Origin of the sequence: Shewanella subflava, from assembly GCF_025971955.1 — a bacterium.
GTDB classification, from domain to species: Bacteria; Pseudomonadota; Gammaproteobacteria; order Enterobacterales; family Shewanellaceae; genus Shewanella; species Shewanella subflava.
Genome location: NZ_JAPDMX010000033.1, coordinates 288,358 through 346,028 on the forward strand (window position 1 = coordinate 288,358; position 57,671 = coordinate 346,028).

Below are 57,671 nucleotides of genomic sequence, written 5' to 3' on the forward strand. Positions count from 1 at the left end.
GCGAGAAATCGGAATAATACCATTGGCATCCGGTTCTAAATAAGTCACTTCATAACCTTCACGCTCTAACTGACGACATGTATCTAATGTCGCTTTGTGCTCAGTTTTGCTGGTAATGATGTGCTTGCCTTTCTTGTGATAGAAATGAGCAATACCTTTAATAGCAAGGTTAGATGATTCAGTTGCGCCAGACGTAAAAACAATTTCACGATGATCTGCGTTAATCAAATCAGCAACCTGATTACGGGCAATATCAATTGCCTCTTCAGCTTGCCAACCATAGCGATGTGAACGAGATGCGGGGTTACCGAATACTCCGTCCATAGTCATATGTTGGACCATTTTCTCTGCGACACGCGGATCTACAGGGGTTGTTGCGGCATAATCTAGATAGATAGGAAGCTTCATAACACACTCCGTACTTAGCAGTCTCAGTTGAGGCTACATACAACGTACAAATAATAATTATATTTAAATCAACATCATTTAATTTAAAACCCAAGGTTATAAACTAACGCGATGTTCCTTCTGCATTTCATCTTGCTTAATAGAGATAAATTGCACATCCCTTTTGTTCATCAAACCAGCAAGTGAAATACCATTTAAAAACTCTGAAATTTGTTTACTTAAATCGCCCCATAACGAATGGGTTAAACAACGTGTACCACTTTGACAATTACCTTTTCCTTGGCAACGAGTGGCATCCACTGACTCATCAACAGCATGGACAACCATACCAACAGAGATATCATCGGCTTCCAAACCTAAACGATATCCACCGCCTGGTCCTCTTACACTGGAAACTAAGCCATGCTTGCGTAATTTTGCGAAGAGTTGTTCAAGATAAGACAGCGATATGCCCTGTCTTTCTGATATATCAGCTAAAGGCACTGGCCCTGAGGCAGAATGAATAGCAACGTCTAGCATTGCGGTTACTGCATAGCGGCCTTTTGATGTAAGTTTCATAACCTGTTACTGCTCCTCAAAAGTATGGAGCAATTTGAACATACCCGAGTATTTTAGTCAAGTATTAATCCTACTAAATAGGTCAAGTATTGGTATATAGAACGTCTAAATCGGCATAAATTTAGCTGACGTATTTAACCTTTTTGTGGCTTAAAATTCAATGCCAATAAGGGAATAATTCCCCTATTAAGCTGATTTTTTGATCTGAATAGGATTAGGGTATTTATCTACACTGGTGAAGTTAAGTATTAACTACACCAGTGAACTCAACCTAAGCGCTTAAATACTAGGATCAAACTCGGTAATTTCTAATTGGCGTTTTTTTGCAGCGGCTTGCTCTGCTTCATTAAAATCATCCACATTTAATTCGGGTAATTTATCTGTACAGACCTCGCCTCCCATTGTTTGTATCGCCTGACACAATTCTTGTACCTTTGAATCCATCAAATGCATATGGTCAAGCATTTGGCCAATTGCATTGGCAACCGGATCGGGATTATCCGGAGATACGGCATAAGCATCAAAACCATATTTTTTGGCCATTTCGGTTCTACGTTCAACTTTCTCTTTGGATTGTTTACTTGGCGTAGCGACTACCCGACCTGGAATACCAACTACGGTATGATCGGCTTCGACATCTTTAACCACAACAGAGTTTGAGCCGACACGAGCACCATCATGCATGGTTATCGGACCTAGAATTTTGGCCCCTGCTCCAATGACCACATTATTCCCCAGCGTTGGATGGCGCTTGCCAGCTTGCCAGGTAGTGCCGCCTAGAGTGACGGAATGATACAAGGTACAATCATCGCCAATTTCAGCTGTTTCACCAATAACAACTCCCATTCCGTGGTCGATAAAAAAGCGTCTGCCAATCGTAGCACCGGGATGAATTTCAACCCCCGTTAACCAGCGAGAGAACGTAGATAGGCATCGAGCGGTTAAACGCCAGTTTCCTCGCCACAACTTATGGCTAATACGATGCAACCAAATCGCATGCATCCCAGGATAATTTAGCAAAATTTCAATTGTACTATTTGCCGCCGGATCACGGTGATAGATAGATTCAATATCTTCTTTTAATCTCGATCTCACGCCCATGTGAACTCCCTACTCACCACTACTTTTTGTCAATTTTCTTGTCTATCGAGGTTAAGATGCCGCGTAAGATATTCATCTCTTGTGCTTCAATGCGCGCACGACTGAACAAGCGACGCAGTTTTATCATCACGTTACCAGGATGGTTTTTAATGACAAAGCCGGTTTCAGATAATGTCGACTCTAGATGCACAAAGAAACGTTCCAAATCCTCTGCTAAAGGGTATTCTTCCTCAGGTGCAGGTTGCTCGCCTAACGCTAAATGTGCCACACGGGTTTCATAACAAATAATTTGCACCGCTTGGGCTAAATTAAGTGAGCTGTATTCTGGGTTAGCCGGAATGGCCACATGGTAAGTACACTTTTGCAGTTCTTCATTACTTAAACCATGATTTTCACGACCAAATACAATCGCAACAGGGCCTTTAATACTTTCAAGAGATAACTTTTCACCCGCCTGACGAGGATCAAGCATCGGCCAATCTAAGGTACGGCTGCGAGCACTGGTTGCGATCACTAAGCTACAATCGGCAATTGCTTCTTCTAATGAGTTAACCGTAGTAAGATTTTTTAAAATATCAGAGGCACCTGCTGCCAATGCAATTGAGTGACCATCGGGTTCTACTCTTGGCTCCGCGAGGTATAAATTAGACAAGCCCATGGTTTTCATCGCGCGTGCAGTTGAGCCGATATTTCCAGGATGAGACGTGCCAACAAGCACAACACGAATATTACTTAACATGACATCACTTTCGTTCAAAAAATATTGGAGGCATGTTAACACAAGCACGGTTTATATCGTTATATGAAAATCTGCATTTGATATAACTATTGAATAAGGTATAATGCCGCCGCTATTTTACTCGTTCTTTAAAATCCAGGGGATTGCTATGCATCCGATGATGACTATTGCCACACGCGCAGCGCGCGCTGCTGGCCAAACAATTATGCGCGCCTATACTGAACTCGACCGTGTTGAGGTAAGTACCAAAGGAATTAATGACTTTGTTACTAGTGTAGACAAGGAAGCAGAAGCAACTATCACATATCAAATTCGTAAGTCTTACCCAGATCACACTATCGTGGGTGAAGAAGACGGTGAAAACCGTGGACAGAATAAAGATTATGTATGGATAGTCGATCCTTTGGATGGTACCAACAATTTTGTACGTGGTATTCCTCATTTCGCGGTATCAATTGCCTTACAACATAAAGGCGTGACTGAAATCGCCGTCATTTATGATCCTGTTCGTGAAGAGTTATTCTCTGCTGTTCGCGGTAAAGGCGCAAAAATTAACGATTTCCGTATGCGCGTAACCAGTGTAAATGAATTAGACAGCACCATGATTGGTACTGGATTTCCATTTAAATCGCGTCAGCACACTGAAACTTACATGAAAATCTTAGCTGAAGTATTCCCGCAATGTGCTGACTTACGTCGCGCAGGTTCTGCCGCATTAGATTTAGCCTATGTTGCCGCAGGCCGTTTAGATGGTTTCTTCGAAATCGGTTTGAAACCTTGGGACATCGCGGCTGGTGACTTAATTTGTCGTGAAGCTGGCGGTACGGTTACTGATTTTACCGGTGGTCATAATTACTTAGTATCAGGCAACATTGTTGCAGGAACGCCGAAAGTTACCTCTCAATTAGTTAAAATAATGCGTCCTTTATTAAATGAAGGCTTAAAGCGTTAATCGCTGCGCGTTATTGACCACAAAAAACCGCTGATTCATTTAGCGGTTTTTTTATGTCTGTGATTAAGATCGCTGGGCAAATGCATCACTTTCCTTAATAATGTTTACTTATTCACAAATATTAGAGCCATTATGCATAGAGTTAAACATGCCAGTATCCAATCATTAAAGTCGATTGAATATTTAGTCCTTTTCATCATCGCTTTAGCGACTATATTTGCTATTGGCGAAGAAATTTTGCATATGTTCGCCATCAGAACCGTCGAACTTGCTGATTTATTACTACTATTCATTTACCTCGAAGTATTGGCAATGGTTGTTAATTACATCGAATCTGGTAAATTGCCCATCCGCATGCCGCTCTATATTGCGATTGTGGCATTAGCACGATATCTTATTTTAGACATGAAAGGCATGGATGATTGGCGTATTTTAGCCATTTCGTTTTCTACTATTGTACTTGCGACGACGGTTATTGTGATTAGATGGGGGCAATTGAAAATGCCATATCCCAAAAACCAAGACTATGACAGCTAATCAATAAAAATAAGCTAACTAAAAACGCCAAACATTTTGTTTGGCGTTTTTGTTTTAAATAAGCATTTGGTATTGCTTATAAAAGCCATTATGCTAAAACTAAAGTATCGAGTCCCTTATGGAGATAAAAAATGGACCAAGAGCCAACAGGTTTTGAAGAAAAGCGCACCTCACTTCGAGTCGACATGGAAGCAGAAAGAGTCAAGTTACACTGGATAAGTAAAACAGGCGAAAGCCATGATGATGCGGCAGTGTGTATTGACCTCGCGCGTAAAGGGGTATTATTTGATTACTGTAAGGCTTTTGAACTCGGTGAATTGGTCGCCATGACGTTTAACGCTGGTACCGATAAGCAAAATACAATAAAAGGACAAGTTTGTCGCTGCACGAAAAATAACGATCATAGTTATCATATTGCTTTACAATTATTGTGATAATTTCCTGAAATTTAACACTTCGTTTTGCCAAAGTGGCGTCTGTAATTAGCCAGACTGAAAATATGACCTATACTCATTTTAACCAGTTTGACTTATCGGTTTGGCGCATTGAAATTGAACAGTAAAGGGAGAAGAGTATGATATTGCTCGTCGGCGGTGAAAAAGGGGGCAGCGGAAAAAGTTGCTTAGCGCAAAACCTTGCCGTTTATATTACTCAAAAATTCAATGCTAATGTGTTGATGGTTGATTGTGATCCGCAGCGTACCACTTCCGACTGGATCCAAGCTCGCAATAATGATCCTAGTCTAGCACCGATAAACTGTATTCAGCTTTATGGCAAAATCCGTAATGATTTACTCAGCCTAGATGAACGCTTTGATTATGTCATTGTTGACTGTGGTGGCCAAGATAACCTCGCTATGCGGGCTGCTATGTCAGTTGCTACCTATGTGGTGATCCCATTAAGACCGAAACGTCGCGATTTAAAAACCTTGCCCCATATGGAAGATATGCTCAGTACATGTAAAATGGTCAACCCCAAAATGGTTGCTACCATAGTGATGACACAATGCCCTTCTTTACCCACTCAATTTAAGCGTATTTTAGAAGCTAAAGAAGTCGTTGAGTCATTCAACCTTCGCGCACTGAACTCGGTAACCTTTAGCCGTAATATTTATGATGACAGTGAAGAAAGTGGCTCTTCGGTTTTAGAAATTGAACCTGATGGCAAAGCAGCTCTTGAAATTAAAGCTATTGCTGATGAATTATTCGCCATCCCACCAGAAAATAGTTATGAGTTTAACTGATCTTAAGCGTAAAAAGCCGAAGCTGCACAAAAAAGCCGTTTCGGTTGATGACTTTATCGAAGATGCCAATAACTACGCTTTTGGTAAGAAAACTGTGGTGGGTGATGACTCCCCAGCACAGCAGTCAACCCAAGCCTTTTTAAAAGGACTCGATAAAAAAAGTGTCAAAATCTATCGCCATGCCACTTTTACCCTTACAGAAAAAAGTATTAGCCAATTAGACGAGTTATCCAAAAACGCTGGCATGGCTAAATCGAAGATATTACGAATATTAATTGATGACTTCTACCATTTGTCTGCCAATAATCAACAAAAGCGCTTAAAGTAGCAATACTGTCTCACCGTGTTGCACCTTTTTAGGTATAATGCCACCAAACTCTTATTTTATACGGCTATACAATTATTATGACCCAACAAAACAATCCACTTCATGGCATTAAATTGGAAACTATTATGACCTATTTAGTGGATAAGTATGGCTGGGAAGAGTTAGCCTTACGAATTAATATTCGGTGTTTTAAAGAAAACCCAAGTATTAAATCAAGCCTGACGTTTTTACGCAAAACACAGTGGGCCAGAGACAAAGTTGAATACTTATATTTAAAGAGCAACAAGCTACCTTTGCCAATTAGAGCAGACCGCAATGAACCAGCCAAAAAACCGATAAAAAAGCCTTCAACTGTTATCAAAAAGCCGTCGCAGTCTGCAACGAAAGCCTCAATTGATACAAATAGCTCATCAAGTAACAGTACTATTAATGCGCAAATATGGGGTAAAAGCTAAGCGCGGTTATTGTTATTTACGGATAGTGATTTTAGGCTAATAACGAAACTGTTTGAGAGAAACTTATTATTTCGGGGAACGTGTTACAGCGGGAACTCGAAAATAAGTCGCCACACTTGCAAACCTCCTCCGGCTTGGTAACTTAATCCCAAATGGTCGATTTTTAATCCATCCCAACCAAAAATCTCATAGCCAATCGGTTTAGAGAACTTAAGCGTAGCACCGACTTCATATGAATAGCTTGTCAGCACATCTTTACCTGTAGGATTGACAAATTTTAATCTATCAAAGTACCAGTGCGCCCCGACAAATAACCTTGGTTCGACCTCTTTGTCATACCATTGCCACTTTGTTCCTAAGCCAAAATCTAAGCCGCTTTTAAATACAGAATAACTCTCTGAGCGATTATTAAGGCTACTGCGATAACCCGCATAGTAAAGTCGATTAACCCAAATGGGAGTAAAGATTTGATTGTCAATTTGATAGAGTGAAGACACGCCGGTAGAAAAAATACCTACATTGTTTTTGCTTGAAAAATTATAGCCGTAACCTAAATCGACGTAGCTTTCAATGGTCAATTTATCATCGACAAACCAATGATATTCAATTCCAGGGGTGACCGTCATAGTACCGACATTATCGGGTAAATCGCCACCGGGTAAATCATTAAAAGTATAGTCAAAAAAGCCCAACGATATCGGTAAGCGTAATTTCACTAAATGATCATCGGCCTCATCAAGCTTAAATGCCAACGGCAGATTGACCACAGCAGCGCTTTGACCAGATGTGCGATAAATTCCGCTGCCAAGGTAATTGGCAAAGGCATAGTGAGAGGCATCAGTGGCGAGCTCACTCACTGTCGAAAAGGCGTGTGAACTGAAACAAACAGCGATAGCAAAAGCCATCGCTTTTATCAACAAGGCCACTTTGGAATATCGAGCAATGGCGTTTATAAAAGCCTTAGCTTTGCTCGTCATTAAAATGATACTCAGACATCATATGACCAAGCTCTGTTGACTTAGTCTTTAAGTAAGCTTCATTGTAGCGATTTTTACCCACTTGCAATGGCACTCTTTCTATAACTTCAATGCCCTCTTTTTGCATTGCTTTCACTTTGCGAGGGTTATTGGTCATCAAGCGCACACGAGTGACATTAATTTGCTCTAACATAGGCTTAATCATATCGTACTGACGCATATCAGCTTTAAACCCTAAGCGTTCGTTGGCTTCAACTGTATTCGCCCCAGCATCTTGCAACTCATAAGCCCGAATTTTATTCAATAATCCAATACCACGACCTTCTTGGCGTAAGTATAAGATAAACCCTTGGCCCAATTCGGCGATATTTTGCATAGCCGTTTGCAATTGAAAACCACAATCACAGCGTAAACTGAATAACGCATCGCCGGTTAAACATTCAGAATGGATACGACCTAAAATAGCATCATCAGCATTTAATTCGCCAAATGTTAATGCAACATGCTCTTTGCCGGTTTCTGTATCTTCAAAACCGTGCATAGCAAAGACGCCCCAAGGGGTAGGTAATTGAGAAGTGGCGATATATTTTATCGACATGAAATAGACCTTACGACAATACTCATTCCCTGAGCTCTATAATATGAGACCGTATTTCCAGAGACTAATTTGCCTTAGAATGGTCGTCGGTTACCAAAAAAAGTAACCAACTACACTAAAAAATTGATTGATATTAAAACTTACTGGGAGCAAAACCCGTGACAGTTTGAATACCCATTTCGCGACCTAATGCGGTCATCGGGTGCACAACCACTAATCCCTTAACTGACTTTTTCAACTTACCCATATCAGCTTGTTCAGCTTTAGTCAGCTCACGCTTAAAGGGTAAGTTTTTAACTTCCCCACCCACTTTATTGAGCTCACGGGTTTGTTGACCTTTAACGTTAGCAATACGTTTAGTCATTGCGGTGATTTCTTTTTTGAACTGCAAAATGACAACCGCGTCGCCACGCTGCTCAGCCGCGGCTAATTTACGACGAAACTTATCAAGCTTATCATTCAGTGTTTGCAGTTCTTGCTTTAAATTCATTACTTTACCTTTAAGCTAATCAGACAATTGCCATGCGGATTAAATAGACACTATTCAATATGAAACCAGATCGCAATTTAAGGTGGGAATTATATACCCAAAGCACGCTAATTTGCGAACATCAATCAACGGTTTGTGCACAATAGTCATAGAATAAATACCACATCGGCTGGTATTGAGCTTGCCTTTAACGATATGCTGATTTTATTCCACTATAAAAAGAGCACGCCAACATGCCACAGTCACTTTTTAGTGAGTTTCGAATCAGTCCAAGTTCCACAATAAAAAATCGATTTGTGAAAGCAGCCATGGAGGAAAACCTCGCCAATGACCAGCAATTACCTGATAAAAAACTTTTTAAACTTTACCAGCAATGGGCTGATGGCGGAGTGGGTCTCATCATCACCGGTAATGTGATGATAGATAGATGGGCGATGACAGGGCCAGGTGGCGTAGCACTAGAACAAGGTACCTCGTTAGCACCTTTTAAAAAATGGGCCGACATAGCTAAAAGCAATAACACAAAAGTGTGGATGCAGCTCAATCACCCAGGGCGGCAAGTATTCAAAGCGATGGGGGGTAAAAACCTTGCACCTTCAGCTGTTGCACTCAATCTTGGTAAGCACTCAGATTTATTTTCTATTCCAAAAGCAATGATTGATGAGGAAATAGAAGATATCATTTATCGCTTCGGACAAAGTGCGTTAAAAGCTAAACAAGCCGGATTTGACGGCGTAGAGATCCACGCCGCTCATGGTTATTTATTGGCTCAATTTCTGTCACCTTTAACGAACCATCGCAACGATCAATGGGGAGGAAGTTTAGCTAACCGCGCCCGATTATTACTTGAAGTCATTAAGCAAGTCAGAGCAATCTGCGGCGCAGATTTTGATGTCGCGGTAAAACTTAATTCAGCCGATTTTCAACGTGGCGGATTCGACATCCATGATGCTGAACAAGTGATCAATTGGTTAGCCGAGCATGATGTCAATTTGGTCGAATTATCTGGTGGTAGTTATGAAGCTCCCGCTATGCAAGGCCAAAGTGCTGATGATCGACAGCTAGCCCGTGAGGCCTACTTTTTAGATTTTACTGAAAAGTTAGTCCAACGCTCGCCTATTCCCCTAATGTTAACTGGCGGCATTCAAAGATATGCTGTGGCACAAAAAGTGATTGATGCGGGATTTAGTTTATGTGGCCTAGCAACAGCACTAGCATATCAACCCGATATGATTAATTTGTGGTATAAAAAACCAGAATTTAGGCTCAACATTCCCGTAATCTCTTGGTCAAACAGAACCTTGGCAGCATTGGCGACAATGGCCATTATCAAACGACAACTGAGGCGCATGAGCCAAGGGGATACCCCTCAACTAACCGATTCACCATTTTTGAGTTTACTCATCGACCAAATCAAAAACCGACGTAGAACCAAAGTTTATCGTCGCCAGCTAACCGAAAAGAGCCAATCTCTTTAACGCAATGGAAAACAGGCTTCTTCTAAATACTAAGCACTAAATACATCGCTAAAACTATGATATTTAATTAGTTTTTAACCTGAGCCATCTAATCGAACCTACGAATAAAAAAATTAGCTACACACTAATTTAACCAGGTTTACTTTAAAATACATTTCTAGGGCGAGTTTTTGTAAGCAAAATTGATCAATAAATGAAATCGCTTCAAAGGCGCTTGCTAAGGGTGTGAATAATTTGATTTGCGCTACCACGCCACTTCAATGAAGGATCTGCCAAAGCTTGTTCAAACTTGCCATCAATCAAAACGTCAACCAACTCAACTATTGCTGCTTGTTCTGAAGTTAACTCACTCATTTGATAACCTGTCCACAACCAAATGTCTTTACCTATACACTCTTTTTTGACTCGCTGAACCAATTGCAGCACGGCAGAAACATTTGCAGGATGGAGTGGATCACCGCCACTTAAGGACAAACCTCGACGACGAATACGAGTATCATTCAAATCAGCAATAATGCTATCTTCAAGATGCTGAGTAAATTGATGCCCAGCATCAACACGCCAGGTAGATTGGTTGTAACACCCTTTACATGCATGAGCGCAGCCGCTAACGAACAAGGTACATCGTGTTCCCTCGCCGTTAACGACATCAATACTATGATAAGCACTATAAAACATTAAATGTGCTTCACTCGACGCTTAACCTCTTCCTGCTTGCCATAGTTAAATGGTCTCGCATCTGGGCTACCAAGATAACCACAAACACGACGCGTCACAGACACGCGGCTAGGCTCATGGTTGCCACATTTGGGGCAAACAAAGCCTTTACTGGTACAATTAAATTCGCCTAAAAATCCACAATCGTAACATTCATCAATGGGAGTGTTGGTGCCGTAATATGGCACACGGCTATAGCTGTAATCCCACACATCTTCAAGTGCATCAATGTTATGTTGCATATTTGGATATTCACCGTAGCAAATAAACCCACCATTGGTGATTTCAGGATAGGGTTGTTCAAAATCGATTTTATCAAACGGATTCACTTTCTTTTCGACATCTAAATGGAAACTATTGGTGTAGTAACCTTTATCAGTGACTCCTTTTATTAGTCCAAACTCTTTGGTATCTAAATTACAAAATCGGCTGCAGAGGTTTTCACTCGGGGTACTGTATAAACTAAAACCATAGCCAGACTCTTGCTTCCATTGCTCGGTTTTTTGTTTTAAATACGCCACAATAGCAACGGCTTTTTCACGTAAGATATCATCATCAAACACATGGTTTTCGGTACCATAAAGCGCATTAATGGTCTCATGCAAGCCAATATAGCCCAATGAAATAGATGCTCGGCCGTGTTTAAAAATTTCACTGATATCATCATCCGCCTTTAATCGCACACCACAAGCACCTTCCATATACAAAATAGGTGCGACACGGGCTTTTACGCCGACTAAACGGGCAATACGTGTATCTAAAGCCCTCTTAGCAACCACTAAACGTTTTTCCAGCAGCGCATAAAACTGACTTTCATCGCCTTTGGCTTCAATCGCAATGCGCGGCAGGTTTACACTCACTACACCTAAATTATTGCGCCCTTCGTGCACCAGTTTGCCATCTTGTTCAAATGTGCCTAAAAAGGAGCGACACCCCATAGGCGTTTTAAATGAACCTGTCACCTTTTCAACTTGCTCATAGTTAAGAATATCGGGGTACATTCGCATACTGGCACAGGTTAACGCCTGACGTTTAATGTCGTAATTCACATCAGTCGCTTTATGGTTAACACCATTTTTTATCGCAAACACTAATTTGGGAAACACCGCCGTTTTACGATTTTTACCTAATCCCGACATTCGCACGTTTAAGATAGATTGTTGAATTAAACGCGACTCCCAACTGACCCCTAAACCAAAGCCAAAGGTAACAAAAGGAGTTTGCCCATTGGCCGTATGTAAGGTATTGACCTCATATTCAAGTGATTGAAATGCATCATGACATTCTTTTTCAGTTTGTGCTTTGGCAAACGCTTCTGCGTCGTCAATACACCACTTTTTACCGATTAATAGATGCTTTTGATAACTTTTCTGAACAAAAGGGGCTAAAACTTCATCAATGCGATTAATGGTCGTGCCGCCGTAAATATGGCTAGCGACCTGGGCAATAATTTGCGCGGTTACCGCTGTTGCCGTTGAAATCGATTTTGGGGTTTCGATTTCAGCATTGCCCATTTTAAAGCCTTCAGTCAGCATGCCCGCTAAATCAATTAGCATACAATTAAACATTGGGAAAAAAGGCGCATAATCTAAGTCATGGTAATGTAGCTCACCGCGTTCATGGGCAATGACCACATCTTTTGGCAACAAATGTGTTTTGGCATAATGTTTAGCCACAATACCAGCAAGTAAATCACGCTGAGTAGGGATGACCTTCGCGTCTTTGTTAGCGTTTTCATTTAGCAGGCTGCTATCGCTTTGCTCAACTAACCCTTGTATTTGACGATTAAGTTTACTTTTGGTTTCGCGACTCACATCACGGTCATGGCGATATTCAATATAATGACGGGCAACAGATTTAAATGGGCCAGACATTAGGATGTTTTCAACCGCATCTTGCAATTGGTGGATATCCACTTCCACCTGCCCTGCAAACTGCTTTTCGACTACCGCAGCTAAAGTATGCGCATAATCACGATCTGATTGCCCTGCAGATTCCATTGCCGCGATAACAGCCGCTTCTATTCGACTTGCATCAAATACTGTACGGCAACCGTCCCGTTTAATAACAACCAACATGATTTATTCTCCTTTAGCGCCGCAAAACTACATATCGACATAAAAAACACATATAACACTATATATTGTGTATTAAGCGCTAACTCATCATCGGAAGTATTGATCTGGATCATCATTATTTACGCTAAAGGAAAGCAAGATAAATTTGTGCGACTCACTTCAGCGATTGTGATTTTGTCACTTGACCACTGAAATAAAACTGCCTATTGCACGGGGATAAATTAATTTTTTATCGATGCTGTGATTAAATGTGCGATATCTTCAACCGCTTTTCTACCCGCAGCGATGGCTTCTTTTGCACGGTGAAATTCCATCGTACCGATATCTGTCACATCTGGAATAATACAAATATCGGGTGGGTCACCCATCAGCCGTGCCCGTTTATGCCTTTGTTCTAAAATATCCATCGATTGAGACATAACCGCTAACATGCCGGGATGAGACTTACTGCCAAGTGCAAACTTGTCGGTTAAGCTGGCGATATAATCTTTGCCCTTGCCCAACAAATCCATAAAACCTGATTCTTGTTGTTCAGTTTGAACTGCCGTTTTGTTAATCACTGAGGCTTTTTCACTGTTAATCTGCTGTGGCAAAATCTGTAACTGAGTGCGCCGATAACCGTTTAAATCAACAGCAATCACAATATCAACATCAAGTGCACGGCACAAAGACACAGGTACTGGGTTTACCACAGCGCCATCAACTAACCATCTGCCCGCTTGTTGGACTGGGGGCAAAAATCCTGGCATTGAACAAGAGGCTCTGACGGCATGTCGTAATGGACCTTGTCTAAACCAAATTTCTTGACCGGTATACAAATCAGTGGCGACTGCAGCAAAAGGTTTGGCCAAATTTTCAATATCCATCGCCCCTATGTGCGCAGACATCACATCAAACACTTTCTCGCCGCTAATTAAACCGCCTTTTCGCCAACTGATATCCATTAAACTGATCACGTCCCAACTTGAAAAACCACATACCCAGTTTTTTAATTCAGCTAGGTTATCATTGGCATATGCTGCACCGACTAATGCCCCAACTGAACACCCTGCAATTTTGTCTGGATAAACCCCCAATTCAGCCAACCCTTCTAGTACACCAATATGTGCCCAGCCTTTCGCTGCACCACTTCCTAAGGCAAGCCCTATTGTTGGTTTTTTTTGGGGTGAGTGCTCAACTGCTACCATGTGTTTGAATTCCTTTGTGATGAAGTTAACCTACAATGTCCGGTTTTATGATAAAACATGTTTAGGACCTGTATATTAATGCTCTAAGATTTATGATTGTTTAATCTATCGAGCTAGCAATTATTAAAGCCTTTGTTAGCAGCACGCGTCGAATCGATGACTTAAACCTTGATTGGATCTATTCGCGCAAATGCATTGCTAACCCTAATATAAATCTTAAATTTGAAGTTACTTATCACTGAACACCAGCACGAATGCTTTGTGAACACTGTCAAAGCTCGACATAAAAAGTCATTACAGTCGCAATTGATAGCATAAACAGGCAAGCTGTTATTGGCTATAGTCAGTATATACCGCTATAATGTCTGGCTATTATTTTTTAGGGGATCCACCTTTGCAGTTTTCTGATTTTTCGCTTGATAAACGCTTGTTAGACAGTTTGAAGCACATGGGTATCACTACCCCCACCGAGATCCAAGAACAAGCCTTACCTATTGCCCTGGCGGGTAAAGATTTGATGGCGTCATCGAAAACTGGCTCAGGAAAAACCTTAGCATTTTTATTGCCAGCAATGCAGCGGATTATTTCAACCAGAGCCCTGTCAAAAAAAGACCCTCGCGTACTCATTTTGTTACCTACCCGTGAACTTGCGCAGCAGGTATATGGGCAGCTCAGGTTACTTGTGGCTAACACTCAATATAAAGCCATGAGCGTACTTGGCGGTGAAAACTTTAATGACCAAGCTAAAGGTCTCGCCCGTGAGCCGCATTTTATTGTCGCCACGCCTGGGAGAATTGCTGATCATCTGCAACAACGGCATTTATTTTTAAATGGACTAGAGTTACTGATCCTTGATGAAGCAGACCGTATGCTCGATCTCGGTTTTGCACCGCAGTTAAAAGCCATCAACGAAGCTGCCGACCATAAGCGTCGTCAAACATTAATGTTTTCTGCCACGTTAGATCATCAAAGCATTAATGAGATTGCGACAACGCTGTTAAATAACCCCAGCCATGTCGCGATTGGTGCAAGTTATGCTGAACACAAAGACATTGAGCAAAAAATGCTATTTGCTGATCACTTAGATCACAAACAAGCCTTACTCTGCCACCTCTTAAAGCAGCCAGAAAATAAACAAACAATCGTTTTTACTGCAACTAGAGCCGATACAGAGCGCTTAGCGAAATTACTGGCTGAACAAGGGTTTTCAACATCGGCTTTAAGCGGTGAATTAAAACAATCGGCACGTAACCAGATTATGGATCAATTCAGTCGTGGTCAGCAGCAAATTCTGGTGACAACGGATGTAGCCTCTCGTGGCTTAGATTTAATTAACGTGTCATTGGTTGTTAACTTTGACATGCCAAAATTTGCCGAAGAATATGTGCATCGTATTGGCCGTACAGGTCGTGCTGGAGCAAAAGGTGTCGCCGTTTCTCTTGTTGGCCCTAAAGATTGGCAAAGTTTTTTACAGGTGCAGTCATTCTTACGGAAAACATTCGAGTTTAGCACCATCGACGGCTTAGCCGCTAAGTTTTCTGGACTGACTAAGCAAGCTGGGACTAAAACCGTTAATGCTAAGCCAAAGGCTAAATCTGCCACCGCAGCAAAAACGAAACAAAAGCCAAAGGTCGCACCTAAACGCGATAAACGATTTATTACCGGTGTAGATGTAGGTGATGCCCCTATGCGCCGTAAAGCTAAACCGCAGCCTATTATTGAGCAAGAAAATAAAGGCAGTGAAGATTAAAAATTAAGTGATTGAGGCGGTAAAACCCCGCCACTCATTTGAATACCGTGTAAGAGTAAGGATTAACATGAAAGTTTGTGGTGTAGAGTTAAAAGGTGGCGAAGCCATCATCAGTTTATTAAATTATGAAGGCGAAACCTTCAACGTACCAAGTTGCCGTAAAGTGTCTTTCGCGGTTTCAGATTCAGCTGCAACAGAATCAATTCGTGATTTTCATTTTGCTTTTCATAAACTAATGGAAGATTACAAAGTTGATCAAATTGCCATTATTGAACGTGAGCAAAAAGGTAAATTAGCCGGCAGTGCCACTAGCTTCAAATTAGAAGCCGCAATCCAATTAACCGAACTGCCCGTTGTGATGATTTCACCAGTAACGATTAAAGAGCAACTTAAACGTAATCCACCACAAGCGGATTTTGATTCATTGGATCTGAAACGTGTACAACAAAATGCCTTTGAAGTGGCCTATGTTCATCATAACCGGTTAATTTTCGGTAAAGTCTAATTCAGCTGCGATCAGCTGAATATCACTGAAGATTGGTGCGCTATTAACAGCTAAACATTGTTAATAGCGTAAAAAATTTGAAGCCTGCGATTATGCCTATCACTAAAAAAACCGTTAAAGCCCCACCCAAAATGCCGTTAAAGTCTCCTAGTCAGTCTCTCAAGCCTAAAATGGATATGAGTCAGCTTATCACCAGTGATGACATTAAAAAGCAGCAAAGTGAACGCAGCCCAATGCGATACTTATCAGGTTATCGACCTGAAATAGTCACTCAAATTCAATCACTAGTAGACAATAACAAACTCGCTGAGCATTTTTTACAGCGCTACCCTAACATCCACGACATTCGCACTGATAAAGCACTGTATGACATGACAATAGCCATCAAAAATGCTCATATGCGTCAATCAGATCCGTTGTCGAAAGTGATCTTTGATGAAAAAATAAATTTAAGTCATCATGCGCTGGGCTTACATACCTATGTAAATCGACGTCAGGGACACAAAGTAAAAGCCAAAAATGAAATTCGAATCTCATCTCGCTTAAAGCATACGCCCATTGAATTATTACAAATGGTAATAGTGCATGAATTGGCACATTTACGTGAAAAAGAACATAACAAGGCATTTTATCAGTTATGCTCGTTTATGTTGCCTGATTATCACCAACTTGAATTTGATATGCGCGTCTGGTTAGTCGCGGAGGAAGTGGGGCAATCACCTTATTAACGCTTAAAGGTCCCCCCCATTATTCATCACTTCATTCAGGCAAGGTTAAATAACTTTAGCTAGGGACAATAAACGTTTACCAAACAGCCCTTTGTCTTGTTCACTGCGTTTCATTACCGTGCAATAAGACCGCTAATGACGTGTTAATGCGCCTTAGTTTCAACACAAATGACAAGTTTGATAAGCTCAATCTGTTGAATTCAGCCCATATCTAAAACCGAGTTGAGGTTAAATATCAACCCCAAAGCCTATAATGAGCTGATAGTCATTTTTTTCAGGAGTTTGGCCATCCGTTTCAGCTCTGGGATTACTGGTTCTGTCCCATACTAATGACAGATCAAGATCAAACATATCAGTTAATTCTACAACGATGCCTGCTACAGCATGATGATTATAACCACCCGAATTTTGATTACCTAATTGCATCCGATAATCCGCATTAAAATCAATTGAGCCCGTTAACTCAGTAGTAAATGTAGTGTCTACAAACAAAGTAGCACTTCTTTCACTATCATCTTCGCCTAATTCGACTTCGTTAAAATTGGTCATGGTATAAGCGGGACCACCAGTAATACTCCACTCGGTTTTTGCGGTATCAATAATACTGTAACCGACACCCGAACCGAGCGTGATCCGTGATGAAATATTCATAAAGGGATCGGTATAATATTCAACAAGCACTGGTCGTAAGAAAAATTGGTTCGATAAAAACCAATCGAAAAAACTGTTTACACGGTGATTGTTTGTGGTTTTTTCGTCACCGGATTTACTATAATTACCGAGATAATCGGTTCTAAAACGCGATTCTGTTGTTCTGCGACTGGTTCTGGCTTTGGCTGAATAATCAATTTGTTCATTATTGCCAGAACGCAAATTAGCCCCTAATGACACAGTACTCGACCAGTAATTGGCTTCATGTTGCTCACCGGCGATAATCGTTATGATGTCATTCACATTAAATGCGACGCCATCAAGGTAGCCCTGACCATCTTGAATAAGCAAACGCCCTGTTCGAGTAGACAAATCAGTGAATCCAATGCTCACAGGCCCACGGCTTTGCAACACAATCACATCTTCCCAGTCAATAATAAGTGTATTCAGTTGATCACTATCAAACTCTAACTTATTTGCATAAAGATGTTTAATGTCGCCTTTAAGCAGTTCATTGCTATTTAACTGAAGCCAATCATATTTATCGCCCACAGGTACATGAACCTGCATGGGAGTAAATTGCGGTTGAACATTTTGTTGTTCCGTTACCGTTTGCGCTGTGGCATGGCTACAAACTAAATAGCTACAAAAAGTAAAAGCTAACGGTTTAAAGGTTAGCTTTACGTTTGAAAAGCGGAGCATGTGAAATTCCATTGACTGCAGCTTATTTTGTTAGCTGCAAATAAGTGATACTTAGCCGCTATTTTAAAGGCTCCTGCTAGCTTAAACAACAGCTATCAGCCAGTCGATTCTCTTAATTTAAGCTGCTACTGCGTTCGACAGCGGTCTTATCTAAAGTAAAGAATCCACCGTCTGGCGAAGGTGGCTTTGATATCATGCCCTAAAAGGGCGCTTTCCTATCGTGAGTTAACAAGACGCCGTAAATATGTCCCTATAGGCTCTACTAAATCATCCCTGATTTAGAAGCTTGTACCGCACCATTAGCAAAGCTCACCTATCACTTGAGTTAATCAGCTATTGAACATACTTCGGGCAAAGCCTAATTGATGATAACCATCTACCGAAGTCGATGGTTTAGGGGCTGAAAACAAAAACTGCAACCTTTAGGTTGCAGTTTATTAAACAAATCAATGAAAGAATTGGCTAACCGAGTTCCATCATCATTTTGCGGCTTCTGACGATAGATTCAAATTCAGATAATTCTTTTTTGGGTAAGGTTTTGGCTTCGGCAATATTGGCTTTCATCGGGTCAACAGGACGGCCATTGACATGGAACTCATAATGTAAATGAGGGCCTGTCGATGCACCTGTGTTACCTGATAATGCGATAACCTGACCACGCGTGACGCGCTGACCTTTTTTCACTTTAAAATTGGACAAGTGTAAATAACGAGTACGCACCTTGTTGTCATGTTCAATGACAATATACTTACCCGCAAACGCATGATTTGCCACTAGAGTCACGACCCCTTCACCTGGCGATACAACAGGCGTACCAACCGGTGTAGCAAAGTCAGTACCATTGTGTGGACGGACACGACCGGTTATCGGATGCTTACGTTTAGGGTTGAAACGCGAACTCATACGATAATTTTTATATAACGGTACACGCTGAAATGCTGGCGCTAAACTTTGGCCCCTTTCATCGTAGTAGTTCCCATCAAGGTGTTGAAATGCTGTAATATCTCTGCGACCAGTATGAATTTGAATGCCTTCAACATTGGTATTACCGGTTGACTCACCAGCAATAAATTGATCGTTCATCAATACAGAGAAACGGTCACCAGCGCGTAATTCACGAGCAAAGTTAAGCTTACTCTTTAATAAATTTTCAATTTTAGCAATTTCTGCTGCGCTTAACCCCGCCGCTTTTGCCGATAAATAGAAAGAACCATTAATTTCACCGCCAATCACACGGTTTTGCCACATACCCTCGATGTTGATATCTTCAACTTCAAAAGTTCCGTCTTCAAAGCGAGTAAAAACCACTTGATGTGCAGGAGTAAAATACAATTCCATTTTAGAAAGTTGCCCTTGGCCATCCACCCAAAACTGAATGCGGTTACCCGGCATTAAGGTGTCTAAAGCTAATACTTCTAAATCGGCTTCAAGCACTTTATACATGGTTTTTTGATCGATCCCCGCCATTTCAAACAATTTACTTAAGGTATCACCGGAAGCAATAACATGTTCAAGAACTGGGGTCGGTTCATTAATGCTGATATTTGTGTTAGCAGGCTCACTGATATTGGGAATTAATGCGTCAATATCGAGTGCAACGGGAATGCGTTTTGATGAAAACTCTTGTTGAGTTGGCCATAATATGGCTGCACCAATAACAAAAACACTCGCCAGTAAGACCTTTTTATGCAAATTGGGCAAGTTAGATAAACTTGCAGATGGCTTTTCAAAGCCCATAATTTTACTCGTTAGCAATCTGTAATCCACCTAAAAGTGCTTTGTTATTATTTATTGTTATTAAAAGTTTTACTTTTATTGTAAATTTTATCGCATGTTATCAATGTGTTAATGCAAATTTAATCAATAAAGCCTTTATCATTAAAAAGTATCGACAGATACAAAGTTCCAGAATGATAAAATTTCATGCGCTCTGTTATATCAAATTATTGTCATATTACAAATATAAAATGCAGTGTTTTTACATTAATTTTTAGGCTAGATACCACTCCTAGCGGTAGATTGAGCCAGGTCACACTCTGTTTTAACTTAACTCACAGCAAACTGATTTTGTAGTTTACTTACACCAAGGCCGTTTATTTTATTGACTTTTATTTGTACAGCGATGCGTTCTTTCATCGCTTCAATGTGACTAATTACCCCAATCATTTTTCCTGATGCATTTAAATTATCCAGAGCATCAAGCGCCGTATCTAATGTTTGACTATCGAGGGTTCCGAAACCTTCATCAAGAAAAAGTGAATCAATGCTGGTTTTATGACTAACAAGATCGGATAACGCCAATGCCAGCGCTAAACTCACCAAAAAACTTTCGCCACCGGATAAAGTACGAGTATCACGAATAGCATCTCCTTGCCATGTATCTAACACTTGTAACTCCAGTGCTTCGCTATCCTTGCGTTCCAACTGATAACGGCCATGCAGCCGATCTAATTGCCTGTTTGCCAACTCAACCAAATGGTCAAGTGTTAACCCCTGAGCAAAACGACGGAATTTATCCCCCTTTTGCGACCCGATTAATCCATGTAAATAAGCAATATCATCATAATCTTGCTTTGCTAGGGTTAATTGATTCAGTAATGTTTGTTGTTGCCCCTTTAACTCAAGGTCTTGCTTTAAAGTATGCTGGCATTGCCATAATGTTTGCTGCTGAAAATGCTGATGCTCAAGCAGTGCTTGCTGCTCTTTGTTGATTTCGTCAATTTGCAGCCCATCAAAACCTTGTTGTTTACCTTGAAGTTGTAATTCATGGTTATTTTTAGCTGCTTGAGTGAGCAACACTTGCGACTCTTGTAATTGATTTTCAAGCTGACGCTTTAATGCTGATAATCTTTGATGTTCTTCTGGCGGCAACAATGCATGATAATATTCAGCTTCCGTTTCAAATGGGCTAGCTGTTAATGCTTGATGCCAACGTTTTGCAACCTGCTGATGCTCTTGCTGCTCTAATTCTAGCTGTTGGATCAAACTCAGCTTTTGAGTTGTTAAGGTTTGGGTTTGGGTCTTGCTATCTTGCAGTTGAGCAAATTTGTTCTGTAAATCACTTTCTTGTAGTGCCAACTCATACTCGCTACGCTGCTTGACTTCGTCGACGAGTTTATCGGCAAATAAATCCATTCTTTGCTGCTGTTTTACTTGTAAATCCTGTTGTGTTTCAGCTAGCCCAGCTTGCGCGATTCTCATTTGCTCACTTATTTGAGCAGCTTGATTTTGATATTGCTGCGCTTCTTGCGTTAATAATGTTAATTGTTGACGCTGATTATCCAATGTTTGACGAGCATTGGACCACTGCTGAATATCAGCCTCCAGTGTGGGTAACCATGAAGCAATAACTGCCCAATCGGGTAAGGGTAAATCACAGGTTTGGATATGATTAATCAACTGCTGTTTGATATCGCTTAAATTTGACTCAATTAAGTTAATTTGATGACCGTGCTTATCAATTTGTTGCTGAGCCGTTTTTAGCTCAAGCTGTGCCAACTGTAATTGACTATTTTCAGCGTTTAGTAACTGTTCCAATTTAGTCTTGTGCTCAGTCAATTGGCTGGCTGAGTCGTGATGTGTTTTAAGCTGTAACATGACATCTGACAGCTGCTTTTTATGCTCATCCACTGTGGTCATATAATCTGTGATAGCTTGCTGACATTGCACATCATCTAAATCAACACTAATGCCCAATGCCTGACAGCAGTCTGTTGCTTGCTGATAATACTGCAACAGTTTGGCTTGCAATTCTTGCATTGAACTTTGCTGATGTTGTTGCAAATAGGTCATCTCTTGTAGCGCTTGCTTTTGCTGCTCACCTTGACTTTTAAGTCGCTCAAGCTCATCGAGCAACAGCGCTTCCCTTTGCTCCGTGTGCGATAAATCCAGTGTTTGATATGAAGAAACTAGAGGGTGCTCAGTTGAACCACATAAGGCACAGGGTTCGCCTTCAATCAGTTTGGCCCGTTCATGGGTGAGATCTGCAATGCGCTGCTCTTGTTTAAGAAGTTGTTGCACATCTTTTAATTGCAGATTTTTATCGCTCCAGCGCTCGCGGGTTTGGGTCAATGTTTGCTCTTGAGCAGCCATCTCAAGTTGACGTCGATTTATTGCCTGCTCTGTATCCGCAGATGTTTGGCGCCCCTGCGCATAGTCTTGGGCACATTGTGCCAATTTCTCACGTAAGCTTTGTTGCTCTAGTAGTTGTTGATATTGATTGTGTAAATCGTTTTCGCTTCTACCCGCTAACAATTGATTGATAGTCTCTTGCAGGTTTTGTTGCTCACTCACCAATAGCGCAACTTGCTCGCGATTAGCACTACGACTTTGAAGTAGGTTATCAATTTGCTGTTGCTTCAATGCCGATGCATGAGTGTGCTCATCTCGCTCGGCGCGGTATTGCTGTTGGCTTTTAGCTTGAGATACCCATTGCTGATATTGAGTTTTCCACGATGCAATGTGCTGAGCAATAATCTGCCCCTGTGGAAACTGCTCCACCAAGGCCGTTAAATGATGCTGATTTTGGTTAATGTTCTCGATGGCGTGTTGAGTATCAACAAGCTGCTTAGTTACCCCCTGATGCGCTAACTCTTGTTTAGCAAGCGTTTGCTGTTCACGCTCAACCTGCAATTTTAGCACTTTAATATCATGATCTAAGGGGATGATTTGCTGGTCAATTAATAACAACATTTGTTTATGTAGGGTTTTAGCCGCATCGACTGATAATTGCTGAGCGATATAAACCTGCTCATCTTGGCTTACCTTGATGTTTGATTGCTGTAATTTCTCCCCCATGTTTTCGATTTGCATGCTTAAATCAGCCAGCTTTTTGGCTAAATGAGCTTGCTGTTCAAATATCGGTTTAAGCTGTTGCGCAGGTTCGCTATCGGCTAATTTTTGCAATTCACTGTGTTGCGCATCAATCGCTTTGTTTGCTTGTTCAAAAGCTTGTTGACAGGCTAAATGATGTTGACAAGATTGAGTTAGCTGCTTGTGCCACTGCAAAAACACCTTTTTATGTTCAATTTGTTCATCGAGTTGTTTAAGCTCAAGGGTTAACGTTTGTTGCAGTGTTTCATTCTCTGCCACTTGATCATCACTGAGTACCTGAACATGATTAATCTGGCTTTCAAGTAACTGTAATTGCTGCTTAGATTGACTAAATTCCTGGTGCACTCGCTCTGAGATCAACCCATAAATCTCGGTGCCAGTTAACTCTTCAAGTAATTCCGCCCTGAGATTAGCATCAGCATTCAGAAACGCCGCAAACTCGCCCTGCGATAACATCATCGACTTAGTAAAGCGCGCAAAATCTAAGCCGGTTATCTTTTCAATCGCATCCGACTTTAATTTTATTTGGCTGGCGATAATTTTGCCGTCAGCCATTTGAGCTAACTCAACTTGCGCATCCTGTAAATTGCCATCAGGATTATCACGAGCACGTCTTTGGCTCCAAAATGCACGATATCCCACGCCTTTTACTTCAAATTCAACCTCTGCCAAACACTCGCTGGTCCCTCGGGTCATTAGCTCGTTTGTTGATTTTGAAATCACTGATAAACGCGGTGTTCGGTGATAAAGCGCTAAACAAATCGCATCTAAAATGGTGGTTTTACCAGATCCGGTTGGGCCAATAATCGCAAACAGGCCATTTTCAGCAAATGGGCTAGCTGTAAAATCAATTTTCCATTCATCTTTGAGGGAATTAATATTTTTAAAACGCAGAGACAGTATTTTCATGATTTATGCTCCGTTTGCTGCGCCAATTCAACGTCTTGATGTAATTGGTCAAACTTGGTCATGATCCGCTGTTTAAATGCTTCATCATCAAACTGCTCTTGCATTAATCTGCGCTGAAACACCTCTTTAACCGACAACTCAGACAAGGTTTCATTTTGCTGGTTTTGCATCACAGACTTTCGTTTTGCTCGTGCACGTTTAAGCTGGAGCACTTCAACGGCTTTATGCTGGGTTAAGGCGATAATCCGCGACTGTAAATCTGATAGATAATCTTGCTCCGTCACTTCAATGCTTAACCAAATATTGGCAAACAAAGTTGAAGGCGTGATTTCTGAATAATCTGCAAACTGTGCGACCTGTTCTTCAATTTGCGTAAGGTTACCTTTGATCATCTGCATCGGTTGAAACATGGGGATATCAAGAGTGCTAACCTGCATTGGTTTATCTTGCTGCCATTGGACTAACACCACACTTTTATTGGCTTGATTATCACTAGACAGTTCATCAAAACTGAGCGCTATGGGTGAGCCGGAATAACGAATATGCTCGGTTTTAGCCACTTTCTGTGACCGATGAATATGACCCAATGCGATGTAGTCCGCTGGCGGAAATAAATTGGCATTGAAGGCATCTAAACTACCGATGTAAATATCACGCACCGATTCTGAGGTGCTAGCCCCAACCGTGGTTAAATGTCCTGTGGCGATAATGGGTAATGCCTTTCCCGTTGCAGCTTGATATTGAAGTTTTAATTGTGTGGCTTGCTCAAAACTGGCTTGATAATACTGGGCAATAGCATTGCCTAATTTCACTTGTTTATCTTTGGCACTTTCGCCAACCTGACTTTGGGTTAACTCTCTGGGTCGCAAAAAGGGTAAGCCACAAATAATAGCACCAAGCTCACCTTGGCGATTAGTTATCGCAAAGGCATGATCTGCAGGTGTTGATAATGCACCGGGGATCACTTGGGTATTTAGGCAAGCAAGCAGTTCTTTAGACTCACCTAACATTGACACTGAATCATGGTTACCACCTAAAATAATAAGTTGGCAACCAGATTGCTGCATTTGCACAATAAATTGATTATAAAGGGCTCGGGCATAACTTGGCGGGGTACCCGTATCAAAAATATCACCGGCAATAACAAGGGCATCAACCTGATATATTTCGATTTGTTCCAGTAACCAAGCCATAAACGCTTGATGTTCTGCGGCGCGGCTTTTACCAAAAAAGTGCTGACCTAGATGCCAATCTGACGTGTGTATGATGCGCATAAAAACCTTTACTCTAATCTAATTACGGCCTAAATAAGCTTGCTACCATGATCAATAAAATGGCTAGTGAGTTACATATATTGCGACCAGAGTAATTTAATACTCATGGCAAATGACATAATTACCACTAAGGGCTTAATAATTTTCACCCCTTTAGTCATCACTAACCGAGAACCTAATGTTGCGCCAATCGCCTGCCCCACTAACATTATCAGCCCAAGCACCACAGCAACTTGACCACCAATGATAAAGAAAATTAATGACGCAATATTGGTGGCAAAATTAAGCACCTTCGCATGTGCAGTTGCTTTGGCTAATCCAAATCCGGCTAATGAGACAAAAGCTAAGGCAAAAAAACTGCCGGTGCCAGGTCCAAAAAAGCCATCATAAAACCCCACGCCCAATGCCGCCGTAAACGCAAATATGGTTGGCGTTAGTACTTGTTGACGGTCATCTTCAGCTATTTTTTTAGAGAACAGAAAATAACAGCCAATCATTAGAATAAGAAAAGGCAGTACCAACTGCAGCAGCTCAACATCAATAAGTTGCACCAAAATGGTACCTATTGCGGCACCAATAAAAGCACAAATTAACGAAAGCTTAATTGATTTTAGATCTACCATGCCTTTGCGAATAAAATACAAACTCGCAAAAAAGCTACCACCACAAGCTTGTAATTTATTGGTACCTAATGCAGCTGCAGGAGGGAGTCCCGCCCACATCAATGCCGGGATCGTGATTAAGCCCCCACCACCTGCGATAGAGTCAATAAAACCCGCCAGCAGAGCAACGGCAAATAAAATCAGGCCAATTTGTAAAGTAAGTTCAAACATAGGTAAGACCAGCACAGGCAAAGAGAGGTATTAAACCTGCTTTAAAACAGAATTACAAAGTATCAAAGCAGGAAAATAGCATGCCCCTATTAAATGGGGCATTATTTAGGGCGTGTTTATCTTTGTTGATAAATTATGCTGTAGGCTATTTTTCTGTCAGGCAATCGCAAATGAACGCTGTTTAGCCCGCTAAATAATTGAATTTGTGGGCAGAGTGGCTAAAAAATAGCCGCCACCCTTCGGGTTGAGGCTAAAATGACTTTATGCTGCGTTGGATAATCTTGACGTTGGGCAACTATGCCCGCAATTATCCGCCTTGCCTAAAGTCATTTTATCTCTCAACATAAAAAATAAACAAAGATAAACACGCCCAAGTCAAACTGCGGTTTATTTTATAAATCATGCACTCAGATCCGTTGCAAGTAATATGAGTCACATCAAATAGACTCAAAGCCCTGCTTGAATAATCTCGGTTTCGGTTAAACCCAGTTGCTCTGCATAAGTTTGATTAGGCACAATCCGGAACTCAAAACGCAATATACGAAAGCAAGCATCAAATAAAGCATCACCAAACCATGATTTATCATACTGCATTAATGCATTCACAATACCATCTGCACCACTGCCACCTTTTAAATGATTTGGCACCAATGAGTCGATAAAGCTTGCCACTAGGCCGTATAAATCCTTTTCCGCATCACCTTCAACAGCCCATAATGTCGGGTCGGCATATTGCGATGCATAATGTGTAGCTGCAATATCAAGACCCACACCAAAGTTAACCAAGGTGGCTTTTTCTTGTGAACAGATAATATTTTTAGGACAAATTGCGCCATGATAAATGTCTAGGGTGTGCAAATATTGAAGCGCTGACAACAATTGTAAAAACCAATTGAAAGGTTGTCCCACTTGGATGTTTTTAACTTCATCAAGCGATACGCCCTGCGCCCACGCTCTTGCAATAAAAAGTTCATTCGATTGGGGCAACTGACCAAAACCCAATACTTTTTCAATGTGAGGATGATAAATTTTCGACAAACTACGGTAAATATTACTCAGCGATGACCAGTGAGTGTCAACTTCACTGTAAATACTCACCACACAAGGGTAATTACCTTGAATATGCATGGCCTGCCACAATTGGCTTCTTTGTGTCGAGGCAATAAATTGCGTTAATCTATAGTGATGATCAATGACAGTACCACGTTCGATGGCTATATCATCAGGCACAGTGTCACACACACCCAAATCAATTAATGCCGACAAATCACAGCGGATCTCATCTAAATCAATGGTTTTACCCTTAGCAGCATCACGATACCAATGGTAAATTCTTGGCTGCCTGGTGCGCTCAGCCAGAATCAAAAACGTTTTAGCATAATGAGCAATATCTTCTGAGGTATTCAGGTTGTCCTTGATATCAATAAACTCAACGTCGGCATCATCTGAAATAAACACGCAATGACTTTCCCAACCACCAATCGTAAATCCACGACGATGAATTTGTTGAATACCACTAAGGCTTCGTCTAAGAATTTCTAGCAGTTGATAGGTACTTTGTTGCTCAACTTCAAATATATTCAGTGGAATACCACGCGGCATTCGGATGGGCAGCACTAATTGTTCACCATCATTAATCAGCGGTGCGCAGAATGGTACACAGCTGCAACCGGATAACGACTGCATCCGTTTAAACTCATTTCTAAGTTTTTGTTCATGAGCTTCGGCTTCCTGCTGATTTTCAAATTGGTTCATCACCAATATTTTCAACAACCAAGGTGCAGTCCACCCACCAGGGTTATATTCAGATTGCCACACCTCTAAACCTTGTTGTAAAAACAAGCATTTGATTTTAATGAAATCTTGAATTTTATTATTACGCTGTTCTACCACGGCCACTTGCCCAATGGTATCGAGTACCATTTCTTTTTGAGCTTTGGTAACGGCATGTTTATGTGGGGCGGTTAATCCCCATTCTTTGGTCAGCGCGGCAATAATTTTGGCTGGAGTATAAATGCTGAGCTTGCCGTGATCTTTTTCCACTAAGATCTCTTCGCCCTTTCTACCGGTGACAAACACCATTCCCTGACACCAAGGGGCATAAACACCGACCGGAATTTTATGTTTTAATCTGCCAGCCAGCACTCGGGCAACATAATTGGCTTTTGATAAACTGTTATCAACATCTCGGCCATCAAGTGACCAGGCATGTAAGCCAGCATTTAAACGACCAATGTAACCTTTAACATCAACCACATAAACACCCCACTCGCCTACCACTAATGCATCCACTTCCATGGCTTGGCCCGTGGGAGTGGGTATTTCAACATTGGTCAGCAGTAGATAATCTTCAGGTAATTCTTCAGTGAGTAATGTAAATGCCCAACGTTCAGCATCATTGACCGGAGTGCCAAAACTGATATGCCTTGCCATAATAATCCATATATTTGCTCAGTGAATGGCGAACATCCTAAGGATTAACACACAAAAAAACCACCATTTAGGTGGTTTTTACTTTAATAGAGTAAAATAACAGTATTCTACAAATCAGCTTACGGCTAACTTAGCAATAACTTAGTGGTGACAATGTTCATCATGCACATGGTCATCGGCAAACTCACCGTCACCATCTTGGTGTTGCATGACTCCCCAGCCATCAGAAATGCCATCAAATTCTTTAGCAAAATCATTTAGCTGGACTTCTTTAGCAGTAAGAGCGTGATATTCAGGTACCATTTGAATACTGACTATCACTTCCCATTGATTTGTTTCTTCATCAAAGTGAAGTTCTAGCTCGCCTTGTTCATCTTGTTGAGTTAAGACTTCTAAAGCTGACTCAGCATCACGCTTGTCTTCAAAGACTAGAAAAAAATCAACCTCTAATTCGCGCGTTAAATCAATGCCAGATTCGGCCATTGCCGCCAGCATTTGTCCGTTATCATCATCAGGGAATTGCATGGGATCTTCCTTAAACTGCAGCCACAATTTTAATCGTTTGGCCGTTGAATGAAATCACATCACCCACGACACACTTTTTACGTTTACGGGTATCAACATCACCATTTACAGTGACTTGCCCTTCAGTGATAACATGCTTTGCATCGCCACCACCATTTACTAAACCTTGTACTTTCAGAACCTTATAAAGTTCAACGAACTCATCGCCGGGTAATAATGGAAAATCTACCATGGGTGGTATCACCTTGATTATCTAAATTAACGAGATCAAACAAAAATTATACCCTATGGCGGCTTAGCAAGCATCAAGCATTTTGATTGGATTAGGATGACCATAGCTAAATCCCAATTGCTGACAAATCAGATTGCCATCAATTAGCTTACTTGGTGCTGTTTGCTGATTAAACTCAGGGGCTATTTCACCAAGATGCGATGCGGCATAGGTGTAAAACATGGCTTTAGTCGGGTGTTCTGGAGCACAAATATTATAGACATTGGCCACCTTGGGCGCGCGCAGGATTAAACTCAGTGCAGCAATACAATCATCAAGATGAACAAGGTTCACCGCAACATTGCCGCCACTGACATCTCTTTTGCCCGCAAAAAAGCGGCCAGGATGCCTTTTAGGGCCGACCAAACCAGCAAAACGCACAATACAACTATTATTCATGCTGGCAAATATTGATTCAGCTTGCAGCAACGTGTCGCTAACAGGACTGTGTGGATGGGCGTCATCTTCAGTCATTATCCTATCTTCGTTGGGATAAACCCCTGTGGTACTGACAAAAATAATCCGTTGGTAATGTTTATCGCCAATCGCTGAGGTTAATGCGGCAAGATTGGCTAAATAGTCGGTTTCACCACGGCGAAGACCTGGGGGGATACTGATAACTAACATATCACTATCTAACAGTTTTTTTGCTGAAGCCATTGATTTTTCTGATGCTAAATCAAACTGGTACGCTTCTATACCCGCTTGAGTTAGCATGGCTAAATCCTGTTGCTGACGCTTGTTGGCTTTTACAAAGTATCCTTGCTGAATCAGGGATGTTGCTAATGGAAAGCCCAGCCAGCCACAGCCTATAATGGTAACGGATGTCATTATGCGCCTTGATAAGAAAAATGATTAAAGTAAAAATTAATAACGTTATCAGCCTGCAAGGTTTTGATCACACCATCACTTAAGCTATCTTTTTTGATGGCTTCAACAATTTCGACTTCACCGTCGATTAAAAAACGTAAACTGGCATTGCCGCCTTTGAGATTACATGCCCACACATGGGGTTTTTTCACTTCACCCGTGGTCATCATGACTTTAGCCACTTGATCATCAGATAGTTTGACTAATGTCCCCGGTGGATAAATACCCAACACCTTAACCAATAAAGAAATTAAATTATCAGCGTGTTTACCAACTCGTTGTTTAAATAATATCCCTAATGCCAATTGTGGCGAATGGTATTGATGTAATAGCATCAGATAATCATTCACTAAGGCCACTATTTGTGTGGTTTCTGGGATCTCATCTTTTGTAAGGTGATCCGGATAGCCTGAACCGTCGATATACTCATGATGATGCAGAATCACATCAAGAACCGCACTGGGAAAAAGATTGCTACGATTCACTAAATCAAAACCTAAGTTAGGGTGCATTTTCATGAAATTGATTTCTGGCTGAGTTAACTCTCCGTGTTTGCGGCGAATTTCATCGGGCACTTTTAATTTACCGATATCATGCAAAATACCGCCTAGGGCGATATCCCTCAGCGTTGATTTATCTAAACCATTAGCATGTCCAATCACCATTGAAAGTACCGCGATGGAAATGCCGTGTGCGGTAATACTTGTGTCTTTTTCTCCATGGTCAACTAAGGATAAATTCACTGTCTCCGATTCAAATAAATGCTCGATTAAATCCTCAACAAGCGTTGCAGATTCACGGTACATCCCCTCGGGGTCGCTGATCACTTTACTGAAAATATTACGACTGTCGTTTATGGCTTTAATAAAACGTTTTTGGCCGACACGCATCGACTTTTTTGCCAGCGCCTTGTGGTCTGTTTCAACCACGTGTTCAGGATCATCATCTAAACTTTCTACATTTTCTTCAATTAAAGGCAATAATTCATGACCGGCAATGACGTAAACAAAGTCAATATCAAGCTCATTGATAATGGCAATTTGAGAGGCTTGTTCAAGCTTAATCTTATTAATAAAAAAAGGATTTTTTGTCCACGGCAAAGGTAGCTTAATGGTAAGCCCTAACACAATATTAGACAGCGGTATTTGGGTTAACTCTTGTTTAGCCAATGAATATGTCTTCCATACTGAATAATTGTTTTGGACGCGTAACTCTTACACCTTAATCAACTAAAACGTTGAACTACTTACACTATAGGATAAATGAACAAGATAGGTTGTTTTTATTTTTCAGGCTTATCGACAACTTGCCAATCATTAAAGTAATAATGTAAACGTTTCGACTTCAAAACATAAATACTGATCCAAAATAAAAATAATGCATCCAATGCATAGCTTATTTTAAATAAAAAATCATCGTGAATTAAACGTTGGATTAGCATAGCCGCGTCTATCAACAGCAATCCCCATAAAATGGCTTTACCACGCTTAAACCACGGGATAAGCCATGGCCACTGACGTTTTCGCTCTGCAATAACAAGTCCGTATAGCAGCACCGCACCGATACCAGCAAACAACGCCAAAATAAAATCTTGTTTGTGCGGATAAAATAATCTGACTAAACCAGCTCTATCATTAAACTGCGTCAAAGAAGCGATAAAAACACACCAGCCTCTGGCTAAAAATACCAACACAATGTACAAAAAGTACGGTGGCTTGATATGCCCTTTATCATCAAGCCAGGTAATATTGCTAAAATTCATAATCCACATTTAGCCTTATAGCAATAAACACTCATCAATCGTTAACCTACATCCGTTTATTAAGCTTGTAAAATTGCCATTAAAGCTTGCTCGTCGATCACTTTAATTCCCAACTCTTGCGCTTTAGCCAATTTGGAACCCGCAGCTTCTCCCGCCACTAAACAATCGGTATTTTTAGACACACTGCCAGCCACTTTGGCTCCCAAAGCTTGTAGCTGAGCCTTAGCATCATTGCGATTCAACACATTCAAGGTACCCGTTAGTACCCAAGTTTGACCTTTTAGCGTTAATTCACTGTCGTCAACCTGCTCAATTGATGGCCAATGAATACCGCTTGCAATTAATTTATCAACCACCTCAAGGTTATGGGCTTGAGCAAAAAAGTGATGGATATGCTGAGCGACAATATTGCCCACATCATCAACCGCCAATAACTGTTCTAGTGATGCACTTCTTACCGCATCAAGCGATTTAAAATATGCAGCCAAGTTAGCCGCAGTGGCTTCACCCACTTCTCGTATACCAAGGCTATATAAAAAACGCGCTAAGGTGGTCGATTTAGCCTCATAGATTGCAGCAACCAACTTGGTAGCCGACTTCATTGCCATACGATCCAGCATGGTGATTGCCGAAGCGCTTAAGCCGAATAAGTCTGCTGGGCTTTTAACCAACTCTTTATCAATAAGTTGCTCGACAACTTTATCACCCATGCCATCAATATTGAGTGCTTTACGCGAGGCAAAATGTTTTATGGCCTCTTTACGCTGTGCTTCACAAAACAAGCCGCCAGTACAACGGGCAACCGCTTCGCCGTCAATACGCTCCACATCACTTTGGCATACCGGGCAATGCTGGGGAAATGTAATGTCGCACGCATCATCTGGACGTTTATCTAGCACGACGGCAACGATTTGTGGGATAACGTCGCCGGCTCGTCTAATGATTACTGTATCGCCAATTTTAACCCCTAAGCGGGCAATTTCATCGGCATTGTGTAAGGTGGCATTCGACACTGTCACCCCGCCGACAAATACTGGCTGTAATCTGGCCACGGGAGTAATTGCACCTGTGCGCCCCACCTGAAAGTCAACCGCTTCCAATAGAGTCATTTCTTCCTGCGCAGGAAACTTATAAGCAATTGCCCAACGTGGCGCTTTGGCGACAAAGCCTAAATTAAGTTGCTGCTCAATCGCATTAACTTTGATGACAACACCATCAATTTCATATTCAAGCTCGCTTCTACGACTTAAAATATCTTGATAATAAGCATACACTTTCGTTAACTCATCACAGACTTTCACTTCAGCACTAACGGGCAACCCCCATACTTTTAGCTGTAGCAATTGTCCATAATGGCTCGCTTTCATTGGCTCAGACTCACCTTCGACAACGCCTAGCGCATAGGCATAAAATCCTAAGGCTCGTGATGCGGTAATTTTACTGTCTAATTGCCGCAAACTGCCCGCTGCGGCATTACGAGGATTAACAAATACCTTGTCGCCCTTGGCCATTTGACGCTGATTTAATGCTTCAAATGCCGCTTTAGGCATAAAAACTTCACCGCGCACTTCCACGAGTTCAGGGTAACCTTCGCCGCGCAGCTTTAAGGGGATAGCTTTAATCGTGCGTACATTTTCAGTGATATCTTCACCTACGGCACCATCACCGCGTGTAGCTGCGCGTTCTAGCAGGCCATTACGATAGGTAATCGATACCGCTAAACCATCAAGCTTTGGTTCACACACATATTCCACACCGCCCACTTTGTCGGTTATGCGCCTATTGAAGCTCTCAAAATCAGCCTGTTCAAAAGCATTATCCAAACTTAACATGGGCTTTAAATGGGTAATTTGATCAAATTTAGCTAAAGCTAAACCACCGACTCGCTGAGTCGGTGAGGAGGATGAGATAAACTGCGGGTTTTCACGTTCAAGTATAATTAAACGCTGCATTAAGCGATCATATTCAGCATCGGGGATGGTAGGAGAATCATCAACATAATAACGAATATTATGTTGGTTTAGAGCTTCAGATAGCTCGGCCATTTCAATTTGAATTGCTTGCATGATTTTGATCCGTAATACAAAAAATGAAGGCCGCATCGGCGGCCTTGTTATGCTAATTAAAGAAGGATAAATGGGGCTTAAGCTACGGCGATTCTTCGCTTGTAATCTTCTTTTGCGGCATCATCCCATGGCTGACGCTTGCCATCTAATAACTCAGCGTCTAAATCATCCACCAGTTGTAACGCAGAATTTAACATAATAGTAAAATTCATTTTAGGGTCGCCATAACAAGGCAATGTCATGAATAGCACTACGCCTTCAGTCACAAACTGTTCCATGTTATCGGGGTCAAATGTGCCAGGCTTTACCATATTGGCCAATGAAAATAGTACCTTGCCTGTTCCTGCATTATCAATATGTCGATGGAAGATTTCCATATCACCAAACTTAAAGTTTAATGATAATAACGCAGGAAGTAGCTCTGCACCTTGTAATTGTTGCCCTGTTTTAGCGACAACATGTAAAACCAATACATCGGTAGGATCTGCAAGCACTTGAGGTTCTTCTGCAACGTCTTGTGCTTCTTCTGCTTCAGGTTCATCTTGAACGGCATCAGGATTTGAATAGTGCTTAGGCTTATCTATTGCTTCCATATGAACAGGTTTAATATCTTGACTTGTTGTCAGCTTAATTTCAGGCGTTTGCTCAAACTCATCATCTAATGTCGGCAATACAGGTTCAGACTTAGCGGTGCTGGCTGAAGAAGTCATTACGGGCGTTACAGCTGGCTCGGCTTTTTTAGCGTGTTGTGGTTTAAACAAACCAGCAGTTTTAAGGATAGGCTTGGTGACCACAGGCTCAACATCTGTGGATTTCAATACACGAACAGGCCCAATACCGTCATTATCAAAACCTTCCGCATCGCGACGTTCGGCTTGCTCTTTGTAAAAATTAGCCATTGGGCTTTGTTTCATTGACTTAGGTTGTTGTTTCCGTATCGACCAAAAACCGTGCACAAGAACCGCAATAATGGCGATTGCACCTAAAACTAACAACACTAATTGTAAATCTTCCATTGTCTACTTGATTCCTATTTATACTGCGTCAGCAAGCGCTACCGCGGCTTCAATATCTACAGCAACTATACGTGAAACACCCGGTTCATGCATAGTGACGCCTATAAGTTGATCGGCCATTTCCATGGTGATCTTGTTGTGGCTGATATACACAAACTGCACACTTTGCGACATCTCTTGTAATAAACGACAAAACCGTTCTACGTTAGCGTCGTCCAAAGGGGCATCAACCTCATCCAACATACAAAATGGTGCTGGATTTAATCTAAATATTGCAAATACTAATGATAAAGCGGTTAAGGCTTTTTCTCCACCACTAAGTAAGTGAATGGTACTATTCTTTTTTCCAGGAGGTTGAGCCATGATGGTCACCCCTGTGTCGAGCAAATCATCATCGGTTAATGCTAAGTAGGCTTTTCCGCCACCAAACACTTTAGGAAACAGTTGCATTAAATCATTATTTACCGCTTCAAAAGTCGCTTTAAAACGCGTTCGCGTTTCTTTATCTATCTTTCTTATTGCGTCTTCTAAAGTAGTTAACCCTTGATTTAAATCGTTATCCTGACTATCTAAATACTGTTTTCGTTCACTTTGCGTATCATACTCTTCAATGGCTGCAAGGTTTATCGCCCCTAACGCATTAATTTGATCTCGCACTTTATCTAACGCAATTGAGCATGACTTTAGGTCAAAACCGTCTGGGATAAGATTAATGACACTTTGTAGCTGAATGTGTTCATCCTGCAACAACTGTAATTGCACATCCGTTTGGCCTTTTATACCTTCACGACGTAACTTTAACGCGCTTATCTTTTGAGTCAAGTCTTGTAGTGTGACAAGCTGTTGTTTTTGCATTGTTAGTGATGCATCTAAGCTTCGTTGCAAATCAGCTTGTTGCTGGCGATTATCATTCAGTTTGAGTTGATTTTGTTGTTGAATATCAAGCTGTAACACTAATTTTTGCTTAAGATTTTCACGCTCTGCTTGCGCTAAAGTGTCTTTTTCTAAATGACTATGTTGTCCAATCGCATTATATCGCTCGGTCAACTCTTGTATTTTTTCAACTTGCTGTGTCAATTGCTGCTCAGTAACTGCAACTTGAGTATTAATTTGCTGCAAGGTTTGATTGAAGTGGGCACTTTGCCTTTCACGCTCTGCTCGCTGTGTTTTTAAATCACGAAGCTGAACACTTGCCTGCTCAAAAGCCTGCTGAGCCTGTTGCTGTAGCTGCAGACATGATTGATTTTGGTCATCAAGGGTTTCCACTTGAACTAACAAAGCTTGCACTTCAAGTAATTGCTGTTGCTGATGTTGCTTCGCTAACGTTAACTCTTGAGTTAATTGTGTTTGATGTTGTTCACGGCTGTGTTTTTGTTCAACCGCGGCGTCATATTTCGCCTGTGATTGCGTTTTTGTGAGCAGTAATTGTTGTAACGTTTGCTGATGTTGACCCAATTGAGTATTTATCGCTGCTAACTGGGTTGTTTGTTCAGTTTGATGCTGTAAGGCTGTGGCGGTTTGCGTTTCAAGTGCTGCCACATTTTCAATTAATGTTTGTTGTTCTGAAGTTAGACTGATCACCGATTGATGACTTGATTGGGCTAAAACAAACCCATGACCGACCAAATAGCCCTCTTTTGAGGCAATAATGGCTGATGCGGGCAAGTGAGCAATCTTGTCTTTGGCTTGTGCCAGCGTATCAACAAAACTGACCTCAGTTAACCAAGGCGCAATATTAACGGGGCTGGTTAACGCTTCATGCTCAAACAATACCGATGAGGGGATAAAACCAGAATTGATGCTGTCATCAGCATGTTTGCCATCCAAAATGCGCGCTTTACTGATTGATTGCAATAACACATCTACGGCTTTTTCGTAGCCAGGCGTCACATTAATGACTTGCCATAATTGCTGGGTATTGTCCTGACCAACTTCGTTGGCTAACCACTCATTTATCAGCTGCAATCTTGCTTTGGCACTAGCAAGTGCATCTTTAATCTGCTGATAATCCCCTTGGGCTTGAGTTAAATGCAGCTGCCTTTTAGTCAGCTCAACATCTAATTGCAGTTTGAGGCTTTGTTCCGCGCTAATTTGAGCCGTAAGATTGGCCAGTGTGCTGTGATGTAATTGAATGTCTTTTTCAATGTCATGGTGTTGCAACTGTTGCAGTTTTTGCTGTAAAACCGGAATCGTTTGCTCATGGTTGTGCAATAACAGTTGCTGATGCTCATAACGAGATCCGTACACTGCAAGTTCTGTTTTTACCTGATTTAACTTTCCTGTAGCTTCATGATAGGACTGTCTGAGATGTTCGCAATTCTCATCAACTTGATGCACTTGTTCATCCAGTATCTCAAACTGCATTTTGGCTTCATCTTGCTGAGGAGCAAGGCTAGACTGTTGCTGTAATGCTTGATTTAACGTTTGTTCATATTGCTGATGCTTTAAAGTTGCTTCATCAATGCGTTGTTGTAGGGCAAGCAGCTCTTGTTCTCGTTGCGAGTCTTGCAGCTGTTGGTGCTTCAATTGCTGTTCAAGTTTAGTAACTTCGTTGCCCGCTAAATAATATTGCTCTACCAGTTTTTGCTCACTGTCTGTCAAATCGTTTAATTGCTGCTGTAATTGCAATACTAGATTTTCAGATGAGTGCTGAATAGCAGCAAACTCACTTTGCTCACGCTCAAGCTGGATTAATTGTAAGTGCATCGCATCAGATTGACGTAACAAATCCTGATAGCGCCCCACCAGCAATTGTGTATGCAGCTCACGTTCTTGTGATTTTAAGGCACGATATTGTTTAGCTTCTTCAGCTTGCTTAGCAAGACGCTCAATTTGCCCGCCTAATTCCTGTCGAATATCATTAAGACGTTCTAAATTCTCACGAGTATGGCGAATACGGTTTTCGGTTTCACGGCGACGTTCTTTATAGCGAGATATACCAGCAGCTTCTTCAATAAACACCCGAAGCTCTTGCGGTTTGGATTCAATTAAACGTGAAATCGTGCCTTGTTCAATAATGGCATAGCTACGTGGTCCTAAGCCTGTCCCCATAAACAAGTCGGTGATATCTTTTCGGCGGCACTTTTGACCATTGAGAAAATAAAAGGACTCACTGTCACGATTAACCTGGCGTTTTACCGATATTTCTTCATAACTGGCATACTGACCAGACAAACGACCTTGAAGATTTTCGAATATCAGCTCAACCCCTGCAACTGATATAGGCTTTCTTGCGGATGAACCATTAAAAATAACATCGGTCATTGAATCGCCGCGCAGGTTTTTAGCACTGCTTTCACCTAACACCCAACGCACCGCATCAATCACATTAGATTTTCCGCAGCCGTTTGGACCAATAATAGCCGTTAATGCATTATCGAATGGGATTTTTGTAGGGTCTACAAACGACTTAAATCCAGCAAGTTTTATTTGTTTTAATCGCATTGTTGCCGGTATGGTTTGGTTAAAATAAAGGGAACACGGTTCACTTTAACAATTGGCGCGCATTTTGTAACGATTATTCGCACTTAGATACAGTTTATTGCTTGTTTTCTGTTAGTTGCAGCGGCAAACTCAACGGTATTAAGTGACATTGACTTCAAAAAGGAGCCTCTCAATGGCCGTGAACATTCCTTCTATTCGTAAAAGTGGCGTGAACTACTTTTTAGAAGGCTTTCAACTTATTAAGCAACCTGGGTTGCGCGCCTTCGTATTTATTCCATTAATGATCAATCTCATTTTATTCGCTGGGGTAATGTATTTTGCCGTTGGTAAGTTAGATGAATTATTCACCTGGATGAATGGCGAAATCCCCGAGTATCTATCCTGGTTAAATTTCTTTTTATGGCCGCTAGCAGTATTAAGCATGCTAGTCGTAATGTCGTTTATTTTTAGTTCTGTGATGAACTGGCTTGCCGCGCCTTTTAACGGCTTGTTAGCCGAAAAAGTGGAGCAGCATTTAACTGGCAAAAGCCTTAACACGGGTGGCACGATTGATTTAATTAAAGATCTCCCCCGTATTCTTGGCCGCGAATGGTTAAAACTTAAATATTATCTCCCACGTGCACTGATATTTTTAATTCTATTTTGGGTACCTGTAGTGGGACAAACGGCGGCGCCTATTTTATGGTTTTTATTTACCGCCTGGATGATGGCTATTCAATATTGTGATTATCCTTTCGATAATCATAAAGTGCCTTTCGATGACATGAAATTTGCCCTAAGAAATACCAAAGGAACCAGCTTCAGTTTTGGTGCCTCGGTAACCTTGTTTTCAATGATCCCCATAGTCAACTTTATCGTCATGCCGGTAGCCATTTGTGGTGCAACGGCTATGTGGGTTGACCGCTACCGTGAAGCGTATAAAAATCCCCATGTCGCGATGGACTAAGTCGCTATAACATAACGCGCCAAACTCTGGTAACTAAACTCAGTTAGCTAATTAGGCGCGTTATGCATTGAAATAAGCAGCAAAGAAATACTTAGCATTCAAATATCTTCATCTAGCCTCTAGCTTCTAGCTTCTAGCCTCTAGCCTCTAGCTTCTAGCTTCTAGCTTCTAGCTTCTAGCTTCTAGCTTCTAGCAATAATTCATCCTCACATCATTTTCCACACCAACCAGTAACAATTTGACAATCTTTTTATTGCATTAAAGTTCGGAATTATTGCATTTGTTTGCGACAATGCACAAAACAACAATAAAGATCTGAATCTCAACGTGAACAAATATTCTAAAACCCTATTTTTATTCGCCAGCCTATCGGCTTTCAATTCTTTTGCTGGCAGCAGTGACCAGTTTCAAGTGACCGTTCCTACCCTAAGCAGCGAAATTGAGATTGATGGTGAGTTTTCTGAGCCACAATGGCAACATGCCACTGAAGTTGAACTTAAATTTGAAACGTCTCCGGGTGAAAATATTGCCGCACCGGTTCGCACCACCGCAAAAGTATTTGCTAGTGAAACCAGCTTATTTATCGCTTTTACCGCCTATGATCCTCAGCCTAAAAATATTCGCGCCAACCTTCGAGATCGCGATAAATCATGGGGCGATGATATGGTGGGCATCAAATTAGATACTTTCAATAATGCCCGATTAGCCTATCAGTTTTTCATTAACCCCTATGGCGTGCAAAGTGACTCAATTGAAAATGAGCTAACAGGTCAAGAAAGCGATGCTTGGGATGGGATTTGGTACAGCAAAGGTAAAATAACGGCAACAGGGTATCAGGTTGAAGTACAACTGCCGCTGCGTTTATTTAACTTTGATGATTCGCATACAGTGCAAAACTGGGGAATAGAATTGATACGATTTTATCCGCGTAATCACAGTCGTCGTTTCTCAACCCACAAAATAGATCGCAATGTATCCTGTCAGTTATGTCAATTGGGACTAATGCAAGGTCTTGAAGGTGCTAAACAAGGCAAAGACATACAACTTACTCCATCATTTGTAACGAACCAAAATAATCAACGTGACGTTTCTCCCAAAAGCCCATGGCAAGATGAAACTAATACTGAAGTTGGCTTAGATTTACGCTGGGGAATAACACCCACAACCCTATTAAATGCGACCATAAATCCCGATTTTTCACAGGTCGAGTCTGATGCGGGGCAATTAGATGTAAACAATACTTTTGCGTTGTTTTTTCCTGAAAAACGGGCGTTCTTTTTAGACAACAAAGATTACTTTGATAGCCAAATGGAATTATTGCATACGCGAAATATCAGCTCTCCTGACTATGGGGTTAAAGTCACCAGTAAAACAGATGCCCATACGGTAGGTGTGCTAGCGACAAATGATATTCAAACTCAGTTTCTTGTCCCCGGCAACCTTAGCTCAGACATCGCAACGCTCGATCAAGAAAGCCACAATGTGGCAGCAAGGTATCGTTACGATCCCAGCAAACAGTTTTCTATCGGTGGCGTGATGACATTAAAAAAAGCCGATGCCTATCATAATTATGTTTACAGCACCGACTTAAAATATCAACCGTCACAGCAAGATACCTTTACCGCCCAATATGCTTATTCAGATACCCTCTACCCTAATGATTTATTCAATCAATTTTGTAATGGCGATGACTGTGCGGTCCCGCCAATAGAATGTGACCTATCTGCATGTGATTATAATGAGCGTGTACTGCGTACCAATAAGCCCGACGCCTTTAGCGATAACATGTTCAAATTAACCTACATGCATGATCGCCGCAGCTGGTTTGCCAACACCCAATACGAATCGATTGGTGATGATTTTAGGGCTGACTTAGGTTTTATTGAAAAGATTGATGCAACAAAGTTTGTCGCAGGTGGTGGTTATCGTTGGTATCCCATTGGTCACTTTTTTAGCAAAATCACGGTTGCAGGTGATTGGGATATTACCCATACCCAACAAGATGAAAAGCTTGAACAAGAAAGTGAGGTATACATTGAATTAGAAGGTGGATATCAAAGTTATATTGCTGGAGGTATAGCCCAAAGAGAACGTGTCGGTAGACGCCATAATCCATCCAACATCAACATTCGAAACAACACCCAAATGTTTGACGAAACCATAGGTTGGTTTTATACCCATTTTGTGCCCACTAAATCTCTACAGCTGGAGCTTGATGTGAATTATGGCGACAACATTGATTTTGTTAATGACCGTTTAGGCACAATCACCATGTTAAACCCTGGTATTGAATGGAAAGCTACTGAATCTATTGTATTGGATTTTTCTCATCGCTATCAAACACTTGATGTAGATAATGGCCGCCTGTTTACCGCCAACTTAAGTGACTTAAGGCTCAATTGGCAAATCTCTTTAAATAGCTTTATTCGCCTTTCTAGTGTGTATACCGACATTGAACGCGATCCAAACCTGTACATCTACCAGCAACCCAAAGCGAAATACCAAGATTTAGGTAATGAAGTACTTTATGGTTATAAGCTAAACCCTCAAAGCGTATTTTATCTTGGATACTCAGATGCATTTAAAGCCAATGATGAGATTGATAATCTTATCCAAAATGAAAAAACTTACTTTATGAAAGTCAGTTATGCATGGTTACTCTAGGGTGTGTTTGTCTTTGTTGATAAATTATGCAGTAGGCTTTTGTTCTGTCAGGCAATCACAATTGAGCGCAATTTAGCCTGCTAAACAAGTGAATTTGCGCACAAAGTGACTTAAAAATAGTCGCCCCCTTTTTTGGGTTGAGCCTAAAATAACTTTACACTGCGTTGGATAACCTTGACGTATGGCAACTATGCCTACAATTATCCGCCTTGGCTAAAGTCATTTTATCTCTCAACATAAAACATAAACAAAGTTAAACACGCCTAGTATCAATCATTATTTATGCTTGCTGAACAGGGCTATAATCATTAAGTAGTAGGCTCATAATTTAATCCACTTTTAGTAAAATAAAAGTGGATTTTTTTGTGAGTGGTCATTTAATAACCTAGAATAAGATCGGATAACGGAAGTGATTTTTACCGATGTAATGGGCATGCTGTAGGATAGATGAGTTAATTCGTTAAAATGGTTGCCATGATTAAATCGCACAACGTTTAACTTAGCACTTGTATAGCGGCATTAAAAATCTTTGGAAAAGTTCAACTCCTTTACTTGTTGATGGATTAACCAATCTCAGATGGACAAGGAATGATCATGACAGAGTTTAGAGAACACCTACTAAACCATTGCTTTGAATGGGTTTGGGACATTGAAAAAAAGCGTTTTTTTTGTGGACCTTTTTTAAGTGTGATCCTTGATAAACAGTCAGATGATGGGATCAGATTTAAACAACTGGTTGAATTGCTTGATGGCAAACAGGCTGAATACTTAAAAATCAACATCGAAAAAGCCATTGACACTAAACAAGTCGTGCATTGCCACTTAGTGTTCACTATTGCAAAATGCAAATTTTTAGCCGAAGTCATTATTGAAAGCGGAAACTTTAAAAAAGTCACCGGTAAAATTTGCTTTAAACGCACTTTGCCCAATAAACAAGAAGAAACACAACTCATCAAACAACTGTTTTTTAATTCTAAAAAACTATTAATTGTTTGCGGTATTCAAAATCGGATTTTGATGACAAATGCCATCATGACATCTTGCTTGGGTTACGAAGAGTATGAGGTTTTAGGGCAAACCTTTTCATCGTTTTCCTCTGATGAAGAATCTAATTTACAAGAGCATTTATTCGACTGTGAATCAAGTGGTTCATGGTCTGGTGAAATATTAATGCGGCATAAAACTGGCAAGTTAATCCCATTCAGCGCTCAGATCATTTACTACCCTAATTCTCATGAAGATAAATCCTTTTTTATTTACCAATTGAAACAGCTTGATTTCACTTATTCTGAAATGACTCAATTTACTAATACAAAAAATTATTGGAACTGGCATTGGGATTGGAATAACAAAACAGATTTTTTTAAATCGATTGACGCCATCAAAACACAAATAGCAAGTGATGAAAGCATTGTCGTTTTTGTCATAAATACCTTTTGTAACACTAAGGTTAATTCTGTTTTTTCCCGTTGGTTAATCAGCCAATCAATACCAAAACTCAAAGCAATTAAAAACATTGTCAAACTCGGGGTATTAAATGATGACCAAATTTGTGGCCTTTATGTCTCGACAAAAATAATTAATAACATACATAAAGACATCACTAGCATTTTTACCACTTTGCTCAATAACAATGAGCAAAGTGACCACACGCAGATAAATTGTCATATTGGTGTTTCTGTTGATTCTTCAGATGCGCATACAAACCAAGAGTTGTTATCCCATGCCGCACAGGCTCTGGCATCTATATCTGCAGGCGGACTACAACTGTTAACACACAAAATAAAATATTTTGATAATAGAATTAATAAAATTTATGACCGTAAGTCTAAACTTAAAACGGCACTGATTAACTGCCTTAAGTTAAATAAAATCCATGCGGTTTATCAACCCATTATTAGTACCCGAACTTTTAAAATCGAAAAGGTTGAAGCCCTGACGCGATTTGATTTAGCGGTATCATTTAAGTATACCACTCAAGAATTAATCGACATTGCTGAAGAAAATGACTTAATACATGAAATTGATCAGCGAATGATCTCAATTTCCATCAAAGAACTACCCAGTTTATCAGTAATACTACAGAATGATAATTTAGGATTGTCTATCAATCGTTCAATGGTCTTTAGCCCTAAAAATCGCGCCACCTTAAATGATACCTTAACTTTCATCAAACAAAGTAATATTGAACCCAGTAGAATAACTATCGAATTAACAGAGTCTGCAATATTTACTGATAATCCCAAAATATTAGATGCTATCAATCATGTCCATGAAAATAATATTGTTTTAGCAATTGATGATTTTGGTTCTGGATACACCTCTTTTGGCAGTTTAACCAAATTACCTGCAGGGTTAATTAAAATTGATAAAGAAATCACCACAGGTATTGTGCATGATAAACAAAGACAGTTGATGATTAAAATGTTTGCTCAATTTATTCATGCAATGCAGGGAAAAATTATTGTCGAAGGTGTTGAGACTGAAGAAGAATTAAAAATATTACTTGAGTTGCAAGTTGACTATATTCAAGGCTATTTGTTCAGCAAGCCGTTATCGTTAACCGACCATCAAGACACATTAGCCAATATCGCTGCCACAATTGAACAATTACAGCTTAAAGCATTAACGACCAAAAATACTCAAATATCTTCAATCATGGACTTAGTCATGCCAACACTATTACACATCCAGCCGGATGATAGAATTGAGGATTTTATGTCGATGTTTGAACAAACAGATAGATTAGCGGTTTTGAAGGATAAGCAATGCATAGGATTTATTACTCAAAATGAGATAAATGCAGCAATTAGCCCTTATGTAAACACCAATGCAGAAACAAAACATGACAGGTTGACGCTAACTAAACGGGCACATCAAATTATGATACCTGTTGAGCACACTTGTCATTCTGACTTATCCATTGATGCTTTAGTGAAGCACTTCTTGATGTTTCCAAGTTCCATCATGGTCGTAACAGGCAAAACAGGGATATACTTAGGGTCAATTTCGATAGAACAGGCCAAAGTGGTGATGGCGAATATGTTAAAACAACTCTGAGACAAATAGCCTTATTAGCAAGTTGAGACCACCCTATTCCGACCAGCCCCTTTTGCTAAATATAAATATTCATCGGCACGGTTGATCACGCTATCAATAGATTCACTGCGAAGTGTGGCTACACCACAGCTAAATGTCATGTTGATGGGGCCAACAGAGGTATCAATGACTTTATTAGCACATTGCTGCCTAAATTTATCCATCAAGGTATGGGTTTTTTCAGCATCTAACCCTTTGAATGCCACTACAAATTCTTCACCGCCAAATCTTGCTACGGTAAAATGTTGCCCAAATGCCGACTCTAACCGTTTAGCAAACTCAATCAGTACTTGGTCACCGACATCGTGCCCATGGGTGTCATTCACTTTCTTGAAAAAATCGATATCAATCAGTGCCACAGAGAACACATTATGATCTTGCTGTTCATTTTGATGCTTTTTGAAAAAATATCTTCTGGTAAAAGCCTGAGTCAGGTAATCGCGATTGGCACTTTCCCAAAGACTGCGGATCATATCAAGTGAATCTAGCGTATTAAGCACTCGGCAGTGAAACTCTTCATGCACAAATGGCTTTTGTAAAAAGTCATTTGCGCCATTTTTAATAAAGCGCGCTGATAAACTTTCATCGTTATCATTCGACAAGCCAATAATGGCCAGCTTTTCACGGCTGAATTGCTCTCTTACTCTTAAAATTAACTCAAAACCATCGACGTTGGGCATATTGTAATCAGTGATTAACAATTGAATATCGGGCTGCTCTTTTAATATCGTCAAGGCTTGAGCGCCATCATGGGCTTCAATCACTTGAAACAAATGCTGCTCTAATAATACCCGCACAAACTTACGGCTAACAACAGAGTCATCGGCAACCAACACTTTCACTTGCTGGTTGCGCTTCAGGCGTGAGATCAGTTTTACCACATAATGATAGCTGTATCGATTCTCTTTCAGCACATAATCCGCTATGCCTAATTTGAGCAGTTCTTTGCGTTGCTGAGAATCTAGATTACCCGTTAACACAATACACGTTGTGTGATATGAATTAAGCACTAGACGGACAATTTCACCATTTGGCGCATCGGGTAAATTTAAATCGGCGACCACCACAAAATATTGATTAACATCGAGTAACGTAATCGCAGTTGCCAAATCAGGGGCAACATCCACATCACAATCAAGTTCTTGTACAATTAAATGTTTAAGAACTTTAGATACTGCGTCACTGTCTTCAACTATCAATATTCTCAAATTAATCACCTACAATTTAACATTTCTCTAGTACGATACTGCCGATAGAATACCCCGCCCCAAAAGAGCATAGCAGCCCTAAATCACCGGTTTTAAAGTCATCGCTGTACTTATTAAATGCAATAACTGAACCAGCAGAAGCGGTATTAGCAAACTCATCTAATACAATGGGTGCTACCAGTGGCTCAACATCATCACCTAATAATTTCTTTACTACAAACATATTCATATTAATATTAGCTTGGTGCAACCAAAGACGTTTAAATTCTTCTGGCTTTATTTGCTCATCACTAAATTGCTTATCTAAATGCTGATAAATCATTGGCAATAATTCTTTAAACACTTTACGGCCTTGCTGATGAAACAGTTTATCGGCCGTTGCGCTGTTTTCTGGATCACATCGGTTAACAAAACCAAAGTTACTGCGAATATTGTTTGAATAATCAGTCATGCAACTTGTCGATAAAATATTAAAAGCATGCTCCGTTTGGGCTAAATCCTGTCTTTCAACAACCACCGCAGTGGCCACATCACCGAAAATAAAGTGACTATCTCGGTCTTTGAAGTTGCTTTGGGGTGAAGTTAATTCAGGATTAATCACTAACACACGATTTGCGCTGCCACCTTTAATGGCATTCATCGCACTGACAATTGCAAATGTCGCCGATGAACATGCCACTAGCATATCGTAAGCAAAACCTTTAGTGCCAAGCGCTTGTTGAATTTCGATAGCAATGGCTGGATAAGCACGTTGTGTATAGGCACAGGCTACAATGACTAAATCAATGTCTTGGGCATTAACTTGGGCTTGTGCCAGTGCATCTTTGGCTGCTGCTATCCCCATTGAGGCTTGTAAAGATAGCTCTTCTGAAGGTTGGTCAGCAATTAATGGCATCATAATATTAGGGTCTAAGATTCCCTCTTTGACCATAACATATCGACTTTTAATGCCAGATGCTTTTTCTATAAATTCACTGGTCGAATAAACTAAAGGAGCCTTTTCACCTGAGTCGATTAACGCAGCATGTTGCTGATTATGTATATCAACATAGCTGTTGTAGCTTTCGACTAACTCTTGGTTAGACACTGAATAAGGAGGAACAAAAAGGCCACTGCCAGAAATAACCACTTTTATCATTAATATGTACCATTGTTAATGTGTTTGCGCTAAATACTGAGTGTTCAACCGTCAAGCAACTATTTTTGCATCTTAAGTTCAATGGGACACAAGATTTAAAAACGGATAACGGTAGCAAAAAACATGGATTTAGCCAATTAGCATTATTTTAGTATTAACTCGATAATACTCTTACAAATAAATACTAAATTGTCGAAAGGTCAGACCATTGCGTTGGTCCAAGATCGTCTTCTGTTTACAAATCAATCACAGAACAGCATTTTAGAATAACCAGAACATCTTTTATAACCAAAAGGAATATAGAATAACTAATATTCACTTCTAAATTCCCAATGGATGTTTATGATTAGACAATGCAAAAATAGGAGCAAACAATCCATGAGCAAAATTTTCGAAGATAATTCTTATACTTTAGGTAATACTCCACTTGTGCGTTTAAATCGTGTCAGTAACGGTAACGTGTTAGCTAAAATTGAAGCGCGTAATCCAAGTTTTAGTGTGAAATGTCGTATTGGCGCTAACATGATTTGGGATGCGGAAAAGAAAGGCACCTTAACAAAAGATGTTGAGTTAGTCGAACCCACATCTGGTAACACAGGTATTGCGCTTGCTTATGTTGCTGCTGCTCGTGGTTACAAGTTAACCCTTACAATGCCAAATACTATGAGTCTTGAGCGTCGTAAACTACTGAAAGCATTGGGTGCAAACTTAGTGTTAACAGAAGGTGCTAAAGGCATGAAAGGCGCGATTGATAAAGCCGAAGAAATTCGTCAATCAGATCCGTCAAAATACCTAGTACTGGGTCAATTTAGCAACCCAGCTAACCCAGAAATCCATGAAAAAACAACCGGACCTGAAATTTGGAACGACACTGACGGACAAGTTGATGTGTTTGTTGCCGGTGTAGGTACAGGTGGCACCATTACCGGTACGAGTCGCTTCTTAAAAGCACAGGGTAAAGAAGTGATTTCTGTTGCTGTTGAGCCTGTTGATTCACCTGTTATTGCGCAAGCTAAAGCGGGTCAACCTATTCAGCCTGGTCCACATAAAATTCAGGGTATTGGTGCTGGTTTTATTCCAGGAAACTTAGATCTTTCTTTGGTTGACCGTGTTGAAGCTGTTAGCAATGAAGATGCGATTGAAATGTCGCGTCGCTTGATGAAAGAAGAAGGTATCTTGGTCGGTATTTCTTCTGGTGCAGCTGTAGTTGCCGCAAACCGTATCGCAGCCCTTCCTGAGTTTGCTGGCAAAACCATTGTAGTGGTTTTACCCTCAGCAGCTGAGCGTTACTTATCATCAGTGTTGTTTGCTGGTGAGTTTGGTGATAGCGAAAACGTACAATAATAATGTGATTGATATAGCGGGCCACTCGCTATAATCAACAGTTATTAAAATGGCCCGGCTTATGTCGGGCTTTTTATTTAACTGCATACTCGTTAATCTTCATCATCTGTGTGTATCTCTAAAGTGGTGTATAGTTAACACCCTTTTACCAATAAGATTGCATCTTAAGGCTCAACCCCAAAAACATCTGTATCTGAAGGTAAACTTGAAAAATTGATGATATAGCTCCCACCCAAAAACGGTGAGTTTGAATGTTTGAACACCCCAAACAGCATGTTAAACAAGCTTTCCCCCCAATGACACCCTAAAGATAGGCGTGAAGTTTACTACCCATAAAAGTCAATAACTGAACGTATGTAGCTAAAGGTAAATGCCTGACAACAATGCCGATGTTTATGGTTGTTATTCTAAAGTTTAAAATTTAACGCGCTATCGCGTGTTTTAACAACCTAGGATAAGCCGTTATCCCCATCACGATAAGTAAGTGATCAAAAATTGTATTTTGAAAGGAAAAATCAAGCTTAAAAGCTGCTCAACTCACCCAAATTCAGGCTAGCTGAACCTTAATGGTACTTGCTAGCCTGCAATTTTATGGGATTTGATATAGGGATCATATCGACAGGACTAATCCGCTTCTGTTTTCACCGCTGTTTTTACTATATTCGTTGAATTGAATGTTGAAAAACTGCCGTTTTCAACTAACCAATAACCTAAACCAATTGCTACTGCCCCACCAACAATATTACCTAACGTCACCGGAATTAAGTTATTAAAAATAGCGTTAGCTAAGTTAACGTCGCTAAATTGGTCTCGGCTAATGTCTAACGCCATAAAAAAGCTGTCTGGGGCAAAATTTTGTACCGCAATACCAAAAGGCAGCATAAATAGGTTTGCAATGCAGTGTTCAAAACCAGCAGCGACAAACATGGCAACAGGTAATATCACTAAAAAACATTTAGTTAATAAATCTTTGGTGGCAAATGTCATCCAAATACCTAAACACACCAACACATTACATAAAATACCTAATACAAATGCTTGTAACCATGTGTGATGTAACTTATGTTGAGCAATATTCAACGCCGTTAATCCCCATTGCCCATCAGCCAACTCAAATAATCGCCCTAGCATAATAAGCAATACCATCAGCAGTGCACCGACCATATTACCTAAGTAAACTCGGGTCCAGCATTGTAACTGTTGTCTCATTGTGATCCGCTTATTCACCCAAGCGACACTGGTTAACACTGTGCTAGTGAATAATTCACCGCCGGCAGCAATCACCAGCATTAAGCCTAAACTAAAGGCAATACCACCAATAAAGCGTGTCATCCCCCAACCAGCATCACTGCCGGTGGTGACTGAGATATAAAACACAAAAGCAATGGCGATAAACATCCCTGAAAATATCGCCAAAGTGAACGATTGCCATGATGCTTTTTGAACTTTTTTCAATCCATAGTCATCTGCAATCGACAATGATGTTTCGGGTTTACTGGCAACTTGTTGATTGGCCGGTAAAGGGGATTGGCTATTTTCAGGTTTCATTAATCACTCTCGATGACAACATTATTCGCTAGCGCACGCGGACTACCATTAATAAGCCATTTATGCTTATTTTTACCTAAGATTAATCATGCTAAAACCTCAAGGTAATTTGGTAAGACCAATTAAAAGTTTACTTTTTGATAACAATTTGGGCTAACAAAACGGCTTAAAAAAACTTAACAGCAGAGTTATACGCACACCCAATAAGCAGGAGGTTAATTAATTCCTACTAACGGCGCGAATTATAGTGTCAAAACTGTTAGCTGGCTAACAGTTTTGACCAAATCCTGTATAAAATCCCGGTCAATTAATGGCAATGTCAAAATGCTGTGGTATCATACAAAGGTAAATTGGTCTTACCAATATTGCGTAAGGCGTTTTTAAAAATATCCTTTTAACGTCTATATCGATAAATCATAATCCAGAGTCAGCATGTTCCATGGATTTGACGTTATAAAGCAGACAAGATGCATCAGGTTGTCTTGAAATGAATATCACCAAAAACCTGAAAAGAATTTTATAGCCGGTTAGCTAAGCTAGTGTGACTGATGTTAAAGCCGCAGTAATGCCAAGCAGACTGACATACCGATCCATTAAGTTTAAAGGTAATAAAGATGACTGATCTAACAACGGTATTCGCAAATGCATGGAATAACTTTGTCGCAGGTGACTGGAAAACTGAAGTCAATGTGCGTGATTTTATTCAAAAAAACTACACACCTTATTCTGGTGATGAATCATTTCTAGCGGATGCTACCGATGCCACATTATCTCTATGGGATAAAGTGATGGAAGGCATCAAACAAGAAAACACCACCCACGCCCCTATCGACTTCGATACTAAAATGGTATCGACCATTACCTCTCACGATGCGGGCTATATTAATCAGTCGCTTGAAACCATCGTAGGTTTACAAACCGATGCACCACTTAAACGTGCCATGCTCCCTAATGGCGGCATTCGTATGGTGGAAGGTTCATGTAAAGCTTACAACCGTGAATTAGACAGCGACGTTAACTATGTATATTCAGAATTACGTAAAACCCATAACCAAGGTGTATTCGATGTTTATACTCCTGAGATTATGGCGTGTCGTAAATCAGGGGTTTTAACCGGTTTACCTGATGCTTACGGCCGTGGCCGCATTATTGGTGATTACCGCCGTATTGCGTTATACGGTATCGACTATTTAATGCAAGACAAGCTTGCCCAGTTCACTTCCTTACAAGCGCAGATGGAAGCGGGTGAAGATCTAAACAACGTCATTCAACTTCGAGAAGAAATTGCAGAGCAACATCGTGCACTTGCTCAAATGAAAGTGATGGCAGCTAAATATGGCTGTGACATTTCAAAACCAGCCACTTCAGCTAAAGAAGCCATTCAATGGACTTACTTTGGTTACCTTGCGGCAGTAAAAAGCCAAAATGGCGCGGCAATGTCATTAGGCCGTACATCAACCTTCTTAGATATCTATATTGAACGTGATATCAACAATGGTGTAATTACTGAGCAACAAGCGCAAGAGATGGTTGACCATTTTGTAATGAAGTTACGAATGGTGCGCTTTTTACGTACGCCTGAATACGATGAGTTATTCTCTGGTGACCCAATTTGGGCAACCGAATCTATTGCAGGTATGGGTGTAGATGGTCGCACGCTTGTAACAAAATCAAGCTTCCGCTTCTTGCACACGCTATACAACATGGGCCCAAGCCCTGAACCAAACATCACAGTACTTTGGTCAACACAATTACCGCAAGCCTTCAAAAGCTACTGCGCCAAAGTCTCCATTGATACCAGTTCAATTCAGTACGAAAATGATGATTTAATGCGTCCTGATTTCAACAATGATGACTATGCTATTGCATGTTGTGTTAGCCCTATGATTGTAGGTAAACACATGCAGTTTTTCGGCGCGCGCGCTAACCTAGCAAAAACCATGTTATATGCTATCAATGGTGGTGTTGATGAAAAACTGAAAACACAAATTGCACCTAAAACTGCTCCTATCACATCAGACGTACTCACATTTGATGATGTTATGGCACGTTTAGACTCGCAAATGGATTGGTTAGCAACCCAATATGTCACTGCGTTAAACACGATTCATTACATGCATGACAAGTATTCTTACGAAGCGGCATTAATGGCATTACATGACCGTGATGTTCGCCGTACTATGGCATGTGGTATTGCTGGCTTATCGATTGCAGCGGATTCACTTTCAGCCATTAAATATGCCAAAGTGACACCAATTCGTGACGAAAATGGCATCGCTATCGATTTTGAAATTGAAGGCGACTATCCAAAGTTTGGAAACAATGATGCACGTGTAGATGATATCGCTTGTGATTTGGTAGAACGTTTTATGGACAAAATTCGCCATAAAAAAATGTACCGCAATGCGATTCCAACTCAATCTATTTTAACCATTACCTCTAATGTTGTTTACGGCAAAAAAACCGGTAATACACCAGATGGGCGTAAAGCTGGAGCACCATTTGCTCCGGGTGCTAACCCTATGCACGGCCGCGATGAAAATGGCGCCATTGCTTCATTAACCTCCGTGGGTAAACTACCCTTTGAGCATGCACAAGACGGTATTTCTTATACCTTCTCAATTGTACCAAATGCTTTAGGTAAAGAAGACACTGCACGCCGCAATAACCTTGCAGCATTGATGGATGGATACTTCACCCACAATGATCGTCAAGAAGGTGGCCAACACTTAAACGTGAATGTAATGAACCGTGAAATGCTAGAGGATGCCATCGTCAATCCTGATAAGTATCCACAGTTAACTATTCGCGTATCAGGTTATGCAGTCCGTTTCAATGCGCTGACCCCAGAGCAGCAGCAAGATGTTATTACCAGAACCTTCACTAAAGGTTTATAAACTCTGCTAAAATTAGCTGTATCGAATATTCGATACAGCTTTTTTCTTTGCTCAATTTATAGGTACTCAGCATATAAAGGGGTTGTTATGACAATCGGTCGTATTCACTCAATTGAATCATTTGGCACTGTAGATGGTCCCGGCATTCGTTATATTGCTTTTATGCAAGGCTGTTTAATGCGTTGTCAGTATTGTCACAACCGTGACACTTGGGATTTAGACGGTGGTAAAGAAGTCTCAGTTGATGAGTTAATGTCGCAAATCATGACCTATCGCCCGTTTTTAGAATCCAGTGGCGGTGGTGTTACTGCAAGCGGTGGTGAAGCAATTTTACAAGCTGAATTTGTTTCTGCGCTTTTTAAAGCCTGTAAGCAACAGCATATTCACACTTGCTTAGATACTAACGGCTTTGTCAGAAAATACGACGCTGTTATTGACGAGTTACTTGATAATACCGATCTTGTGCTGCTCGACATTAAACAAATGGACGACCCAACCCATATTCTACTCACTAAAGTCAGTAATCAACGTACATTACAGTTTGCACAGTACCTAGCAGAACGTAACCAAAAAACCTGGATACGTTATGTTGTTGTTAATGGCTTTACTGATGATGTGGCATCTGCAATCCAATTAGCAGAATTTATTAAACCGATGCAAAACGTGGAAAAAGTGGAATTATTACCGTATCACCAACTTGGTGAACATAAATGGCAAGCTTTTGGCGAAACATCCCCTTTAGCCAATGTGTCTCCACCCAGTAAAGAAACCCTGTTATCCATTCAACAAGTTTTTACCGAACGTGGAATAGCAGCTCATTTTTAACTACGCTTGAATGAGATTAGCCCTTGTGTTTTCGCTTGATTATAGCTCATCCCAATAATGTGTGTCCAAGCGTTCAAAGGCAATATTAAGCAGTACCGCCAAATCTAAGTAACACGCTTTGGCGCCTAACGGTTGGCAAGTAACCCCCATTTGATTGAGCTTTTGACTCAGCTGGTTACTCCAATCAAATAAGGTTAACGGTAATGGGTGGCGAGCACGCCATCCTAACCATAATAGTCCCTGAATAGGCAGACTGATGATAAGCAAGGTCATCGCTAAGGTTTGGGGTAAATGTGCCCAACCTAATACATAAATTTGGCTAAATGCGGCAAACAGGGCAATAACAGGCATTGCCCAAAAAGCAGTTTGAGTGGCTTTTACCACTCGATATTCAGGAAAATAAAAGCTTAACTGGCGCACCATAGGCCAAGTAGACATGTATTTTTTACCGTCGCGAATTAGCGTGACAACATTGAGTACCAAAAAGAATTACCTAACATGATGGAACATGCTTAAACAATAGCATATTGAGTAAGTTTGTCCCAAATAAACAGCCAAAATGATATTGGCTAACACGATACCCATGCGCTGCTTCACCTCGATCAGGTTGCGCATTGTATAAAATTGTTGATTAAGCTTATTAAGGTCTAATTATGTCAGATAACCAAGTGTCAGATAATTTAGTATTAGTTTTAAACTGTGGCAGTTCATCACTTAAATTTGCCGTTATTGGTGCCGAATCAGGTGAAGAGCATATTTCGGGGTTGGCAGAATGCTTTGGTCTTGAAGATTCCCGTATCAAATGGAAAGCTCAAGGCGGCAAAAATGAGGCCAAATTAGGCGCATTTACCGCGCATCGTGAAGCTGTTGAATATATTGTTAAAACGATTCTAGCTGGCCAACCAGAGTTAGCCGCACAAATTAAAGCCGTTGGGCATCGTATTGTTCATGGTGGCGAGAAATTTACTCGTTCAGTGATTATCACCCCAGATGTGATTCAGGGAATTGAAGACTGTGCATCACTTGCACCATTGCATAATCCTGCGCATTTGATTGGTATTCGTGCGGCAATGGCCTCATTTCCATCATTACCACAAGTCGCGGTATTCGATACCGCTTTTCACCAAACGATGCCTGAAAAAGCGTACGTTTATGCCTTGCCATATAAACTTTATCGCGAACATGGCATACGCCGTTATGGCATGCATGGCACCAGCCATCTTTATGTTAGTCGCGAAGCGGCTAAAGTACTGAACAAACCGATTTCAGATACCAATGTTATCGTCGCTCACTTAGGTAATGGCGCGTCAGTAACAGCCATCAGAGGGGGTAAAAGCGTCGATACATCAATGGGGTTAACACCACTTGAAGGTTTGGTGATGGGCACACGCTGTGGCGACTTAGACCCTTCGATTATTTTTCATTTAGTCGACCAGTTAGGTTATACCCTTAAAGAAGTGAATAATGTACTGAACAAGCAAAGTGGCCTTTTAGGCATTTCTGAACTGACCAATGATTGCCGTGGCATTGAAGAAGGCTATCAAGATGGACACAAAGGCGCCACACTCGCATTAGAGATTTTCTGCTACCGTTTGGCGAAATACATTGCAGCTTATACCGTGCCACTTGGACGTTTAGATGCGATTATTTTCACCGGCGGCATTGGTGAAAACTCTGACATCATTCGTGCAAAAGTTTTGGATTTATTAGCTATATTTAACTTCACCGTTGATGAGACTAAAAACAAAGCAGCACGTTTCGGTCATGATGGCATTATCACTGCGGATAATAGCCCTGTTGCGATGGTGATCCCAACCAATGAAGAATGGGTTATCGCTGAAGATGCGGTTAAGCTAATTTCAGCTAAGTAACGACAAATCTGAATATTAAGTATATGCCAAACAGGCATTTGCATGGCTCATTGGGTTATTCTGACATACAAATCCATGCAATAGCTTAAGCACTGATTTATGCATTTGCCTGTTGTCATGCCACAGTTCAAGTTTGCACCTTAGACATTGAACTTAGATTGTCTTTACACCAATTATTTATCGCTTAACCCCAGTTTAGGTTAGGTAAACATTACATGATTAGAGGTTTTTATGTCTCGTAATATTATGCTGGTTCCAATCGGAATAGGCGTGGGTTTGACATCGATCAGTTTAGGTATGGTACGCGCCCTTGAACGCAAAGGCGTTAAAGTGCAGTTTTTCAAACCTATTGCTCAAATTCGTTCAGGCGATAAAGGCCCAGAACGTTCAACTACGATTTTAAGTAAGTCGCCAACGGTGAACCCACTTGAACCATTTAACATGGATCATGCTGAAGCCTTAATCCGTTCTGAGCAAACAGACGTATTAATGGAACAAATCATTGCCAGAGCCGCAGAATGTGCATCAAATACTGAAACGATTGTGATTGAAGGTTTAGTGCCAACTCGCAGCCATCCATTTGCAGATGACATTAACTACGAAATAGCCAAAGCACTTGATGCGGATGTGGTATTTATTGCCACCCCAGGCAATGACACCCCCAACGGTCTAATGAACCGATTAGAGATAGCTTATAACTCGTGGGGCGGAGTTAAAAACAAACGTGTTATTGGTGCGGTAATCAACAAAATTGGCGCACCTACTGATGAAGAAGGCCGAGCTCGTCCGGACTTATCTGAAGTATTTGATCATAATGACATCAAAATTGGCGATACCGCTGGGATGTTCCAGTTACCAGGTAAAAGTCCGTTACGTATTTTAGGAAGTGTCCCCTTTAATTTGGATCTCATTTCACCACGAGCATCGGATTTGGCAAAGCATTTAAATGCTAAAATCATCAACGCGGGTGAAATGCATACCCGCCGCATGCGTCGAGTAACATTCTGTGCCCGTTCGATCCCCAATATGGTTAACCATATTAAAACCAACTCATTGTTGGTAACTTCAGGTGATCGCTCTGATGTCATTGTGTCCGCGTGTTTAGCGGCAATGAACGGCGTAAAAATTGGTGCTTTACTGCTAACCGGTGGTTATGAACCTGAACCTGAAATCATGAAGCTTTGTGAGCAAGCATTTGAGACTGGCTTGCCGGTTTTCTTAATTGACAGTAATACATGGCAAACGTCGCTTAATATTCAGCGATTTGATCATGAAGTGCCTGTTGACGATTCAGTGCGCGTGGAAAAAGTACAAGAGTACGTTGCCAGCCATATCGATCAAAGCTGGATTGAAAGTGTCACTCAAGACTCAACCCGCGAACATCGTTTGTCGCCACCTGCATTCCGTTACAAGTTAACAGAGCTTGCCCGTGCTGCGCGTAAGACCATTGTACTGCCTGAAGGTGAAGAACCTCGTACAATCAAAGCTGCGGCAATTTGTGCTGAACGCGGTATTGCCCGTTGTGTGCTTTTAGGTAACAGAGAAGAAATTTTACGTATTGCTTCTGTTCAAGATGTCATATTAGGTGAAGGCGTTGAGATTATCGATCCTGAAACAGCACGTGACAGATATGTAGAGCCAATGCTTGGACTTCGTCGTCATAAAGGGTTGACGGAAGTGGTTGCTAAAGAGCAATTAGAAGACAACATGGTA

The 57,671-nt window shown here is 40.9% G+C and carries 46 protein-coding genes (2 of these 46 only partly in view); 18 read left to right on the forward strand and 28 right to left on the reverse strand.

Features of this window, described 5'->3' with window-relative positions; all coding sequences use genetic code 11:
* The 4 genes from OHT75_RS17020 to trmJ all read right to left on the reverse strand — a co-directional run.
* Positions 1-408, reverse strand: partial view of an IscS subfamily cysteine desulfurase gene (locus tag OHT75_RS17020; RefSeq protein WP_264728778.1) — the beginning only. It extends 807 nt beyond the left edge of the window; the window shows 408 of its 1,215 coding nt (coding positions 1-408); the start codon lies at positions 406-408; its stop codon lies off the left edge, out of view.
* 96 nt (positions 409-504) lie between these two features.
* Positions 505-966 (reverse strand): Fe-S cluster assembly transcriptional regulator IscR, encoded by a 462-nt coding sequence (gene iscR / locus OHT75_RS17025; RefSeq protein ID WP_264728780.1) that lies wholly within the window; start codon positions 964-966, stop codon positions 505-507.
* A 279-nt stretch (positions 967-1,245) separates the two neighbouring features.
* Entirely contained in the window at positions 1,246-2,067 is an 822-nt protein-coding gene (gene cysE / locus OHT75_RS17030) for a serine O-acetyltransferase (protein ID WP_264728782.1), read from the reverse strand.
* Positions 2,068-2,086: 19 nt separating this feature from the next.
* Complete coding sequence (trmJ, locus tag OHT75_RS17035; protein ID WP_264728784.1) at positions 2,087-2,806, reverse strand: tRNA (cytosine(32)/uridine(32)-2'-O)-methyltransferase TrmJ; 720 nt, start codon at positions 2,804-2,806, stop codon at positions 2,087-2,089.
* A gap of 148 nt (positions 2,807-2,954) precedes the next feature.
* On the opposite strand from trmJ, the gene suhB reads away from it, so the two are divergent.
* The 6 genes from suhB to OHT75_RS17065 all read left to right on the forward strand — a co-directional run bounded on the left by suhB (position 2,955) and on the right by OHT75_RS17065 (position 6,321).
* Positions 2,955-3,758 carry an inositol-1-monophosphatase gene (gene suhB / locus OHT75_RS17040; RefSeq protein ID WP_264728786.1) on the forward strand — a complete coding sequence of 268 codons (804 nt, stop codon included), beginning with the start codon at positions 2,955-2,957 and terminating at the stop codon, positions 3,756-3,758.
* A 132-nt stretch (positions 3,759-3,890) separates the two neighbouring features.
* Positions 3,891-4,295: a phosphate-starvation-inducible protein PsiE gene (locus OHT75_RS17045; RefSeq protein WP_261296870.1), complete on the forward strand. Its 405-nt coding sequence runs from the start codon at positions 3,891-3,893 to the stop codon at positions 4,293-4,295.
* A gap of 131 nt (positions 4,296-4,426) precedes the next feature.
* On the forward strand, positions 4,427-4,729 hold the full coding sequence (locus tag OHT75_RS17050) for a PilZ domain-containing protein (RefSeq protein WP_264728789.1): 303 nt from the start codon (positions 4,427-4,429) through the stop codon (positions 4,727-4,729).
* Positions 4,730-4,869: 140 nt separating this feature from the next.
* The gene (locus tag OHT75_RS17055; RefSeq protein ID WP_264728790.1) at positions 4,870-5,538 is read left to right on the forward strand and encodes an AAA family ATPase; all 669 of its coding nucleotides are present in this window, start codon (positions 4,870-4,872) and stop codon (positions 5,536-5,538) included.
* Positions 5,525-5,866: a replication protein RepA gene (locus OHT75_RS17060; RefSeq protein ID WP_264728793.1), complete on the forward strand. Its 342-nt coding sequence runs from the start codon at positions 5,525-5,527 to the stop codon at positions 5,864-5,866. The genes OHT75_RS17055 and OHT75_RS17060 overlap by 14 nt, the downstream gene beginning before the upstream one ends.
* 77 nt (positions 5,867-5,943) lie before the next feature.
* Positions 5,944-6,321, forward strand: a complete 378-nt coding sequence (locus OHT75_RS17065) for a VF530 family protein (RefSeq protein WP_264728795.1) — start codon at positions 5,944-5,946, stop codon at positions 6,319-6,321.
* 83 nt (positions 6,322-6,404) lie between these two features.
* On the opposite strand, the gene OHT75_RS17070 is transcribed toward OHT75_RS17065, so the two are convergent.
* From OHT75_RS17070 to OHT75_RS17080, 3 genes are all read right to left on the reverse strand, one after another.
* Positions 6,405-7,298, reverse strand: coding sequence for a hypothetical protein (locus tag OHT75_RS17070; RefSeq protein ID WP_264728797.1), 894 nt, complete (start codon positions 7,296-7,298; stop codon positions 6,405-6,407).
* Positions 7,282-7,896 (reverse strand): GTP cyclohydrolase II, encoded by a 615-nt coding sequence (gene ribA, locus OHT75_RS17075; protein WP_264728799.1) that lies wholly within the window; start codon positions 7,894-7,896, stop codon positions 7,282-7,284. The genes OHT75_RS17070 and ribA overlap by 17 nt, the downstream gene beginning before the upstream one ends.
* 133 nt (positions 7,897-8,029) lie before the next feature.
* Positions 8,030-8,386, reverse strand: a complete 357-nt coding sequence (locus OHT75_RS17080) for a YibL family ribosome-associated protein (RefSeq protein WP_264728801.1) — start codon at positions 8,384-8,386, stop codon at positions 8,030-8,032.
* Between the two features lie 233 nt (positions 8,387-8,619).
* Between OHT75_RS17080 and OHT75_RS17085 the strand changes: the two genes are divergently transcribed.
* Complete coding sequence (locus tag OHT75_RS17085; protein ID WP_264728802.1) at positions 8,620-9,864, forward strand: NADH:flavin oxidoreductase/NADH oxidase family protein; 1,245 nt, start codon at positions 8,620-8,622, stop codon at positions 9,862-9,864.
* A gap of 204 nt (positions 9,865-10,068) precedes the next feature.
* Here the strand turns inward: OHT75_RS17085 and nrdG are convergent, their stop codons facing one another.
* From nrdG to rssA, 3 genes are all read right to left on the reverse strand, one after another.
* Complete coding sequence (gene nrdG / locus OHT75_RS17090; protein ID WP_264728804.1) at positions 10,069-10,542, reverse strand: anaerobic ribonucleoside-triphosphate reductase-activating protein; 474 nt, start codon at positions 10,540-10,542, stop codon at positions 10,069-10,071.
* Positions 10,542-12,659, reverse strand: a complete 2,118-nt coding sequence (gene nrdD / locus OHT75_RS17095) for an anaerobic ribonucleoside-triphosphate reductase (RefSeq protein ID WP_264728806.1) — start codon at positions 12,657-12,659, stop codon at positions 10,542-10,544. Before nrdD ends, nrdG begins: the two co-directional genes overlap by 1 nt.
* Positions 12,660-12,880: 221 nt before the next feature.
* Positions 12,881-13,846, reverse strand: a complete 966-nt coding sequence (gene rssA / locus OHT75_RS17100) for a patatin-like phospholipase RssA (RefSeq protein WP_264728808.1) — start codon at positions 13,844-13,846, stop codon at positions 12,881-12,883.
* Positions 13,847-14,240: 394 nt separating this feature from the next.
* On the opposite strand from rssA, the gene OHT75_RS17105 reads away from it, so the two are divergent.
* The 3 genes from OHT75_RS17105 to OHT75_RS17115 all read left to right on the forward strand — a co-directional run bounded on the left by OHT75_RS17105 (position 14,241) and on the right by OHT75_RS17115 (position 16,829).
* A complete protein-coding gene (locus OHT75_RS17105) occupies positions 14,241-15,596 on the forward strand; it encodes a DEAD/DEAH box helicase (protein ID WP_264728810.1) in 1,356 nt (451 codons plus the stop codon).
* Between the two features lie 67 nt (positions 15,597-15,663).
* Positions 15,664-16,101, forward strand: a complete 438-nt coding sequence (locus OHT75_RS17110; protein ID WP_264728812.1) for a DUF3010 family protein — start codon at positions 15,664-15,666, stop codon at positions 16,099-16,101.
* Between the two features lie 233 nt (positions 16,102-16,334).
* Entirely contained in the window at positions 16,335-16,829 is a 495-nt protein-coding gene (locus OHT75_RS17115) for a M48 metallopeptidase family protein (RefSeq protein WP_264729073.1), read from the forward strand.
* Between the two features lie 228 nt (positions 16,830-17,057).
* Here the strand turns inward: OHT75_RS17115 and OHT75_RS17120 are convergent, their stop codons facing one another.
* From OHT75_RS17120 to OHT75_RS17185, 14 genes are all read right to left on the reverse strand, one after another.
* Positions 17,058-18,182: a DUF481 domain-containing protein gene (locus OHT75_RS17120; protein ID WP_264728814.1), complete on the reverse strand. Its 1,125-nt coding sequence runs from the start codon at positions 18,180-18,182 to the stop codon at positions 17,058-17,060.
* A gap of 462 nt (positions 18,183-18,644) precedes the next feature.
* Complete coding sequence (locus OHT75_RS17125; protein ID WP_264729075.1) at positions 18,645-19,919, reverse strand: peptidoglycan DD-metalloendopeptidase family protein; 1,275 nt, start codon at positions 19,917-19,919, stop codon at positions 18,645-18,647.
* A 309-nt stretch (positions 19,920-20,228) separates the two neighbouring features.
* Positions 20,229-23,924: an AAA family ATPase gene (locus OHT75_RS17130; RefSeq protein WP_264728816.1), complete on the reverse strand. Its 3,696-nt coding sequence runs from the start codon at positions 23,922-23,924 to the stop codon at positions 20,229-20,231.
* Positions 23,921-25,198: an exonuclease subunit SbcD gene (gene sbcD / locus OHT75_RS17135; RefSeq protein WP_264728818.1), complete on the reverse strand. Its 1,278-nt coding sequence runs from the start codon at positions 25,196-25,198 to the stop codon at positions 23,921-23,923. Before sbcD ends, OHT75_RS17130 begins: the two co-directional genes overlap by 4 nt.
* Before the next feature lie 71 nt (positions 25,199-25,269).
* Positions 25,270-26,031 (reverse strand): TSUP family transporter, encoded by a 762-nt coding sequence (locus tag OHT75_RS17140; RefSeq protein ID WP_264728820.1) that lies wholly within the window; start codon positions 26,029-26,031, stop codon positions 25,270-25,272.
* A 447-nt stretch (positions 26,032-26,478) separates the two neighbouring features.
* Positions 26,479-28,464, reverse strand: a complete 1,986-nt coding sequence (locus tag OHT75_RS17145) for an NERD domain-containing protein kinase family protein (RefSeq protein WP_264728822.1) — start codon at positions 28,462-28,464, stop codon at positions 26,479-26,481.
* A 141-nt stretch (positions 28,465-28,605) separates the two neighbouring features.
* On the reverse strand, positions 28,606-28,989 hold the full coding sequence (locus OHT75_RS17150) for a ribonuclease E inhibitor RraB (RefSeq protein ID WP_264728824.1): 384 nt from the start codon (positions 28,987-28,989) through the stop codon (positions 28,606-28,608).
* Positions 28,990-28,999: 10 nt separating this feature from the next.
* Complete coding sequence (locus OHT75_RS17155; protein WP_188843050.1) at positions 29,000-29,221, reverse strand: RNA-binding S4 domain-containing protein; 222 nt, start codon at positions 29,219-29,221, stop codon at positions 29,000-29,002.
* Between the two features lie 63 nt (positions 29,222-29,284).
* Positions 29,285-30,091 carry an SDR family oxidoreductase gene (locus OHT75_RS17160; protein ID WP_264728826.1) on the reverse strand — a complete coding sequence of 269 codons (807 nt, stop codon included), beginning with the start codon at positions 30,089-30,091 and terminating at the stop codon, positions 29,285-29,287.
* Positions 30,091-31,299, reverse strand: coding sequence for an HD-GYP domain-containing protein (locus OHT75_RS17165; RefSeq protein WP_264728828.1), 1,209 nt, complete (start codon positions 31,297-31,299; stop codon positions 30,091-30,093). Before OHT75_RS17165 ends, OHT75_RS17160 begins: the two co-directional genes overlap by 1 nt.
* 113 nt (positions 31,300-31,412) lie before the next feature.
* Positions 31,413-31,892, reverse strand: a complete 480-nt coding sequence (locus OHT75_RS17170; RefSeq protein WP_264728830.1) for a DUF2919 domain-containing protein — start codon at positions 31,890-31,892, stop codon at positions 31,413-31,415.
* A gap of 59 nt (positions 31,893-31,951) precedes the next feature.
* Complete coding sequence (ligA, locus tag OHT75_RS17175; protein ID WP_264728832.1) at positions 31,952-33,958, reverse strand: NAD-dependent DNA ligase LigA; 2,007 nt, start codon at positions 33,956-33,958, stop codon at positions 31,952-31,954.
* A gap of 77 nt (positions 33,959-34,035) precedes the next feature.
* Entirely contained in the window at positions 34,036-34,974 is a 939-nt protein-coding gene (zipA, locus tag OHT75_RS17180) for a cell division protein ZipA (protein WP_264728834.1), read from the reverse strand.
* An 18-nt stretch (positions 34,975-34,992) separates the two neighbouring features.
* Positions 34,993-38,418 carry an AAA family ATPase gene (locus tag OHT75_RS17185; RefSeq protein ID WP_264728836.1) on the reverse strand — a complete coding sequence of 1,142 codons (3,426 nt, stop codon included), beginning with the start codon at positions 38,416-38,418 and terminating at the stop codon, positions 34,993-34,995.
* 172 nt (positions 38,419-38,590) lie between these two features.
* Between OHT75_RS17185 and cysZ the strand changes: the two genes are divergently transcribed.
* The 3 genes from cysZ to OHT75_RS17200 all read left to right on the forward strand — a co-directional run bounded on the left by cysZ (position 38,591) and on the right by OHT75_RS17200 (position 45,088).
* Positions 38,591-39,364 carry a sulfate transporter CysZ gene (cysZ, locus tag OHT75_RS17190; RefSeq protein WP_264728838.1) on the forward strand — a complete coding sequence of 258 codons (774 nt, stop codon included), beginning with the start codon at positions 38,591-38,593 and terminating at the stop codon, positions 39,362-39,364.
* A 327-nt stretch (positions 39,365-39,691) separates the two neighbouring features.
* The gene (locus OHT75_RS17195; protein WP_264728840.1) at positions 39,692-42,028 is read left to right on the forward strand and encodes a carbohydrate binding family 9 domain-containing protein; all 2,337 of its coding nucleotides are present in this window, start codon (positions 39,692-39,694) and stop codon (positions 42,026-42,028) included.
* A 594-nt stretch (positions 42,029-42,622) separates the two neighbouring features.
* Positions 42,623-45,088 carry an EAL domain-containing protein gene (locus tag OHT75_RS17200; protein ID WP_264728842.1) on the forward strand — a complete coding sequence of 822 codons (2,466 nt, stop codon included), beginning with the start codon at positions 42,623-42,625 and terminating at the stop codon, positions 45,086-45,088.
* A gap of 14 nt (positions 45,089-45,102) precedes the next feature.
* Here the strand turns inward: OHT75_RS17200 and OHT75_RS17205 are convergent, their stop codons facing one another.
* Both OHT75_RS17205 and OHT75_RS17210 read right to left on the reverse strand, forming a co-directional pair.
* Complete coding sequence (locus OHT75_RS17205) at positions 45,103-46,335, reverse strand: response regulator (protein ID WP_264728843.1); 1,233 nt, start codon at positions 46,333-46,335, stop codon at positions 45,103-45,105.
* A gap of 16 nt (positions 46,336-46,351) precedes the next feature.
* Complete coding sequence (locus OHT75_RS17210) at positions 46,352-47,473, reverse strand: beta-ketoacyl-ACP synthase III (RefSeq protein WP_264728846.1); 1,122 nt, start codon at positions 47,471-47,473, stop codon at positions 46,352-46,354.
* 378 nt (positions 47,474-47,851) lie between these two features.
* On the opposite strand from OHT75_RS17210, the gene cysK reads away from it, so the two are divergent.
* Positions 47,852-48,817: a cysteine synthase A gene (gene cysK / locus OHT75_RS17215; RefSeq protein ID WP_264728848.1), complete on the forward strand. Its 966-nt coding sequence runs from the start codon at positions 47,852-47,854 to the stop codon at positions 48,815-48,817.
* Between the two features lie 624 nt (positions 48,818-49,441).
* On the opposite strand, the gene focA is transcribed toward cysK, so the two are convergent.
* On the reverse strand, positions 49,442-50,365 hold the full coding sequence (gene focA, locus OHT75_RS17220) for a formate transporter FocA (RefSeq protein WP_264728850.1): 924 nt from the start codon (positions 50,363-50,365) through the stop codon (positions 49,442-49,444).
* A gap of 614 nt (positions 50,366-50,979) precedes the next feature.
* Between focA and pflB the strand changes: the two genes are divergently transcribed.
* Together pflB and pflA are read left to right on the forward strand one after the other, a co-directional pair.
* Positions 50,980-53,262: a formate C-acetyltransferase gene (gene pflB, locus OHT75_RS17225; protein WP_264728852.1), complete on the forward strand. Its 2,283-nt coding sequence runs from the start codon at positions 50,980-50,982 to the stop codon at positions 53,260-53,262.
* Between the two features lie 87 nt (positions 53,263-53,349).
* Positions 53,350-54,087 (forward strand): pyruvate formate lyase 1-activating protein, encoded by a 738-nt coding sequence (gene pflA / locus OHT75_RS17230; protein WP_264728853.1) that lies wholly within the window; start codon positions 53,350-53,352, stop codon positions 54,085-54,087.
* A 39-nt stretch (positions 54,088-54,126) separates the two neighbouring features.
* Here pflA and yfbV read toward each other — a convergent pair whose 3' ends face one another.
* The gene (yfbV, locus tag OHT75_RS17235; RefSeq protein WP_264728855.1) at positions 54,127-54,570 is read right to left on the reverse strand and encodes a terminus macrodomain insulation protein YfbV; all 444 of its coding nucleotides are present in this window, start codon (positions 54,568-54,570) and stop codon (positions 54,127-54,129) included.
* Positions 54,571-54,755: 185 nt separating this feature from the next.
* Between yfbV and ackA the strand changes: the two genes are divergently transcribed.
* Entirely contained in the window at positions 54,756-55,958 is a 1,203-nt protein-coding gene (gene ackA / locus OHT75_RS17240) for an acetate kinase (RefSeq protein ID WP_264729077.1), read from the forward strand.
* 231 nt (positions 55,959-56,189) lie between these two features.
* Positions 56,190-57,671: the 5' portion of a phosphate acetyltransferase gene (gene pta / locus OHT75_RS17245; RefSeq protein ID WP_264728857.1), read on the forward strand. It continues 666 nt past the right edge of the window; 1,482 of the gene's 2,148 nt are visible here — the first part of the coding sequence; the start codon lies at positions 56,190-56,192; its stop codon lies off the right edge, out of view.

Bases quoted from the DNA above. Each gene is read 5' to 3' on its own strand.
- OHT75_RS17170 (WP_264728830.1), bottom strand. From the start codon at position 31,892: ATGAATTTTAGCAATATTACCTGGCTTGATGATAAAGGGCATATCAAG.
- nrdD (WP_264728806.1), bottom strand. From the start codon at position 12,659: ATGTTGGTTGTTATTAAACGGGACGGTTGCCGTACAGTATTTGATGCA.
- OHT75_RS17200 (WP_264728842.1), top strand. From the start codon at position 42,623: ATGACAGAGTTTAGAGAACACCTACTAAACCATTGCTTTGAATGGGTT.
- suhB (WP_264728786.1), top strand. From the start codon at position 2,955: ATGCATCCGATGATGACTATTGCCACACGCGCAGCGCGCGCTGCTGGC.
- ribA (WP_264728799.1), bottom strand. From the start codon at position 7,896: ATGTCGATAAAATATATCGCCACTTCTCAATTACCTACCCCTTGGGGC.
- OHT75_RS17150 (WP_264728824.1), bottom strand. From the start codon at position 28,989: ATGCAATTCCCTGATGATGATAACGGACAAATGCTGGCGGCAATGGCC.
- cysZ (WP_264728838.1), top strand. From the start codon at position 38,591: ATGGCCGTGAACATTCCTTCTATTCGTAAAAGTGGCGTGAACTACTTT.
- OHT75_RS17130 (WP_264728816.1), bottom strand. From the start codon at position 23,924: ATGAAAATACTGTCTCTGCGTTTTAAAAATATTAATTCCCTCAAAGAT.
- OHT75_RS17085 (WP_264728802.1), top strand. From the start codon at position 8,620: ATGCCACAGTCACTTTTTAGTGAGTTTCGAATCAGTCCAAGTTCCACA.
- cysE (WP_264728782.1), bottom strand. From the start codon at position 2,067: ATGGGCGTGAGATCGAGATTAAAAGAAGATATTGAATCTATCTATCAC.
- OHT75_RS17125 (WP_264729075.1), bottom strand. From the start codon at position 19,919: ATGGGCTTTGAAAAGCCATCTGCAAGTTTATCTAACTTGCCCAATTTG.
- cysK (WP_264728848.1), top strand. From the start codon at position 47,852: ATGAGCAAAATTTTCGAAGATAATTCTTATACTTTAGGTAATACTCCA.
- trmJ (WP_264728784.1), bottom strand. From the start codon at position 2,806: ATGTTAAGTAATATTCGTGTTGTGCTTGTTGGCACGTCTCATCCTGGA.
- OHT75_RS17145 (WP_264728822.1), bottom strand. From the start codon at position 28,464: ATGGCAAGGCATATCAGTTTTGGCACTCCGGTCAATGATGCTGAACGT.
- nrdG (WP_264728804.1), bottom strand. From the start codon at position 10,542: ATGTTTTATAGTGCTTATCATAGTATTGATGTCGTTAACGGCGAGGGA.
- pflB (WP_264728852.1), top strand. From the start codon at position 50,980: ATGACTGATCTAACAACGGTATTCGCAAATGCATGGAATAACTTTGTC.
- OHT75_RS17055 (WP_264728790.1), top strand. From the start codon at position 4,870: ATGATATTGCTCGTCGGCGGTGAAAAAGGGGGCAGCGGAAAAAGTTGC.
- iscR (WP_264728780.1), bottom strand. From the start codon at position 966: ATGAAACTTACATCAAAAGGCCGCTATGCAGTAACCGCAATGCTAGAC.
- OHT75_RS17210 (WP_264728846.1), bottom strand. From the start codon at position 47,473: ATGATAAAAGTGGTTATTTCTGGCAGTGGCCTTTTTGTTCCTCCTTAT.
- OHT75_RS17050 (WP_264728789.1), top strand. From the start codon at position 4,427: ATGGACCAAGAGCCAACAGGTTTTGAAGAAAAGCGCACCTCACTTCGA.
- OHT75_RS17185 (WP_264728836.1), bottom strand. From the start codon at position 38,418: ATGCGATTAAAACAAATAAAACTTGCTGGATTTAAGTCGTTTGTAGAC.
- OHT75_RS17155 (WP_188843050.1), bottom strand. From the start codon at position 29,221: ATGGTAGATTTTCCATTATTACCCGGCGATGAGTTCGTTGAACTTTAT.
- OHT75_RS17140 (WP_264728820.1), bottom strand. From the start codon at position 26,031: ATGTTTGAACTTACTTTACAAATTGGCCTGATTTTATTTGCCGTTGCT.
- ligA (WP_264728832.1), bottom strand. From the start codon at position 33,958: ATGCAAGCAATTCAAATTGAAATGGCCGAGCTATCTGAAGCTCTAAAC.
- OHT75_RS17110 (WP_264728812.1), top strand. From the start codon at position 15,664: ATGAAAGTTTGTGGTGTAGAGTTAAAAGGTGGCGAAGCCATCATCAGT.
- pflA (WP_264728853.1), top strand. From the start codon at position 53,350: ATGACAATCGGTCGTATTCACTCAATTGAATCATTTGGCACTGTAGAT.
- OHT75_RS17080 (WP_264728801.1), bottom strand. From the start codon at position 8,386: ATGAATTTAAAGCAAGAACTGCAAACACTGAATGATAAGCTTGATAAG.
- OHT75_RS17065 (WP_264728795.1), top strand. From the start codon at position 5,944: ATGACCCAACAAAACAATCCACTTCATGGCATTAAATTGGAAACTATT.
- OHT75_RS17160 (WP_264728826.1), bottom strand. From the start codon at position 30,091: ATGACATCCGTTACCATTATAGGCTGTGGCTGGCTGGGCTTTCCATTA.
- OHT75_RS17070 (WP_264728797.1), bottom strand. From the start codon at position 7,298: ATGACGAGCAAAGCTAAGGCTTTTATAAACGCCATTGCTCGATATTCC.
- sbcD (WP_264728818.1), bottom strand. From the start codon at position 25,198: ATGCGCATCATACACACGTCAGATTGGCATCTAGGTCAGCACTTTTTT.
- focA (WP_264728850.1), bottom strand. From the start codon at position 50,365: ATGAAACCTGAAAATAGCCAATCCCCTTTACCGGCCAATCAACAAGTT.
- OHT75_RS17115 (WP_264729073.1), top strand. From the start codon at position 16,335: ATGCGATACTTATCAGGTTATCGACCTGAAATAGTCACTCAAATTCAA.
- OHT75_RS17060 (WP_264728793.1), top strand. From the start codon at position 5,525: ATGAGTTTAACTGATCTTAAGCGTAAAAAGCCGAAGCTGCACAAAAAA.
- rssA (WP_264728808.1), bottom strand. From the start codon at position 13,846: ATGGTAGCAGTTGAGCACTCACCCCAAAAAAAACCAACAATAGGGCTT.
- OHT75_RS17120 (WP_264728814.1), bottom strand. From the start codon at position 18,182: ATGCTCCGCTTTTCAAACGTAAAGCTAACCTTTAAACCGTTAGCTTTT.
- OHT75_RS17045 (WP_261296870.1), top strand. From the start codon at position 3,891: ATGCATAGAGTTAAACATGCCAGTATCCAATCATTAAAGTCGATTGAA.
- zipA (WP_264728834.1), bottom strand. From the start codon at position 34,974: ATGGAAGATTTACAATTAGTGTTGTTAGTTTTAGGTGCAATCGCCATT.